Annotated in this window: 59 protein-coding genes (2 of these 59 cut by a window edge); 26 read left to right on the top strand and 33 right to left on the bottom strand. The window is 68.3% G+C overall.

The window, feature by feature from the left end; all coding sequences use genetic code 11:
• The 4 genes in view from WA670_RS36070 to WA670_RS36055 are tightly spaced (at most 1 nt apart) and all read right to left on the bottom strand, a layout consistent with a single transcriptional unit that may run on beyond the window.
• Positions 1 to 38 carry the 5' portion of a 5-oxoprolinase subunit B family protein gene (locus WA670_RS36070; RefSeq protein WP_238604116.1) on the bottom strand. The gene continues 568 nt to the left of window position 1, outside the view, so the window shows 38 of its 606 coding nt (coding positions 1-38); the start codon lies at positions 36 to 38; the stop codon falls past the left edge of the window.
• A complete protein-coding gene (locus WA670_RS36065) occupies positions 35 to 784 on the bottom strand; it encodes a LamB/YcsF family protein (protein ID WP_037811012.1) in 750 nt (249 codons plus the stop codon). Before WA670_RS36065 ends, WA670_RS36070 begins: the two co-directional genes overlap by 4 nt.
• Before the next feature lies 1 nt (position 785).
• Entirely contained in the window at positions 786 to 1,580 is a 795-nt protein-coding gene (locus tag WA670_RS36060; RefSeq protein ID WP_336160722.1) for a putative hydro-lyase, read from the bottom strand.
• Positions 1,577 to 2,836 carry an MFS transporter gene (locus WA670_RS36055; RefSeq protein ID WP_336160721.1) on the bottom strand — a complete coding sequence of 420 codons (1,260 nt, stop codon included), beginning with the start codon at positions 2,834 to 2,836 and terminating at the stop codon, positions 1,577 to 1,579. The genes WA670_RS36060 and WA670_RS36055 overlap by 4 nt, the downstream gene beginning before the upstream one ends.
• Positions 2,837 to 2,944: 108 nt before the next feature.
• Here WA670_RS36055 and WA670_RS36050 point away from each other — a divergent pair, with 108 nt between their 5' ends.
• A complete protein-coding gene (locus WA670_RS36050) occupies positions 2,945 to 3,661 on the top strand; it encodes a GntR family transcriptional regulator (RefSeq protein ID WP_199817519.1) in 717 nt (238 codons plus the stop codon).
• Positions 3,662 to 3,967: 306 nt separating this feature from the next.
• Here WA670_RS36050 and WA670_RS36045 read toward each other — a convergent pair whose 3' ends face one another.
• A complete protein-coding gene (locus WA670_RS36045; RefSeq protein ID WP_336160720.1) occupies positions 3,968 to 5,185 on the bottom strand; it encodes an RICIN domain-containing protein in 1,218 nt (405 codons plus the stop codon).
• 295 nt (positions 5,186 to 5,480) lie between these two features.
• Between WA670_RS36045 and WA670_RS36040 the strand changes: the two genes are divergently transcribed.
• Positions 5,481 to 6,209 (top strand): DUF2306 domain-containing protein, encoded by a 729-nt coding sequence (locus WA670_RS36040; protein ID WP_051728817.1) that lies wholly within the window; start codon positions 5,481 to 5,483, stop codon positions 6,207 to 6,209.
• 66 nt (positions 6,210 to 6,275) lie between these two features.
• Here WA670_RS36040 and WA670_RS36035 read toward each other — a convergent pair whose 3' ends face one another.
• Both WA670_RS36035 and WA670_RS36030 read right to left on the bottom strand, forming a co-directional pair.
• On the bottom strand, positions 6,276 to 7,421 hold the full coding sequence (locus WA670_RS36035) for an acyl-CoA dehydrogenase family protein (protein WP_336160718.1): 1,146 nt from the start codon (positions 7,419 to 7,421) through the stop codon (positions 6,276 to 6,278).
• A complete protein-coding gene (locus tag WA670_RS36030) occupies positions 7,418 to 9,769 on the bottom strand; it encodes a bifunctional salicylyl-CoA 5-hydroxylase/oxidoreductase (protein WP_336160716.1) in 2,352 nt (783 codons plus the stop codon). Before WA670_RS36030 ends, WA670_RS36035 begins: the two co-directional genes overlap by 4 nt.
• A gap of 66 nt (positions 9,770 to 9,835) precedes the next feature.
• On the opposite strand from WA670_RS36030, the gene WA670_RS36025 reads away from it, so the two are divergent.
• Entirely contained in the window at positions 9,836 to 10,228 is a 393-nt protein-coding gene (locus WA670_RS36025; RefSeq protein WP_037811023.1) for a RidA family protein, read from the top strand.
• Here WA670_RS36025 and WA670_RS36020 read toward each other — a convergent pair.
• Positions 10,218 to 11,066, bottom strand: a complete 849-nt coding sequence (locus WA670_RS36020) for a PaaX family transcriptional regulator (RefSeq protein ID WP_336160714.1) — start codon at positions 11,064 to 11,066, stop codon at positions 10,218 to 10,220. The genes WA670_RS36025 and WA670_RS36020 overlap by 11 nt on opposite strands.
• Positions 11,067 to 11,147: 81 nt before the next feature.
• On the opposite strand from WA670_RS36020, the gene WA670_RS36015 reads away from it, so the two are divergent.
• Positions 11,148 to 11,819 carry a GNAT family N-acetyltransferase gene (locus WA670_RS36015; protein WP_037811025.1) on the top strand — a complete coding sequence of 224 codons (672 nt, stop codon included), beginning with the start codon at positions 11,148 to 11,150 and terminating at the stop codon, positions 11,817 to 11,819.
• Here the strand turns inward: WA670_RS36015 and WA670_RS36010 are convergent.
• Positions 11,805 to 12,263, bottom strand: a complete 459-nt coding sequence (locus WA670_RS36010; RefSeq protein WP_336160711.1) for a MarR family winged helix-turn-helix transcriptional regulator — start codon at positions 12,261 to 12,263, stop codon at positions 11,805 to 11,807. The genes WA670_RS36015 and WA670_RS36010 overlap by 15 nt on opposite strands.
• A gap of 86 nt (positions 12,264 to 12,349) precedes the next feature.
• Between WA670_RS36010 and WA670_RS36005 the strand changes: the two genes are divergently transcribed.
• Positions 12,350 to 12,754 (top strand): nitroreductase family deazaflavin-dependent oxidoreductase, encoded by a 405-nt coding sequence (locus WA670_RS36005; protein ID WP_037811027.1) that lies wholly within the window; start codon positions 12,350 to 12,352, stop codon positions 12,752 to 12,754.
• Between the two features lies 1 nt (position 12,755).
• Here WA670_RS36005 and WA670_RS36000 read toward each other — a convergent pair whose 3' ends face one another.
• Positions 12,756 to 13,898: an FAD-binding oxidoreductase gene (locus tag WA670_RS36000; RefSeq protein ID WP_336160709.1), complete on the bottom strand. Its 1,143-nt coding sequence runs from the start codon at positions 13,896 to 13,898 to the stop codon at positions 12,756 to 12,758.
• Positions 13,899 to 13,968: 70 nt separating this feature from the next.
• Between WA670_RS36000 and WA670_RS35995 the strand changes: the two genes are divergently transcribed.
• The 5 genes from WA670_RS35995 to WA670_RS35980 all read left to right on the top strand — a co-directional run bounded on the left by WA670_RS35995 (position 13,969) and on the right by WA670_RS35980 (position 18,074).
• Positions 13,969 to 14,844: a LysR family transcriptional regulator gene (locus WA670_RS35995; RefSeq protein ID WP_336160707.1), complete on the top strand. Its 876-nt coding sequence runs from the start codon at positions 13,969 to 13,971 to the stop codon at positions 14,842 to 14,844.
• 203 nt (positions 14,845 to 15,047) lie between these two features.
• On the top strand, positions 15,048 to 15,125 hold the full coding sequence (locus WA670_RS45260) for a tryptorubin family RiPP precursor (protein ID WP_350539724.1): 78 nt from the start codon (positions 15,048 to 15,050) through the stop codon (positions 15,123 to 15,125).
• A 78-nt stretch (positions 15,126 to 15,203) separates the two neighbouring features.
• Positions 15,204 to 16,247, top strand: coding sequence for a cytochrome P450 (locus WA670_RS35990; protein ID WP_336160705.1), 1,044 nt, complete (start codon positions 15,204 to 15,206; stop codon positions 16,245 to 16,247).
• A gap of 42 nt (positions 16,248 to 16,289) precedes the next feature.
• The gene (locus WA670_RS35985) at positions 16,290 to 17,069 is read left to right on the top strand and encodes an oxygenase MpaB family protein (protein ID WP_336160703.1); all 780 of its coding nucleotides are present in this window, start codon (positions 16,290 to 16,292) and stop codon (positions 17,067 to 17,069) included.
• A 39-nt stretch (positions 17,070 to 17,108) separates the two neighbouring features.
• Positions 17,109 to 18,074 carry a DNA polymerase domain-containing protein gene (locus WA670_RS35980; protein ID WP_336160701.1) on the top strand — a complete coding sequence of 322 codons (966 nt, stop codon included), beginning with the start codon at positions 17,109 to 17,111 and terminating at the stop codon, positions 18,072 to 18,074.
• Here WA670_RS35980 and WA670_RS35975 read toward each other — a convergent pair.
• The 3 genes from WA670_RS35975 to WA670_RS35965 are packed head-to-tail and all read right to left on the bottom strand — an operon-like array spanning position 18,057 to position 20,175.
• The gene (locus WA670_RS35975) at positions 18,057 to 18,794 is read right to left on the bottom strand and encodes a class I SAM-dependent methyltransferase (RefSeq protein WP_336160699.1); all 738 of its coding nucleotides are present in this window, start codon (positions 18,792 to 18,794) and stop codon (positions 18,057 to 18,059) included. The two genes, WA670_RS35980 and WA670_RS35975, sit on opposite strands and share 18 nt — an antisense overlap.
• Positions 18,791 to 19,189, bottom strand: coding sequence for a 6-pyruvoyl trahydropterin synthase family protein (locus WA670_RS35970; protein WP_037811036.1), 399 nt, complete (start codon positions 19,187 to 19,189; stop codon positions 18,791 to 18,793). Before WA670_RS35970 ends, WA670_RS35975 begins: the two co-directional genes overlap by 4 nt.
• Positions 19,190 to 19,200: 11 nt before the next feature.
• Entirely contained in the window at positions 19,201 to 20,175 is a 975-nt protein-coding gene (locus WA670_RS35965; RefSeq protein WP_336160697.1) for a zinc-dependent alcohol dehydrogenase, read from the bottom strand.
• Positions 20,176 to 20,208: 33 nt separating this feature from the next.
• Here WA670_RS35965 and WA670_RS35960 point away from each other — a divergent pair, with 33 nt between their 5' ends.
• Positions 20,209 to 20,925: a CDP-alcohol phosphatidyltransferase family protein gene (locus WA670_RS35960; RefSeq protein ID WP_336160696.1), complete on the top strand. Its 717-nt coding sequence runs from the start codon at positions 20,209 to 20,211 to the stop codon at positions 20,923 to 20,925.
• Between the two features lie 437 nt (positions 20,926 to 21,362).
• Here WA670_RS35960 and WA670_RS35955 read toward each other — a convergent pair whose 3' ends face one another.
• The 12 genes from WA670_RS35955 to WA670_RS35900 all read right to left on the bottom strand — a co-directional run bounded on the left by WA670_RS35955 (position 21,363) and on the right by WA670_RS35900 (position 34,357).
• Positions 21,363 to 23,012, bottom strand: coding sequence for a serine/threonine-protein kinase (locus tag WA670_RS35955; protein WP_336160695.1), 1,650 nt, complete (start codon positions 23,010 to 23,012; stop codon positions 21,363 to 21,365).
• On the bottom strand, positions 23,009 to 23,716 hold the full coding sequence (locus WA670_RS35950; RefSeq protein ID WP_336160693.1) for a hypothetical protein: 708 nt from the start codon (positions 23,714 to 23,716) through the stop codon (positions 23,009 to 23,011). Before WA670_RS35950 ends, WA670_RS35955 begins: the two co-directional genes overlap by 4 nt.
• Complete coding sequence (locus WA670_RS35945) at positions 23,713 to 24,558, bottom strand: vWA domain-containing protein (RefSeq protein WP_336160692.1); 846 nt, start codon at positions 24,556 to 24,558, stop codon at positions 23,713 to 23,715. Before WA670_RS35945 ends, WA670_RS35950 begins: the two co-directional genes overlap by 4 nt.
• Before the next feature lie 16 nt (positions 24,559 to 24,574).
• A complete protein-coding gene (locus WA670_RS35940; protein WP_442893155.1) occupies positions 24,575 to 28,189 on the bottom strand; it encodes a caspase, EACC1-associated type in 3,615 nt (1,204 codons plus the stop codon).
• A complete protein-coding gene (locus tag WA670_RS35935; RefSeq protein WP_336160689.1) occupies positions 28,186 to 28,629 on the bottom strand; it encodes a hypothetical protein in 444 nt (147 codons plus the stop codon). Before WA670_RS35935 ends, WA670_RS35940 begins: the two co-directional genes overlap by 4 nt.
• Positions 28,630 to 28,715: 86 nt before the next feature.
• On the bottom strand, positions 28,716 to 29,111 hold the full coding sequence (locus tag WA670_RS35930) for a VOC family protein (RefSeq protein ID WP_037811038.1): 396 nt from the start codon (positions 29,109 to 29,111) through the stop codon (positions 28,716 to 28,718).
• A gap of 60 nt (positions 29,112 to 29,171) precedes the next feature.
• Complete coding sequence (locus WA670_RS35925; protein ID WP_336160688.1) at positions 29,172 to 29,900, bottom strand: SAM-dependent methyltransferase; 729 nt, start codon at positions 29,898 to 29,900, stop codon at positions 29,172 to 29,174.
• Between the two features lie 42 nt (positions 29,901 to 29,942).
• A complete protein-coding gene (locus WA670_RS35920) occupies positions 29,943 to 30,566 on the bottom strand; it encodes a TetR family transcriptional regulator (protein ID WP_037811040.1) in 624 nt (207 codons plus the stop codon).
• 1 nt (position 30,567) lies between these two features.
• Positions 30,568 to 31,770 carry an NAD(P)/FAD-dependent oxidoreductase gene (locus tag WA670_RS35915; RefSeq protein WP_336160687.1) on the bottom strand — a complete coding sequence of 401 codons (1,203 nt, stop codon included), beginning with the start codon at positions 31,768 to 31,770 and terminating at the stop codon, positions 30,568 to 30,570.
• Positions 31,767 to 31,958, bottom strand: coding sequence for a ferredoxin (locus WA670_RS35910; RefSeq protein WP_037811043.1), 192 nt, complete (start codon positions 31,956 to 31,958; stop codon positions 31,767 to 31,769). Before WA670_RS35910 ends, WA670_RS35915 begins: the two co-directional genes overlap by 4 nt.
• Positions 31,958 to 33,358, bottom strand: coding sequence for a fatty acid desaturase (locus tag WA670_RS35905; protein WP_336160686.1), 1,401 nt, complete (start codon positions 33,356 to 33,358; stop codon positions 31,958 to 31,960). Before WA670_RS35905 ends, WA670_RS35910 begins: the two co-directional genes overlap by 1 nt.
• A 123-nt stretch (positions 33,359 to 33,481) precedes the next feature.
• Entirely contained in the window at positions 33,482 to 34,357 is an 876-nt protein-coding gene (locus WA670_RS35900; RefSeq protein WP_134729337.1) for a LysR family transcriptional regulator, read from the bottom strand.
• 129 nt (positions 34,358 to 34,486) lie between these two features.
• Here WA670_RS35900 and WA670_RS35895 point away from each other — a divergent pair, with 129 nt between their 5' ends.
• The 6 genes from WA670_RS35895 to WA670_RS35870 are packed head-to-tail and all read left to right on the top strand — an operon-like array spanning position 34,487 to position 41,239.
• Positions 34,487 to 35,653, top strand: coding sequence for a CaiB/BaiF CoA transferase family protein (locus WA670_RS35895; protein ID WP_182889621.1), 1,167 nt, complete (start codon positions 34,487 to 34,489; stop codon positions 35,651 to 35,653).
• A gap of 3 nt (positions 35,654 to 35,656) precedes the next feature.
• Positions 35,657 to 36,829 carry an acyl-CoA dehydrogenase family protein gene (locus tag WA670_RS35890; RefSeq protein WP_037811046.1) on the top strand — a complete coding sequence of 391 codons (1,173 nt, stop codon included), beginning with the start codon at positions 35,657 to 35,659 and terminating at the stop codon, positions 36,827 to 36,829.
• A gap of 13 nt (positions 36,830 to 36,842) precedes the next feature.
• Positions 36,843 to 38,006 carry an acyl-CoA dehydrogenase family protein gene (locus tag WA670_RS35885; RefSeq protein ID WP_336160684.1) on the top strand — a complete coding sequence of 388 codons (1,164 nt, stop codon included), beginning with the start codon at positions 36,843 to 36,845 and terminating at the stop codon, positions 38,004 to 38,006.
• A gap of 14 nt (positions 38,007 to 38,020) precedes the next feature.
• Positions 38,021 to 38,878: a 3-hydroxyacyl-CoA dehydrogenase NAD-binding domain-containing protein gene (locus WA670_RS35880; RefSeq protein WP_238604133.1), complete on the top strand. Its 858-nt coding sequence runs from the start codon at positions 38,021 to 38,023 to the stop codon at positions 38,876 to 38,878.
• On the top strand, positions 38,875 to 40,356 hold the full coding sequence (locus WA670_RS35875; protein ID WP_238604134.1) for a CoA transferase: 1,482 nt from the start codon (positions 38,875 to 38,877) through the stop codon (positions 40,354 to 40,356). The genes WA670_RS35880 and WA670_RS35875 overlap by 4 nt, the downstream gene beginning before the upstream one ends.
• Position 40,357: 1 nt before the next feature.
• Positions 40,358 to 41,239, top strand: coding sequence for a hypothetical protein (locus WA670_RS35870; RefSeq protein ID WP_336160683.1), 882 nt, complete (start codon positions 40,358 to 40,360; stop codon positions 41,237 to 41,239).
• Here WA670_RS35870 and WA670_RS35865 read toward each other — a convergent pair.
• Positions 41,236 to 41,835, bottom strand: coding sequence for a TetR/AcrR family transcriptional regulator (locus WA670_RS35865; RefSeq protein WP_238604136.1), 600 nt, complete (start codon positions 41,833 to 41,835; stop codon positions 41,236 to 41,238). The genes WA670_RS35870 and WA670_RS35865 overlap by 4 nt on opposite strands.
• Before the next feature lie 124 nt (positions 41,836 to 41,959).
• Between WA670_RS35865 and WA670_RS35860 the strand changes: the two genes are divergently transcribed.
• Complete coding sequence (locus tag WA670_RS35860) at positions 41,960 to 42,952, top strand: fumarylacetoacetate hydrolase family protein (RefSeq protein WP_336160682.1); 993 nt, start codon at positions 41,960 to 41,962, stop codon at positions 42,950 to 42,952.
• A gap of 10 nt (positions 42,953 to 42,962) precedes the next feature.
• Positions 42,963 to 43,904: an MBL fold metallo-hydrolase gene (locus WA670_RS35855; protein ID WP_336160681.1), complete on the top strand. Its 942-nt coding sequence runs from the start codon at positions 42,963 to 42,965 to the stop codon at positions 43,902 to 43,904.
• A gap of 4 nt (positions 43,905 to 43,908) precedes the next feature.
• On the opposite strand, the gene WA670_RS35850 is transcribed toward WA670_RS35855, so the two are convergent.
• Both WA670_RS35850 and WA670_RS35845 read right to left on the bottom strand, forming a co-directional pair.
• Complete coding sequence (locus WA670_RS35850) at positions 43,909 to 44,292, bottom strand: hypothetical protein (RefSeq protein ID WP_336160749.1); 384 nt, start codon at positions 44,290 to 44,292, stop codon at positions 43,909 to 43,911.
• 93 nt (positions 44,293 to 44,385) lie between these two features.
• Complete coding sequence (locus WA670_RS35845) at positions 44,386 to 45,573, bottom strand: cytochrome P450 (RefSeq protein WP_336160679.1); 1,188 nt, start codon at positions 45,571 to 45,573, stop codon at positions 44,386 to 44,388.
• A gap of 206 nt (positions 45,574 to 45,779) precedes the next feature.
• Here WA670_RS35845 and WA670_RS35840 point away from each other — a divergent pair, with 206 nt between their 5' ends.
• Complete coding sequence (locus WA670_RS35840; RefSeq protein WP_238604140.1) at positions 45,780 to 46,130, top strand: antibiotic biosynthesis monooxygenase family protein; 351 nt, start codon at positions 45,780 to 45,782, stop codon at positions 46,128 to 46,130.
• On the opposite strand, the gene WA670_RS35835 is transcribed toward WA670_RS35840, so the two are convergent.
• Positions 46,127 to 46,726, bottom strand: a complete 600-nt coding sequence (locus tag WA670_RS35835; RefSeq protein ID WP_238604141.1) for a TetR/AcrR family transcriptional regulator — start codon at positions 46,724 to 46,726, stop codon at positions 46,127 to 46,129. The genes WA670_RS35840 and WA670_RS35835 overlap by 4 nt on opposite strands.
• A 98-nt stretch (positions 46,727 to 46,824) precedes the next feature.
• Between WA670_RS35835 and WA670_RS35830 the strand changes: the two genes are divergently transcribed.
• Both WA670_RS35830 and WA670_RS35825 read left to right on the top strand, forming a co-directional pair.
• The gene (locus tag WA670_RS35830) at positions 46,825 to 47,829 is read left to right on the top strand and encodes a hypothetical protein (protein WP_336160748.1); all 1,005 of its coding nucleotides are present in this window, start codon (positions 46,825 to 46,827) and stop codon (positions 47,827 to 47,829) included.
• 32 nt (positions 47,830 to 47,861) lie between these two features.
• Positions 47,862 to 49,175 (top strand): MFS transporter, encoded by a 1,314-nt coding sequence (locus tag WA670_RS35825; protein WP_037811062.1) that lies wholly within the window; start codon positions 47,862 to 47,864, stop codon positions 49,173 to 49,175.
• On the opposite strand, the gene WA670_RS35820 is transcribed toward WA670_RS35825, so the two are convergent.
• Positions 49,176 to 49,838 carry a TetR/AcrR family transcriptional regulator gene (locus tag WA670_RS35820; protein WP_336160677.1) on the bottom strand — a complete coding sequence of 221 codons (663 nt, stop codon included), beginning with the start codon at positions 49,836 to 49,838 and terminating at the stop codon, positions 49,176 to 49,178.
• A 55-nt stretch (positions 49,839 to 49,893) separates the two neighbouring features.
• The gene (locus WA670_RS35815; RefSeq protein WP_238604143.1) at positions 49,894 to 50,526 is read right to left on the bottom strand and encodes a TetR/AcrR family transcriptional regulator; all 633 of its coding nucleotides are present in this window, start codon (positions 50,524 to 50,526) and stop codon (positions 49,894 to 49,896) included.
• Between WA670_RS35815 and WA670_RS35810 the strand changes: the two genes are divergently transcribed.
• Positions 50,510 to 51,676: a methyltransferase gene (locus tag WA670_RS35810; protein WP_442893153.1), complete on the top strand. Its 1,167-nt coding sequence runs from the start codon at positions 50,510 to 50,512 to the stop codon at positions 51,674 to 51,676. The two genes, WA670_RS35815 and WA670_RS35810, sit on opposite strands and share 17 nt — an antisense overlap.
• Here WA670_RS35810 and WA670_RS35805 read toward each other — a convergent pair.
• The gene (locus WA670_RS35805) at positions 51,673 to 52,233 is read right to left on the bottom strand and encodes a TIGR03086 family metal-binding protein (RefSeq protein WP_336160674.1); all 561 of its coding nucleotides are present in this window, start codon (positions 52,231 to 52,233) and stop codon (positions 51,673 to 51,675) included. The genes WA670_RS35810 and WA670_RS35805 overlap by 4 nt on opposite strands.
• 66 nt (positions 52,234 to 52,299) lie before the next feature.
• Between WA670_RS35805 and WA670_RS35800 the strand changes: the two genes are divergently transcribed.
• Genes WA670_RS35800 through WA670_RS35790 form a run of 3 tightly spaced genes read left to right on the top strand, consistent with a single transcriptional unit; the run spans position 52,300 to position 54,887 of the window.
• Positions 52,300 to 53,268 (top strand): RNA polymerase subunit sigma-70, encoded by a 969-nt coding sequence (locus WA670_RS35800; protein WP_336160672.1) that lies wholly within the window; start codon positions 52,300 to 52,302, stop codon positions 53,266 to 53,268.
• Entirely contained in the window at positions 53,262 to 54,428 is a 1,167-nt protein-coding gene (locus tag WA670_RS35795) for an AAA family ATPase (protein ID WP_336160670.1), read from the top strand. The genes WA670_RS35800 and WA670_RS35795 overlap by 7 nt, the downstream gene beginning before the upstream one ends.
• A gap of 39 nt (positions 54,429 to 54,467) precedes the next feature.
• On the top strand, positions 54,468 to 54,887 hold the full coding sequence (locus WA670_RS35790) for a hypothetical protein (RefSeq protein WP_336160668.1): 420 nt from the start codon (positions 54,468 to 54,470) through the stop codon (positions 54,885 to 54,887).
• On the opposite strand, the gene ftsW is transcribed toward WA670_RS35790, so the two are convergent.
• Positions 54,884 to 54,939 carry the 3' portion of a putative lipid II flippase FtsW gene (ftsW, locus tag WA670_RS35785; protein WP_336160667.1) on the bottom strand. It continues 1,261 nt past the right edge of the window, so only the last 56 of its 1,317 coding nucleotides appear in the window; its start codon lies beyond the right edge, outside the window; the stop codon is at positions 54,884 to 54,886. The two genes, WA670_RS35790 and ftsW, sit on opposite strands and share 4 nt — an antisense overlap.

The raw sequence follows: 54,939 nt of genomic DNA, 5'->3' as shown, positions 1-54,939 counted from the left end.
AGCAACGCGGAACGGCCGTAGCGCAAAACAGTGCTCACACGAACGACCTCAGCACCACGCCGGATTCGGTGAGCAGCTCGCGAATCCGCCGGGCCAGCTCGACCGCGCCGGGCGTATCTCCGTGTACGCACAGGGAATCCGCCCGTAGCGTGAGCTTGCCGCCGTCAGCGTCGACCACCTCGCCGGTGGTCGCCATGGTGAGCGCACGCGCGGCGACTTCGTCGGCGTCGTGCAGTACCGCGCCCGGCAGCTTGCGCGACACCAGTCGTCCTTCAGGCGTGTACGCGCGGTCGGCGAACGCTTCTGCGTACGCAGGCACGCCCGCCGCTTGAGCCGCGCGCAGCATTTCGGAGTCCGGAGGACACAGCAGTGCCAGATCGGTGTGATAGCGCCGTACGCCTTCGACAAGCGCAGCCGCCTGCTCCGGATCGACAGCTGCGGTGTTGTACAGCGCGCCGTGCGCCTTCACGTAACGCACGCAGCTGTGCGCCGCGCGCGCGAAGGCGTCGAGAGCGCCGATTTGGTACAGAACTTCGTCCGCGAGGTCTTCCGGCGCGATGTCGAGCGCGCGACGGCCGAAGCCGGCCAGGTCGCGGTAGCCGACGTGCGCGCCGATGGTGACGCCGCGTTCGGCCGCGCGTTCGCACACGCGGCGCATCACGCGCGCCTCGCCCGCGTGGAAGCCGCACGCGATGTTCGCGCTGGTCACGATGTCGAGCATGGCTTCGTCGTCGCCCATGGTCCAGGCGCCGAAGCCTTCGCCGAGGTCGCTGTTGAGGTCCATGTCATCCCACCTGGTAATCGCGATCGGGTTGGTCGGTCAAGAACATGTACCCGGGGGCGTGCGTGACGGCGAACGGCGGCCGTGACGCCATCAGCGCCGCCTGCGGGGTGACGCCGCAGGCCCAGAACACCGGCACGTCCCCGGGCTCGGCGTCGACCGGATCGCCGAAATCCGGCCGGGCGAGGTCGGCGATGCCCAGGTCGGCCGGGTCGCCGACGTGCACCGGAGCGCCGTGCACCGCGGGCATCGCGGCGGTGATCCGCACCGCGTCCTCGACCAGGGTTTCCGGGATGTGCCGCATCGACACCACCATCGGGCCGCTCAATCGGCCAGCCGGTTCGCACTGCCGGTTCGTCACGTACATCGAGACGTTGCGGCCCTGCTCCACATGCCGCAGCGGAATGCCTGCGGCGCGCAGCAGCGTCTCGAAGCTGAAGCTGCAGCCGATGGAGAACGCGACCATGTCGCTGCGCCACACCCCGGTGGCGTCGGCGATTTCGCTGGTCAGCGCGCCGTTGTGCCAGACGCGATAGCGCGGCAGGTCGGTGCGCAGATCCGCGCCGGGAGCGAGCCGCGTGGTCGGGTCGCCCGGTTCGCTGACGTCGAGCACCGGGCACGGCCGCGGGTTGCGGGCGCAGAACTCGCGGACGTCGTCGGCCCAGTCCGCGGGGACGGCGATCAGGTTGGTCTGGGCGTAACCGTCGGCCCAGCCGGTGGTCGGGCGTTCGGTGCCAGCGCGGAAGAGCGCGCGGGCCTCGGCCGGAGTGAGCGTCGAAGGATCGTAGGAAGTCGTCATACCTCCACCAGTTCCTTGCCTCGCGTTTCCGGCAGCCCGAGCAGCGCTACCGCGGCAATTGCGTAGCCGACCGCGCCGAGCACGATCGCGCCGCCCGCACCCAAAAAGCCCACCACGGCGGGGAAAGCGGCGCCGACCGCGCGGCCGAAGTTGTAGGTGAAGCCCTGTCCGGTGGCGCGCAGGGCGGTCGGGTACAGCTCGGCGAGGTACGCGCCGAAGCCGCTGAAGATCGCCGAAGTCGAGAAGCCGAGCGGGAAACTGATCAGCAGCATCAGGCCGTTCGCGCCGTAGGGCAGCTGCACGAACAGCACAATCAGCAGCGCGGACACGACGGAGAACAGCAGGAACGTCTTCTTCCGGCCGAGCAGGTCGGTGAGGTAGCCGCCGCAGATGTAGCCGATGAACGCGCCGGGGATCAGCAGCGCGAAGTAGCCGCCGGTGTTCACCACGGACAGGCCGCGGCTGCTCTGCAGGTACTTCGGCATCCAGGTGAACAGTGTGTAGTAGCCGCCCTGGACGCCGGTCGCGAGGAGCGCGGCGAACACCGTGGTGCGCAAGAGATTCGGGCGGAAAATCCCGGCGAGCGAGCCCTTGACCTTCGCTGAGACCCGTCGCGCGGCTGCTTCGGGCGCGTCCTCGACACTGCGCCGGACCCACAGCACGAGCAGCGCTGGGATCACGCCGACCCAGAACAGCACGCGCCAGGCGATGTCCTGGTCGAGCACGCTGAACAGCACCGTGTAGACGATCACCAGCAGGCCCCAGCCGACCGCCCACGCGCTCTGCACGAACGCCACCGTGCGGCCGCGGTACTTGGCCGAGCAGTACTCGGCGACCAGCGCGGCGCCGACCGCCCATTCGCCGCCGAACCCGAGGCCCTGCAGACCGCGGAAGATCAGCAGCGTTTCGAAGTTCGGCGCGAAACCGCAGAGCACCGTGAAGATCGTGTACATCGCGATGGTGAGCTGCAGCGTGCGGACGCGGCCGATGCGGTCGGCGAGCACGCCGGCTCCGACGCCGCCGATCGCGGACACGACCAGCGTGACGGTGCTGAGTAGGCCCGCTTCTCCGGACGTGATGCCGAAGTAAGCGGTGATCGCGGCCAGGCCGAAGGGCAGGGTCTGGTAGTCGAACGAATCGAGGCCGTAGCCGCCGAACGCGCCGAGGAAGGCGCGGCGGCCCTTGTGGCCGAGCGAGCGATACCAGCCGAACGGGCGGGCCGCGTTCGCGGTGCCGTCGGCGACGTTGACGTTCATAGGGCACCTCACAGGGGGACGAACTCATGGTGGCACGAGTCACATGGCCACTACCGTACGGATCGTTCAACAATCCCACAAGTCCCTCATTTTATTGTTCATCGTCCGATGGCTACGCTGGGCGACGTGGTCACCGACGGAGAGCCGATGGGCCTGGAAGCGGATCGCGGGCTGCTCGGCCGGACGAGCACCGCGGAACGCGTCGCGGGCGTGCTGCGCACGCGCGTTTCCGAGGGGTACTTCCTGCCCGGAGTACGGCTTTCGGAGCAGGACATCGGCAGCGCGCTCGGGGTGTCCCGCAACACGCTCCGTGAGGCTTTCCGGTTGCTGACTCACGAACGGCTGCTGGTGCACGAGCTGAACCGCGGCGTGTTCGTGCGCGTGCCGAGCGTCGACGACGTGCGCGACATCTACCGCGTCCGCAAGATCATCGAGTGCGCGGCGGTCCGCGACGTGACCGAGAAGCCGGCGGCGTACGAGAAGATCGCCAGTACGGTCGCGGACGGCGATCGCGCGGCGAAGCAGGCGCAGTGGCAGGACCTGGGCACCGCGAACATCCGTTTCCACGCGGAACTGGCGGCGCTCACCGGCAGCGAGCGCATTGTCGAGCTGATGCAGGCGCTCGCCGCGGAGCTGCGGCTGGTGTTCCACGTGATGGCCGACCCGCGCCGCTTCCATGAGCGGTATCTGCCGCGGAACCACGAAATCCTGGACGTGCTCGTGACCGGCGACGGGATCCGTACGGCGGAGATGCTCGCGGTCTACCTCGACGACGCCGAGGCGCAGCTGGTCGAGGCCTACGCGGAGCTGGCCGAGACCCGCTGAGCGGTTCGGCCGAAACCGGCCGGTTTGCCCGGGAAGGCAGCGAGCATGGCCGTTCGGCCCCTCCTGTCATCCGGAGGCTCCACGGCGCACGCGGTCTGGCTACCTTCGGCAGTAGGCCGCGTGAGCGTGCCGCCCCGGGCGTCGGGACCCCCAGCCGACGCGCGGAAGGCGGCCGGTGGCCGGGCGGCAGATCTTGGTTCCCGCCCGGCCCGCGCGGTGTCCGCGGCGGGCCGTGGCCACCGGGGGGTGGTTACGGCCCGCCGCTCATTCTTCGCCGACGCTGTCCACAGCGTCCACAGTGGACGGCTACTGGTTCACCGACCATTTCTGGTTGACGTTCCCGGTGCACGTCCACAGCTGCAGTTTCGTCCCGTTGGCCGAACTGACCCCGGCGGCGTCGAGGCATTTGTTCGCGTGCGGGTTGACGATGTCGTGCGCGGCGGTCACGACCCACTGCTGTGCGTCGCTGCCGTTGCAGTCGTACATCTGGACCGGGGTGCCGTCGGCGGTGCCGGAGTACTTGACGTCCATGCACTTGCCGAGCGCGCGAATGGTCCCGTCGCTGCCGACAGTCCAGTCCTGCGCCGCGTTGCCGTTGCAGTCGGTGATCTGCAGCTGGGTGAAGTTCGCCGGATTGGCCCAGGGCACGTCGACGCATTTGCCGCCGATGCCGATGATCCGGCCGCTCGACCCGCCGGTGCTGCTCGTGGTCACGTGCACGTAGTCGACGACCAGCTGCTGCGGGAATTGCGTGCTCCCGTCCGGATCGCCGGGCCAGTCGCCGCCGACCGCGAGGTTCAGGATCAGGTAGAAGGGGTGGTCGAAGACCCAGCGGTTGCCGTTCAGATCGGCGGGGGTGCGGGTCTCGTAGGCGTTGCCGTCGACCGACCAGACGATCTTGTTCGGCGACCAGTCGACCGCGTAGGTGTGGAAAGCGTCGGCGAAGACCGGGCCGTTGTACGCCGCGCCGATGCCGCCGGCGCCGGAGTAGCCGGGGCCGTGGATGGTGCCGTGCACGGTGTTCGGTTCCTTGCCGATGTTCTCCATGATGTCGATTTCGCCGTCGTTAGGCCAGTTTCCGCCGCCGAGCATCCAGAACGCGGGCCACATGCCCTGGCCGCGCGGGATCTTCATCCGGGTTTCGACGTGCCCGTAGGCCTGGCTGAATTTCCCGGCGGTGTTGAGCCGGGCGGAGGTGTACTGGCAGGTGCCGTACCAGCAGGTGTGGCCGGAGTTCTCGCGTTTCGCGGTGATCACCAGGTGGCCCTGGCCGTCGAGCGCGCCGTTCGCGGCTCCCGCGGTGTACCACTGGCGTTCGTGGTTGTTGCCGTTGTTGTCGCCGGTTTCGTAGGTCCATTTCGACGCGTCGGCGGCGGCTCCGGCGGGCCCGTTGAAATCGTCGGTGAAACTTTCGGCGGCCGCCGCGGTGGGCGGGGCGAGGACGGCGGGCGCGGCTTGGAGGCCGAGCGCCAGCAGTGCGGCCGCGGCGAGGGCGGTGGGAAGACGTCTCAGGAAACTGGACATGCTTGGTCACCTCGGTTTCGGGGAGGAACCTAGAGCGAGGGAGTGCTTTGTTGTGGCGGGCAACAAAGTAGGAGAAGTATGCCTGGTCTGGACCTCTGCGGCAATGGGCCGGGAAGGGCTCCTCGCGGGAAGCAGAGTCAGGGAAGGAGTCCTTCACCGACGGCCCGCGGGGTCACCTGGCCGAGGGTAAGGCTGCCCCCACCGCCGTGACGCCAGTCGGCACCATGGTTCGCCGGAAGCCCCCGTCCTACGTTCGGAAGTGCCAGCCGAGACCGAACACGGGAGAGAGGCCGACATGACGGCGGGGACGGATCTTCGACCACCGCGGGTGCAGCCCGCTGCGGAGCGAACCACACGGGTCGAGCCGGGAAAGCACTGGTGGCGGCGGCCGTGGATCGCGCCGCTGGGACTGGTGGTGGTCGCGTTCCTGGCGTATGCGCTGCCGCCGTACCTGGCGTTCGACCCGGCGCTCTCGCGGGTGCCGTCGACCTTCCCCGCGCACTACCTGTTCCTGGTGGGGCACGTGGTGTTCGGGTCGATCGCGATGGTGACCGCGTTGCTGCAGGTCTGGCCGTGGATCCGGCGCAAGCACCCGGTGCTGCACCGCTATTCCGGCCGCGCGTACGTGTTCGCCGGGGTGCTGCCGTCCGGGCTGCTGGCGCTGACGATCGGCGCGGCGACCCCGTTCGGGCCGGTGACCCGGGCCAGCGACGTGCTGCTCGCGGTCTTGTGGCTCGGTACGACGTGGGCGGGCTACCGCGCCGCTCGCGAACGCCGGTTCGGCGATCACCGGCGCTGGATGGTCCGCAGTTTCGCGTTGACGATGTCGATCATTCTCAACCGGCTCATCGGCCCGATCGCGGCGATCTTCCTCGGACCGCAGCTCGCCACCACGTTCGGCGGGAGCGAGATCGCGCTGGGGCAGTCGATCGCGGCGCTCGGGGCGTGGGTGAGCTGGACCGTCGCGCTGATCGCGGCGCAGCTGTGGCTCGACCGGAAGCCGAAACGCCGCGCGAGTGTTTAGCCCTGGCTGAATAGTGTGGTGTCCGCGCCGCCTGCTGGTCAGAAAACCAGCAGGCGGCGCGACGGCTCATCCGCGCCGCTGCAACGACCGCGCGATGATCGTCCGCTGGATCTCGGACGCGCCTTCGTAAATGCGCGGCGCCCGGACCTCTCGGTAGAGATGCTCCAGCAAATGTCCCCGCCGCAGTGCTCGTGCGCCGTGCAATTGCACCGCTTGATCCACGACGTATTGCGCGGTCTCGGTCGCGAACAACTTCGCCATTGCCGCGCGACCGGCCAGGTTCTGCTCGCCCGCGTCGTAAGCGGCCGCCGCGGCGTACACCAGCAGACGGCCGGCTTCGGTCCGCGTCGCCATTTCGGCCAGCGTGTGCGCCACGGTCTGCTGCTTCACCAACGGGCCGCCGAATGCTTCGCGCGAAGCTGTGTATTCCACGGTCGCGTCGAGGGCGGCTTGTGCCATGCCGACCGCGAAAGCGCCGACGCTCGGACGGAACAAGTCCAACGTCCGCATGGCTACGGCGAAACCGCGGTTTTCCTCGCCGAGCAGTTCGTCGCGATTCACTCGGACACCGTCGAATACCACCGTGCCGATGGGGTGCGGGCTCACCAAATCCAGGTGCTCGCCGCTGAGTCCAGCGCGGTCGCCGGGGACGACGAAGGCGCTGACGCCGCGGGATCCGGTGTCGGGAGTGGTGCGGGCGAAGACTGTGTAGAAGTCGGCTTCCGGCGCGTTCGAGATCCACATTTTCGTGCCGGTGAGCCGCCAGCCGTCCCCGTCCGGTTCGGCGGCGAGCTGCAGTGCGGCGGCGTCGGATCCCGCGTCCGGTTCGGTCAGTGCGAACGCGGCGACGGCGTCACCGGCTGCGACGGCGGGGAGCCAGCGCTGGACCTGTTCGTCCAAACCGGACTGGAGTACCGGGTAGCTGCCCAAGCCCTGCAATGCCAAAGCGGTTTCGGCTTCGGTGCTTTGGGTGGCGAGGGCTTCGCGCAGCAGGCACAGATCGGTGGCGGCGGCTTGCCGGGTCGGCTGTCCGCTTTCGACTCCGGGGAACAGCCGGGCGAGCAAACCGTGCGAGCCCATCGCCTTGAGCAGCGGACGGTTTACCGCGCCTTCGGCACCGGCAGCGGCCAGTTCGACGAGCTGTTCGGCGGCGATTTTCCGGACGGAAGCGGCGTACGCGGTCTGTTCCGGAGTGAAAGCGAAAGCGTTCATCGGGCGTCCTCCGGTCGCCAGCGGGCATGGGCGGTCTGGTGGCCGCCGGTGCGGACCAGATCGAGGCGGGGTTCCGGACCGTCGGTGCGGCCGGTCTGCGGCGGGCGTTTGCCCGCTGCCCACTGTTTCGGCCACGCCACCGGATACTCCTGCGCGGCGGCCGCGTGCAGGGTCCATTGTGGATTGAACAGGTGGGTGCGGCCGAGTGCACACAGGTCAGCTCGACCCGCCAGGATGAGCGAGTTCACGTCATCGTAAGAGGAAATCGCGCCCACGGCGATTACTGCAGTGCCATAGCGGCGGCCGACTTCGTTGCGGATTCGGTCGGCGTACGGCGTTTGGTAGCTCCGGCCGAACTTCGGCTTTTCCTCGCTGACCACCTGGCCGGTCGACACGTCGATGGCGGCCGCGCCATGCTCGGCAAAAGCTTGCGCGATGGCCACGGCTTCGTCGGCGTCGTTGCCGCCCTCGAACCAGTCGGTGGCGGAGATCCGGACGGTCAGCGGACGATCAGCCGGCCACACGGCGCGGACCGCGTCGAAGACTTCCAGCGGGAAGCGCAGCCGGTTTTCCGCGGAGCCGCCGTAGGAATCGGTGCGCTGGTTGGTGAGCGGGGACAGGAAGGACGACAGCAGATAGCCGTGCGCGCAATGCAGTTCCAGCAGATCGAACCCAGCGCGTGCGGCGGCTTCCGCGGCCGACACGAACTGGTCCTTGATCTCGCCCAGTTCGGCGACGGACAGCTCGCGCGGCGTCTGGTTGTTCGGCGAGTACGGCAGCGCGGACGGCGCGCAGACTTCCCAGTTGCCCTCCGGCAGCGGGTCGTCGATGCCTTCCCACATCAGTTTCGTGGAGCCCTTGCGGCCGGAATGCCCCAGCTGCAACCCGATCTTCGCCGGGGTTTCGCGGTGCACGAACTCGACGATCCGCTTCCACGCGGCTTCCTGCTCGGAGTTGTACAACCCGGGGCAACCCGGCGTGATCCGGCCTTCGGCGGACACGCAGATCATCTCGGTCATGACCATCCCGGCCCCGCCGAGTGCCTTGCTTCCCAGGTGCACCAAGTGGAATTCGCCGGGCACGCCGTTGACCGCGGAGTACATGTCCATCGGCGACACGACGATCCGGTTCGGCAATTCCAGCGAGCCGATCCGCACCGGCTGGAACATCGGCGGCGCGACGGAGGTGCCGAGCGAATCGGCGAACCACTTATCCAGCGAGGCCGCGAATTCCTTGTCCCGCAGCTTCAGGTTGTCGTAAGTGACGCGGCGGCTGCGGGTAAGCAGGTTGAACGCGAACTGCTCCGGTTCCTGATGCGTGTACTGCGCCAGATTCTCGAACCACTCCAGGCTCGCCTGCGCCGCACGCTGCGTGGAAGCGACAACCGGACGGCGCTCTTCTTCATACGCGGCAAGGGCTTCCGGAACACTCGGCTGTTCGTGCAGGCACGCAGCGAGCGCGAGCGCGTCCTCCATCGCGAGCTTCGTGCCCGATCCGATGGAGAAATGCGCGGTGTGCGCCGCGTCGCCGAGCAGCACGACATTGTCGTGGACCCAGCTATCACAGCGAACCGTACCGAAGGTGGCCCACTTGGAGTTGTTGGCCAGCAACTGATGTCCGTCGAAAATGTCGCCGCACAGTTCGCGGATCAGCTCGATCGACTTCTCGTCGCTTTCGCCCGGATCGAGTCCGGTGGCGGCGATCGGCCCGAATGCCCGCTGCCACACGTCCTCGTGCATCTCCAGGATGAACGTGCTGCCGTCGCGGCCGTACGGATAGCCGTGGACCTGCATGATGCCGTGCGGGGTTTCGAGCACGTAGAACTTGAACGCGTCGAACACGAGGTCGGTGCCGAGCCAGATGTAGCGGCACTGCCGGGTCTCGACGCTCGGCCGGAACGAATCGGCGAACGCCGTGCGCACCGCGGAGTTGACGCCGTCCGCCGCGACCACGAGATCCGACGAAGCGGCCAGTTCGGCGGGATCCGGCGCGACAGTGCGGAATCGGACATCGATGCCCATTTCACGACACCGCTGCTGCAGGATCGAGAGCAGCCGTTTGCGGCTCATCGCGGCGAACCCGTGCCCGCCCGAGGTCGACACGGTGTCGCGGTAGTGCACGTCGATGTCGTCCCAGCGCGCGAACTCCCGGCTCATCGCCTCGTGCACGGCCGGGTCGGCGTGCTCGATGCCGCCGAGCGTCTCGTCGGAGAAGACGACGCCGAAGCCGAACGTGTCCTCGGGCGCGTTGCGCTCCCAGACCGTGATCTCGTGGTCCGGGCCGAGTTGTTTCGCGAGCACGGCGAAGTAGAGGCCCGCTGGCCCGCCGCCGACTACTGAAATCCGCACGCAAGCCAGGGTATGTCGTCTGAAGTACGGTCGTCAAGAAGACGATAGATGGGTTACGCTCCCGGCATGGAGCGGATCAATCCCCCCGAACTGGGCAAGCCGTCGGGGTTCTCACACGCGGTGGCGGCGCAGGGCAGGCTCGTGTTCCTCGCCGGGCAGACCGCGCTGGACGCGGACAACCGGATCGTCGGCGACGGCGTCGTGGAGCAGTTCGAGCGCGCGCTCGGCAATCTGCTCACCGCGTTGCGCGCGGCCGGCGGAGAGCCCGCGGACCTGTGCAGCCTGACCGTCTACATCGTCGACATGGACGATTACAAGGCGCACGCGCGCGAGATCGGCCGCGTGTGGAAGCGGCTGGTGGGCGCGGATTACCCGGCGATGGCTGGCATCGGCGTGAACCGGCTGTGGGACGTCGAGGCGCTGGTGGAAGTGCAGGGCTACGCGGTGGTCAACCGCTGAGCACCTGCCGCAGGTGCGTGCGCGCGGCTTCCTCGAGGCGGTCGTGCAGCGTGAAGAACACCTCGGCGGCGCGGATGCCGGACCAGCCCTCTGGCAGCAATTCGGCGGGCAGGCACGGGTCGAGATACGGCATCCGCCGCCAGCCGGTGAGCACGCGCAGGTAGTCGGCGAACGCTTCGTCGCCGGGCGTCGTGCGGCGGCGCTGCCACCGGCGCAGCACCGGTTCGTGCTCTTCGAGGAACGCCGTGTACAGCTCGTCCAGCTGATCCAGGTCCCACCACTCGCGCACCTTCTCGCGCGGATCGCCGAAGGCGAGGTGCTCGGCGCGGAACACGTCGGCGTACTCGGCGAGCCCAAGTCGCTCCAGCGTGCCGACAGTGACCTCGTACAGGTGCGCCGGCGCGATCCAGACGCCCGAGGACGCGGTGCCGAAGCCGAGCCGCGACAACTGCGTCCGCAGCACGTGCCGCTTGTGCCGTTCGGCTTCCGGCACCGAAAACACCGCGAGCAGCCAGCCGTCGGCAAGCTTCGCGCGGTCCCGGCGGAAGATCCGCTCGTCGCCTTCGCGCAGCAAATCCAGTGCGGTACCGGACAATTCGTACCCGGCGGCTCCGTCGCGGCGCACCGCTTCGAGCACCCCGCGCCGTTTGAGCCGGGAAATCGACGACCGCACGGCGGGCTCGTCGACCCCGACCGCGGCGAGCAGATCGATCAGCGAGGCGACCGAAAGCCATTCGCCGCCCGCCTGGTGATGCACGCCGTAGACCGACACGATGAGGTGCCGGGGCTGGGCCGCGCGCCCGCCGTCGGCATCGGCTGCTTCCGGTACGGCCGTCACCCGCTCACCATACCGTGCCGCCCGTCGCGAATCCGACTACAGACGGGCGGGCAACCGGCGCGGGGTAGCATTTCCGGCGCGATGGCGTTTGTGAGCAATGCACCTTTGGTGAGCCGGCTGACCCGCCGCGGACGGCTGATGGCGAAGCGCACCTGCGACCGCCGTGGACACGCCTTCGCGCTCGGCCGGTTCCTTTTCCGCACCCCGACCGCGTGGGAGTACGCGGCGGCGGTCGCGGGCGGCAGCGATCCGGCGGCGCAACGCTGGCTCGGCTGGCTGGCCGAGTCCGTGGTCGCCGAACCGATGCGCGGCGAGGCGCTGCGCGTCGTCCCCGGCACCGGGCCGGACTGGACCACGCCGGACCCGCATTCGGTGGACGTCGTCGCGATCGATCTCGTGGCGGGCCGCTGCGCCGGTCTCGTGAGCGTGCACGCGGGCGAGGACGGCGGCCCGGAAACCGGCGGCTATCTCGCGCCGGAGTACCGCGGACAAGGCTTCGGCCGCGATCTGTTCGCCGCGGGTCTGGTGCTGGCGCACGAGCATCTCGGGCTTTCGCGGGTGCGCGCGGGCGCGGAGGTCGGCAACGTCGCGAGCGGCCGTTCGCTGGAAGGGGCCGGACTGCGCCGGGTCCCGGGGCCGCCGCAGTACACGCTGCCGGACGGACGGGCCTGCGAAGCCTGGTGGTACCAGCACGACGCGGCCTGGCCGCGGAAATGCGCGGGACCGCAGGCGCAGTGGCTAGTCGCCTCCTGAGCCGTACTCCTCGTACGCCCGCAACGTGCTGATCACCAGCGCCCGTTCTCCCGGGCTCAACGGCGACAACGCCGCCTCCCACGCCTTCGCTCCGCGCGCCAGCCACGCGTCGACGGCGGGCCGCTTGTCCGAGTGGATGCTCACGATGGTGCGCCGCCGGTCTTCCGGGTCCTCTGCGCGCTCCAGCACGCCTTGCCGGGACAGGTCGCCGATCATCAGACTCGCTGTGGTGGGCGCGATTTCGAGCCGGGCGGCGAGTTCGTTGACCGTCATCGGGCCGTCGAACAACAGATAGGCCAGGAGGGACAGATGCCGCGGCGCGAGCGCGACGTCGTCGAGTTCCGGCGGCGGCGGCGTCCGCTTCGCGCGCCCGACGAGACGGGGCATGAGAAGCAGCAGTTCGCGGACCCCGTCCTCGACGGTCGGGCCGGATTCGGTGGCCATGCGGCGACAGTACCTGCGCGTGTGTTGACAGCCCGATTCGCGCGATCCTAGGTTTGTTGTTACATCATCAATCAGGGAGTTTTCCGATGTCGGACTGGAACCAGCAGATCATCGACGAGTTCCGCGCCAACGCGGGCAAGGTCGGCGGCATGTTCGAGGGCAAGAACATGGTGCTGATCACGCACACCGGCGCGAAGAGCGGCAAGCAGCGGGTCAGCCCGCTGGTGTACACCACCGACGGCGACCGGATCGTGATCGTCGCGTCCAAGGGCGGCGCGGACACCAACCCGGACTGGTACCACAACCTCGTCGCGAACCCGGCCGTCACGGTCGAGATCGGCACCGACAAGTTCCCGGCGAAGGCGAAGCTCGTCACCGACCGCGCCGAGCGCGACCGGCTCTACGCCAAGATGGTCGAGCACGCGGAGGGCTTCGCGGAGTACGAGAAGAAGACCGAGCGCCTGATCCCGGTCTTCGTTCTCGAGCGCTGACTCAGCCCAGCGGCTGTCCGTAGACGAAGCTCCGCAACCGTCCAGTCGACATCGGGTCCAGCGGAGCGAACAGCTTGGCGTGTGCGGCCTGCACGGTCGCCGCGTCCGGCTCGACCATCGACAGCGCGCGCACGGTGTAGCGCGAATCGGCGGTGAAATCCGGCGCGGACGAGTGCTGGTACGCGCCGCCGAGCAGGTCGATGATCAGCACGGTCGGAACCGGGGCGTCCGGGCCGGCGTGGTCGAGCACAGTGCTCAGCACGTCGTCCCGGAGCTCCGGCAGCACGCGGTTGTCGCCGAGGTACGAGTGCGGGTTCGGCGGCTCCGCGGCGATCTTGCCGGAGTCGGTGAACGGCATCGTGGTCAGCGTTTCCTGGAGCGGGCCGAGTGCGCGCAGGGGAGCTACGAGCTGGTCTCCGTCGGTGCCGCGGCAGGCCACGCGGATGTGTGCGATGTGCTTGCCCCGCAACGGTTCCGGCACCATCGGCAGATCCGGGTAGGGCACCATCGCGACCGAGGTGCCGACGGTGTCCGGCAGGTCGCGGGTCCAGTCGCGCCAGGTGCGCAGGACGTCCGGGATCTTGGCGGTGTCGAAGTACAGTCCGCCGCCGTACAGCGTGGTCACCGGCACGAGTTCGAACTCCAGCGCGGTCACGATCCCGGCGTCGAGCGGGCCGGTCGTGCGCGTGCCGTCGGGACGGACGATCTCGGCGGAGCGGACGCGGTCGGACGCCAGGCCGAAGTGCCGGCCGAGGAGGCCGAAACCGCCGCCGAGGGTGTAGCCGACCACGCCGACGCCCGGCGACGAACCGCTCAGCGGCGCGAGCCCGTGTTCCGCGGCCGCGGTGATGACGCTGCCCCAGGTGGTTCCGGCTTCGACGCGTGCCACGGCGCGGTCCGGGTCGATGGTCACGCCGGTCATCCGGCGCGTCGAGATCAGCACGCCTTCGGCCGGTGCCCGCAGCCCGTGGCCGGTCGCCTGCACGGAAACCGGCAGGTCGCGCTCGGCCGCGAGCCGGACCGCCGCGGCGACGTCGTCGGCGCTGGTAGCGGCGACGACCAGGTGCGGAGTAGAGGTGATGCCGGTCTGGAACCCGGCGATCTCTTCGCGGTAGCCAGGCTGGTCTGCGGTGAACGTCTGCATGCCTTCAGCGTGCTGGCTGTTCGACGATAAGTCCAAGAGATACTAGTTCCAGCAGCTAGAATTGCTGCTTATGGAACTGCACCAGCTGGAGTACTTCGTCGCGGTCGCCGAAGAAGCCAACTTCACGCGCGCGGCGGCCCGGATGCACGTCGCGCAGCCCGGGGTCAGCGCGCAGATCCGGCGGCTGGAACGCGAGCTGGGGCAGCCGTTGTTCGACCGGTCCGGGCGCACGGTACGGCTTACCGGCGTCGGCGAAGCCGCGTTGCCGCACGCCCGGGCGGCGCTCGCCGCGGTCGCGGCGGTGCGCGAGACGGTCGCCGAGCACGAGGGGTTGGTGCGCGGCCAGGTCGCGATGGGGATGGTGACCTCCGCCGGACCCGTGGCCCTGCCGGAGTTCCTGGCCGGGTTCGCGGAACGCTACCCGGGAGTGGAAATCACGCTCAGCGAAGCGAATTCCGACCTGATGGTCGACGCGCTGCGGGAAGGACGGCTGGACGTCGCGGTGATCGGCCTGGCCGACGGGGTGCCCGCTGGGTTGACCACTCAGATCGTGCTCGACGAGGAGCTGGTCGCGGTCACTGCGCTGCGTGACGAGTTCGCTGACCGCGCCTCGCTCACCTTGGCGGAGTTGGCCGAACGGTCGCTGATCTGCCTGCCGAAGGGCACCGGCATGCGCGGTGTGCTGGATCGCGGGTTCGCCGCGGCCGGGCTGCGTTCGCGGGTGACGATCGAGGCCAGCGACCCGAACGTGCTGGCCAAGCTCGCGATGCGCGGCCTTGGCGTGGCGCTGGTCCCGGAATCGCTGGCTCGCTACTACGCCGAGGAGCTGCACGTCCTGCGGTTGCGGCCGGAGTTGCGCGGGCAGCTGGCGCTGGCTTGGCGGTCCGACGGGCCGGTGGGGCCCGCGGCGCGGGTGCTCATCGAGTTCGCCCGGTCAGTGCTTTAGCGAGCGGCGAAGGATACCGACGCCGCCTCGGATTCGCCAATGAATTCGGGCCGGAATTCCCGAACCGACGACCGGGAACTCCCGAACTCATCCAGGCTAGTGGGCCGTTCAGGTTATCTTGCCGCGTATTCCCGGAAATTCGTCGTACTGTCGGCAGCGGCCGCGAGTGCGGTCGAAGTTTCGGAGAAGACGGAGGAATTTCCGTGAAGCTTGTTCGTCTCGTGCGCAAGGCCCTTCCGAGCAAGAGCCTGAAGTCTTACGCCTGGTACGGCTGGATCTGACGGTCCCATTAAACGGTACCGGCCGGTTCCGGAATTTCCCGGAACCGGCCCGTGCCGCCGCTCACGAGGAGTTGCGCGGTGACCATTCCCGCTGAACGGAACAAAGTGCGCCAGGTGGTATTCGCGCCGCGCATTCAAGAACTGTTCGACCGTTATCGGGGGAAATCCTTCTTTCGGCTGGAATCGGACACCGTCGGCGTTGCCGGGCCCGAGCTGATGGACGCTTTGCTGCGCAGCCGGCCGGCGAACGCCGAGGAACGGCCGACGTTCAAACCGGTGCGCGGCCGGGTCGTCACTAGGCCGGAATCGTCGGCGCTGATGCGCGCGGTCGGCGCGGACGTGCGCGCCGCGCTCAAGAAGCCGCTCGGCGAGGCTGATCTCTCCGGGACGTGGCCCGCCGTGCCGCACAACTACCTGCGGGACCTGGTGTTCGGCCGCGAACAGTGGCGGTTCCGGGTCCTCGTCGACCGGCGGCTGGAGCTGACGCCGAAGATCACCTGGGCGGCGGTCGCCGCCGGAGCCGCGCTCTGGGGCCGGCCCGCGCCCGAGGTCGCGCTGTCCACTTTGGCGCGGATGGTGCTGGAAGCGGACACCTACGACCAGCGGCGCTTCGCGATGTACCTCTACCGGCGCGTGGCCGGGCCGGTCTGCTTCACCGTCGCCGCGCTGGTCACGAACGCTTTGTGGCTCAGTTCGCCGCTGGACGACGACGTGCCCACCGAGTACGTGCTCAACGAGGCACTGCGCCTGCTGCCGCCGTCGTGGAACATCCTGCGCGTGCGTTCGCCGGAGTTCGCCGAGGTGGACGCGCGGATCGGCCCGGACGACGACGTCCTGCTGCTGCCGCTGCTCAGCCACCGCGACCCCGAACTGTGGGACGCGCCGGACGAGTTCCGGCCGGGCCGCTGGGCCTCGCTCGACCCGGACACCCACCCCGGTTACCTCCCGTTCGGGCACAGCAACGAACGCTGCTGGGGTCGGCACATGGTGCTGCCGCTGGCGGAACGCGTCCTCGACCTGGTCCGGCGCGACGGCTTGGTCGTTGATCCGGCGCAGACGCAGGGCCGGGTGCACCTCGACGGGCTGCTGGAGGTTTCGGACGTGCGGGTCGTGCGAGCCTGAGGGCTCTTGACAACGTGTCAACGGAGGCGTTCCCCTGGACGGATGCTCCAGGACGGCGTGCTCGGGGTCAGCCTGCTCGCGGGCGGCGCGAACGTGATCATGCAGCTGGGCCGGCCCGAGGTCGGGTACGGCGTGATGGAAAGCCGCGTCGACTCGGGGAATCTGTTCAAGCATCCGCTGAAGCGCACGCGCACGACCGTCACCTACCTCGCGGTCGCCGTGCTGGGCACGGACGCGGACCGCGCGGCGTACCGGCGAGCGGTGAATTCGGTGCACGCGCAGGTGGTCTCGACCGAGGCGAGTCCGGTGCGGTACCGGGCTTTCGACCGGGAGCTGCAGCTTTGGGTCGCCGCCTGCCTGGCCCACGGCGTCGAGGACGTGCACCGCGTGTTTCTCGGCCGGCCCGCGCCGGAATCGTGGTACGCCGAGGCCGCGGTGCTGGGCACGACGCTGCAGGTGCGCCCGGAAGACTGGCCGGAGGACTTCGCCGCGTACTGGGCGGACGGACTGGCTCAAGTGGACATCGACGACCGGCTCCGCGAGTACCTCACCGCCATCGCGAATCTGGAATTCCTGCCGCGGCCGTTCTCGTTCCTCTTCGGACGGTTCCACCGCTTCGTCACGACCGGTTTCCTGCCGGAGGTGTTCCGCGAGCAGATGCGGCTGCCGTGGTCGGCCGCGGACCAGCGCCGGTTCGATCGGCTGATGCGCGCGATCGGCCGAATGGTGGAACCTCTTCCGGTGCGGGTGCGGCGTTTCCCCTACGACGCGTGCCTCGCGGACTTCCGGCGGCGGTTGCGCAAGGGGAAACCGCTCGTCTAAGCGGTTGACCGGAATGCTGCGGTCGGCAAGGGTTGGCGGATGGCCAAAGCGGATGAGGTGCGCGAAGGGGTTTCCCTGACCAACCTCGACCAGGAGCTGTTCGCCGACGCCGGGGCGACGAAGCGCGACCTCGTCGACTACTTCGACGCCGTCTCGGACCGGTTGCTGCCGGTGCTGCGCGACCGTCCGCTGTCGGTGATGCGCGTGCTGCGCGGGCAGGACGCGTTCATGCAGAAGAACCTGCCGAAGTACACGCCGGAGTGGGTGCCGCGGGCGAAGCTGTGGGCGGAGAGTTCACAACGGACAGTCACCTACGGCCTGTGCAACGACCGCCGGACGCTGCTGTGGTTCGGCAATCAGCGCGCGGTCGAACTGCATCCCGCGCTGACCCGGGTGGAGCCGGTCGGCCAGACTGACCTGATCATGGACCTGGACCCGCCGGAGGGCGCTGACTTCGGCGTCGCGGTGGCGGCGGCGCGGCTGGTGCGGCAGGCCTTGGCCGACGCCGGGCTCGCCGGTGCGTTGAAGACCAGCGGTTCCAAGGGTGTGCACGTGTTCGTGCCGCTGGTTCCCGGTCTGTCCTTTGAGGACGTCGCGGCGGCGACCCGGGCGGTCGGCGCGCGGGCGGAACGGATCGATCCGCAGCTGGCGACCACGGCGTTCATCCGGGAAGACCGGCACGGCAAGGTGTTTCTCGATTCGACCCGGGCGGGCGGGGCGACCGTGGCGGCGGTTTACAGCCCGCGGATCCGGCCGGGCACGCCGGTGTCGTTCCCGGTTCGCTGGGCGGACGCGGACGACGTCACACCGGCGGATTTCACGGTGAAGACCGCGGTGGGGCTGCTCGGCAGTGCCGACCCGTGGGCGGAGGAATTGCCGGAACCGCAGGAACTTCCGGCGGATCTCGTGGCCGAGGGGCACACGATCCCGGTCGCCCGGGTCGCGGCGATGCACGAGGGCAAACGCCGCGCCCGGGCGCGGCGGGAATCAGGGGAGAGCCAGTAAATCCTGGTGGTGCACGGTAACCTCGGTGATCTGCCGATCCTCGGGTACCGTCAGGTCAGGTTGCTCTTCCCGGGCCGCGGCAACGAATCCGCGGTACCAGGTGTCGATGAGTTCGCGGTGTTCCGGGCCGAGCTGCCACGGTGACGGTCTGGTGTGGACGGTCCAACCGTGCCGCTGGAACTCCGCTGCGGTGAAGGCGGCGGCTTCTGGGCCTAGCTTGCCGCCTCGGCGTTGGTGGTCGTTGAAGGCGGCGTTGAGTGCTTCGTCTGCCGCGTCCGCTGGCGTGAGGTGAGCCGATCCGGTCACGGACAACGTGAACAGCGCCGGGCTCTGCGCGTCCACACAGGACTTCACCAATCGCTGGATTTCTTCCTGGGTAAGGAGATCCAGCAGAGCGGAAGCCGTTGCCAAAGAAGTGCCGGTCAGGTTCAGCCGAGTCACGTCGGCCTGTTCGGTCTCGACGCTGATCCCCGGTGGAAGACTGCGTGCGGCGATCTCGAGCAGCCGCGGGTCCTGGTCGTGCAGAATCCACCGCTGCGGTTTCGGGAGGCGACCGGACAGCCAGCGTCCCATCGCCCCGGTGCCGCACCCGAGATCCCGGATGACTGCCGGGCTGGCCGGGAGCAAGGCGACCAGATCGGCCGCCCGCGCCGCCGTGTCGGCCGGTTCTCTGAGCCGCAGCCATTCCGGCGCGTAACCGGAAGAGTCCACTGTGGTCACAAGGAACGCTCGTATCCGGCCGAAGCGGCGTGGGATTCGTGCAGGGTCACCGAAATCTGGGCCAGCCCGCGCGCGTTCTCGCCGAGTTCCCCGGCGTGGATCCGGTCCGCGAGCCGGTCGGCGATCACCTTGGCGAGGTATTCCGTCGACGTGTTGATCCCGGCGAAATCGGGTTCGTCGTCCAGGTTCCGGTAGTTCAGGTCCGCGAGCACCGCGCCGAGCTGCTGGGTGGCGAGCCCGATGTCGACGACGATGTTGTCCGAGTCCAATTCGGACCGCCGGAACGTCGCGTCGACCACGAACGTCGCGCCGTGCAAGCGCTGCGCCGGGCCGAAAACCTCGCCGCGGAAACTGTGGGCGACCATGATGTGATCGCGCACGGTGACACTGAACAACGCGTTCTCCTTTACGGGTAGGTGATTCGGTGAGCCAGTCCGTGCAGAGTTCCGTCCGCTAGCCGTGCCGCGACATCCGGCAGCTCGGCGAAAGTGGATTCGCTGGTGATCAGCGCGTCGAACGCGGGGTCCGCGAGCAGCCGCAACGCCAGCGCCATCCGGTCGCCGTAATCGCGCCGCGCCGCGCGAGCCGGCGAAACGGTGCCGACCTGACTGCCGCGCACGGTGAGCCGTCGTGAATGGAAGTTCTCGCCGAGCGGTATCGACACCTGACGGTCGCCGTACCAGCTCAGCTCGACCACCGTGCCCTCACGGCCCAGTAGCTCCAGCGAACGCGCGAGCCCGGCGTCGGTCGCGCTGGCGTGCACGACGAGGTCGAGGTCGCCGCTCGCGGTTTCCGGGGTGGCGTACCGGATGCCGAACGCGTCCGCGACCTCGGCGCGGTCCGGGTCGGGGTCGACGAGCTGGACGTCCACGCCGGGAAACCGGGACAACAGCCGAGCGACGCTGCACCCGACCATCCCCGCGCCGACCACCGCGATCCGGTCGCCGACCAGCGGGGCCGCGTCCCAGAGCGCGTTCACCGCGGTCTCGACGGTGCCGGCGAGCACCGCCCGCGCCGCCGGGACGTCGTCCGGCACCACCGTGACCGCCGACGCGGGCACGACGTACTCGGTCTGATGTGGATAGAGGCAGAACACCGTGCGCCCGGTCAGCTCCGGCGGTCCGGAAAGGACCTCGCCGACGTTCAGGTAGCCGTACTTGACCGGCCACGGAAAGTCGCCCTCCTGATACGGCGCGCGCATGATGTCGTGCTGGCTCTCGGGCACGCCGCCGCGCTGCACCAGACTTTCCGTGCCCCGGCTCAACGCCGAAAATCGCGTTCGGACCAGCACTTCGTCGGCTTGTGGAGCAGCCACCTCGGCCGATCGGAGCTCCCCGCCCTCGGCCGAAGTGAACCAGAAGGCCTGCGCCGCCCGTGTCAAGGTTGTCCTCCGTTGCTGCCGGATCGAGGAGAAATGGCTGTCTCCACCTGTACACGAACCCCGGCCGAGCTGGGTTCAACCGTCGTCCAGCAGGCCCCCGCGCTGCTGGCGCAACTCGCGCTGCTGACCCTGCTGACGGTGACAACCGGCCTCGGCCCGGCCGGCTGGGCAGTCGGCGTGGCCTACCTCCTGGGTTTGTTAGTGCTGCTCACGCAGGGCGCCTGGCGAATCAGGGTGTACCGGCTGGGCCCCGCCGACCAGGTGACCCTCGCCCGAGCGGCCCTCATCGGCACCGTGACCGCTTTGGTCGCCGACCGCCTGGGCGGGCATCCGCAGCTGACCTTGATCGTCCCCATCGCCGCGGTAGCCCTGGCCCTGGACGCACTCGACGGCTACGTCGCCCGCCGCACCGGAACCGTCTCCGCGCTCGGCGCCCGCTTCGACATGGAAGCGGACGCCTTCCTGATCCTGGTGCTGAGCGTCCTAGCCGCCACCACGGTCGGCCCATGGGTACTGGCAATCGGCCTGATGCGCTACGCATTCGTCGCCGCGGCTCGGCTGTGGCCGTGGCTCCGTGCCCCACTGCGCCCCAGCCGAGCCCGGAAGGCAGTCGCGGCTCTGCAAGGAATCGCCCTGACGGCCGTGGTGGCGGGGTTCGCGCCGGTGGTCCTGGCGGGAATTGCGGTGGCGACCTTGAGCTGGTCGTTCGGGCGCGACGTGTGGTGGCTGTACCGGAACCGCGCCGCCTAGAGAATTCCGCTGCGACGATTCTTCTTCAGCCAGGGTTTCGGCGCCGGGAAACCGTCGTGGCGCTTGATCCGCAGTACGGCAAAAAAAGGGCCAGCCGCTTGCCCTCGCAGCACCGCCCGAGCGGGACTACTGCAGGTAAACGGCTGGCCCACGGGATGAGGTATCGGCCCCCCTCAGGCTGATTGCCAACCTCCCAATGCCCACCATAGCGGGGTCCGAATAGCCCCGCTTAACCCGTCCGTGGGTCACCGGTCCGTATTTCTCTTCGCGGTATCTGTCACTGGGTCAATAGCGTTGGGAATTGCGCTCGAGCTGCGGATCTGTGATGGTTAGCAATCGCAAAAAGAAACCGTACGCGTATCTTGTTGGCTCAGGGCGTCGACTGGAGTGCGGGTGCCGCCGGGATGCTGCGCCAACCGAGTGGGGCCGTGCGGGACTCAGCGTCCTTCGAACCATCGGCGGAGGCGGGTCCCCCAGGAAGGGCGGGCGGGGGCACCCGGCGGTATCCAGGGGTTGGCTGGAGGCGGGATCGGCGGACGGACCGGCGCGGGCGGCGGTACCCATGGGTTGGCCTGTGGCCTTGAGGCGGGCGGCGGGTATCTAGGCGGCGGCGCCGAAGGCGGCGGCGACGCCGTTGCGGAGGATCTCGGGCCTGCAGCCGGTCGAGCGGGAGCCGGCTTGGCCTGTCGGACAGCGGGCGAATCGGAGTACAGCTCTTTCAAACCCGCCTGGATGTCGATCGGCGGGAACGCTCGCACCCGTTTGGGCGGCGGTGTCGAGGGGGCAGGCGGGTTTTCGCCTCGGCTGCTGGCTCGGAGCGCGATCAGTTCCTCGCCGGAGACCGTCCGCACTGCGGAGCCGCGCACGATCTCGATCTCCGGCGTAAGGTGCCAGCGGCTCTGGTAGGTCGCCAACAAGCCGGTGACCGAAATCCAGCTGCCGTCTAGTCCCCCGAGATTCGAACCGAAGCGTTCTTCGAGAGTGCTTCGAGCTTCGTCGTAGGCGATGAACACGAAGGCGCCTTTTCTGAAGTCGCCGGTGTTCAGGTGGGTGATGTGGCCGCGCGGCAGGTCGGTCTGCTTGATCGATTTGATTTGGCCGAAGACGGTGACCTTGTCGCCGATGTGCTGGAAGAGCTTCTTCCGGTCGTGCGCCTCGATGCAGACGAGTTCGTCCGGGGCGGCCTGGGACGCCCGGCCGTGGTCCTCGGTCGCCTGGCCGCCGGACAAGGCGAGGGTGATCTCGGGCAGCGGGGCCAGGCAGGCCCGCCGGAGCCGGGCAGCTGCGTCGGCGACCGGCCGCATCGCGGACAGCGCGGAGAACAGATTTGACGTGTCAGGTTCGGCGAAGTCGCGCGAGGTGAAGAGAAGGTGGTCGTCGGTGTGGAACCGGCTCCACAACGACGGGGCGTGGGCAAGTGCTTCGAGGGACAGTTCGATGGTCGCAGCGGCGAACTTGTCCAGATCGGCGTTGTAACTGTTTTGCCGGGACGGGTGCTGGTAGTTCCGATGGCCCCGCTCGGACGCGCCATATCGGCGGAGTTCCGGAAGATACATCCCGTCGTAGTCGATCAGTCGGATCGCGTTGTCGTCGTCGATCAGGATGTTGCCGTGCTGGAAGTCGCCGTGCGCGGCACCGGCCGCGCGCAGCTGTGTCGCAGCCTTGGCCACTTCACGGCCCACTGCGGTCAACGCGTCAGGCTCTCGCAGGTGGTCTTCCACCCAATGGTCGAGCTGATAGCCGTCTGCCCACGGCATCTTGACAATGGGATAGCGGGCACCGTTCACCTCGATGCCATGGGGCAAGTAGTCGACCGGGATCAGGAAGGACAGTTCTGGGTGAAGGCTCACGAACCGGGAAATCTGGTGGTAGCGCTCCTCGAGATGGTTTCCCTGCTTGTGAAAACACCGTACGGCCACCTTCTGGCCGTCTACAGTGAACAGGTAGGTCAGTGCGAACCCGCCGGACGCGACGACTGGCGTCATCAGCGGTGTCCGTTCCAGCTCACCACGCGAAAGCACTGGGTCGGTGAACGACTTCTTGAGCTGGACGGCCTTTTGATAGGCTTCCATGTCCGGCAGCGTCATGGGCGTACCACGCAAATCGTCGTGTCGTCGTTGTCGAGGCCATCTGCGCGGAACTCAGCTACCAGGTCCGCGAAGGAGTCAGGACTGGCGAGCAACTGTTCCAGCCATCGCGCCGCTTCGGGGCGCTCCAGTAAGTACTTGGCGAGCGCATCGCTGGCCAGCACGAAAAGATCTCCGGGGAGCCAGGAACCGTGTTGCCTGTGGACCGTGTCGAGGTCGTGCCCGGCTGGCGGATGGGTGCGCAGTACGTCCGGGAAGTTCGTGAACTGGGCGGGATCGTCCAACGGGAAGACCAGTATGATCGCTTCGTCGCGCAGCTGAAACAGGCAGCAGTCGCCCACTGCTTCGCCGTCGAACGCGGAACCGTTCAGGGCGAGCCCGGCGAAGGTCGCGGCACTGCCGTGGGACAGTTTCTGCCTGGCGAACCAAGGCAAGTCTGCGCTGAAGACTTCCTGATGCCATCGCTTGCCGAGCTCGTCGAGCACGGCGACCCGAGTCAGATCAAGCTCATCATTCACATAGGACTGCGCGAGCAGGCGGCTCCAGACCTCCGGACGAGCAGCGTCCGACGCCCCGTCGACAACCGCGAAACGCCGTGTCGTCAGGTTCGTCGCCGCGAAATCTTCATTCTCCGTATCGTCCTTGCCCTGTTTGGCTACCGACGCCGTGACGACGCACAGGCCGGTTCCTCGATCGGTGGTCACTGGCCATCAGTGATCTCGGGGAATCCGCCCGGGGTTATCCCGCGGGTGCCGATGTCGAGGAACTGCACCACCGTCGACGGGTCGGCGTTGTACAGGAAACCACGAGCACCGGGGACCAGGTCGTAGCCGAAGCTGGACGCGGCCTCGGCCATCGGTGTGGGAAGTTCGCTGGACATTTCGAACAGGAGACGGGCCTCCTTGTCCGGCAAAGACGCCGCGGTACCGGGGAAATTGATGCGTCCTTCGCCGGTCCGCGACAGGTGGACGTTGAGCAGAAGCGCGGGGCCGTCGTTCGTGCCAAGCGCCTGGATGCGCTGTGCCGCGGGAAGCGGGTCGCCGTCGGTGGCCATGCCGTCAGTCAGGTTGATGACAATGGGCGGGAAGCTGTCGGGATGGTCGGCGCACCAGGCCGAGACAGCTTTCTCCGCGGCAGCCAACGCTCCGGTCATCGCGGTCCGCCCGCCGTGCACTGTGTCGACCCATACCGGCTGGACGACGAACTCGTCCGGCTGGGCGGGGTCGGGCACGATCTTCTCGACTCGACGCGGCTTGTCCGCTAGGGCGCTTACCGGTCGCAGCGGTTCGTCCACTGTGCTGTTCTCGAACAGCGAGGACACGATATCGGAGTAGCCGAGCGCGCCGACCTGGAAGTAGTCCACGACGCGGCGGCCGCCCTTCGTGCACAGCACGACTGAGGTGGCGAGCACGTTGTTGACCGCGGTGGCGAGTGCGGCAGCCTTCGACATGGTGGCTTGCGACCACGGTTCCGACATCGAATACGACTGGTCGATGAGCAGCATGAGGCAAGCAGGCTGGGCGCGGTTGACTTCGGCGGTGTACATCAGGATCTCCTAGCGGTCAGGCGTTGTCGAACAGGCGCCACGCCGGTACCCGGGTCGTGGTGCTGGAAGAGGTGTTGAGCAGGCGGGTGCGAAGCAGTTGCACTCGCAGGTGCTGGTGCCGAGGACGCTCATCGACCGGCCCTCGGTCGAGAAGGAAGGTGTGCTCTCCGGAGACCGCGTCGGCCAGGTAGCCGTTGCGGTAGGCCAGGAGTTCGACCTGGCCTTGGCAGCGGTGCCGGAGCCATGCATACAAAGCGGACAGAAGAGAATCCGCGTTCGCGCGGTGCTCCGTACTGCCACTGCGCTCGGCGGCCCGCACCAGCGCTGCGCCGATGTTGTCGTCTTCAGACCACACGCTGCGGTCGCCCACCACGATCAGCCGGCTGCGGGCGCGTGTCACCGCCACGTTCCACAGCGTGTCCTGTTGTTGCAGCCATCTTTTCGACTGCGCGGGAAAGTCTCGGCTGACGACCGGGGACAGCACGATCACGTCCCGTTCCCCGCCCTGGAAAGTGTGCACGGTGCCTGTGACGACTCTCGGATCGTGAGCCAAACGCCTTCCGAGAACGCCGGCCTGGCCCTTGTACGGCGTGATGACACCGATCGTCGCCGATTCGGGCAGCTCTGCCAGCAGGCGTTCGACGACCTCGGCGACACGGCGCGCCTCGACGTCGTTCTGCCAGGAAGTCGTTGTGCTTCGGGTCGCTGCTCCGGCGACGTCGATCCAACTGATCGGTGCCCCCGGCAGCTGCGTGCGTCGAGCCTCGTCGGTCAGGACGGTGAGCTGGCTCCGGTAGAAGCGCCGGTTCGCAAGGTCCGCGATCTCCGGATGGCAGCGGTAGTGCTCGTCAAGCAGAAGCGGAGCTCGGACGAGCCGTTCGACCGCGTGGAAAGCCGAATGCCGCCGGTAGGAAAGCTGGCGGGAATCCAGCCAGACAGGCGATACCCGGTGCGCCTTGACGAGTTCGGCTTCGGCCTGCTCGGACAACTTGATCACAGGGCCGAGCTGCTGCACGTCTCCGATCACCAGCGCCCGCGCGCCGCGGTAGAGCAACGGGATCAGGTGCGGGACGGAACACTGGCTTGCTTCGTCCACGATCACCAGGTCGAACGAGGCCGCATCGGCCGGAAGCCGACGGGCGCTCAACGCGGTGAGTGCCCAGCCCTTGACGTGCTCCCGGCACCGGCGCATCGCCGCCCAGCCTCCGGTCGACGACGCTCGGAGCAGCGTTTCGATCTCGGCTTTGCCGGTGTGTGCCGAGGTTCGCACGACCGTCTCCAGCGCCGCGCGGGAAGCGGCGAGGACCTGGTTCTCTGCCTGCGCGAGGTTGGCGGCGAGCTGGTCGTCGGACGGAGTCGGCCGGGCGCGTTCCTGCTGCCACTGCAACTCCGCCCACGCCCAGGTCGCAAGGCGCTGGCAAACCTCGGCCGTTGTTTCGCCGTGCCACCCGACCGAAGCGCAGAACTTCGCGCGCCGGCGTGCACCGAAGAACTTCGCGTTGGCTGCTCGGCTTGCACGGCGGTGCAGCGCGGCGAGGTCGGTGGCGGAGAAAGCCGTCGCGAGGGCAGCCGTGGTGCTGGAGAGCTGCTCGGCGAGTGCCTTGCGGTGCTGTCCCAACGCCAGCAGGCGTGCTTCTTGCTCCGCAGTTGCGGCCAAGGCACGGACTGCTTCGGTGTGGGCGGTGAACACCCGGTCTAGCTCTGCAACCGCAGTCGCTGAGTGCTGCCTCGGCGGCGGCATGGCGAGATAGTCGGTCAGTGTGCGCTTTTCCCGCTCTTTCATCTGCTGGTTCCCCGTACGGACCACCGCACCGGGGACGAGCTTTTCGCACCTCTCCCACACCTCGTCGACTGCACGGTTGTTGGTGGAGGCGACCAGCACTGACTGGCCGTTGACCAGCGCGGTGGCGACAGCGTTGGCCACGAGCTGGCTTTTCCCGGTGCCTGGCGGGCCGGTGGCGACAGTGAGCTGCTGGGTCATCGCCGATTCGAGCACCGCGCGCTGGCCGTCGTTGCATTGCTCGAGATAGACCGGCCGCCACGGCCGGACGGCCGCGTTGCCGGGAAGGCCGAACAATGGTGCCAGCGCAGTCTTGCGGATTTCCCCCTCGTGGTCGGCGATGTAGTCGAGGTCTTTGATCAAGCCATTGCTCGCCGAACCGCCTGCCTGGTGCGTGAACAGCACCGCCGCGTTCCGCGCTCCGGAGGTCGGGGTGTCGGTCTCGATCTCGGGGTCCAGCGAGTTCGGGCGCAGCGGCTGAACCGTGGCCAGTCCGAAGTCCTCGCGCAGGAAGTGTTGGACTTCTCGCAACAGATGCGAGTGCATCCCGCTTTGCCAGGTCGACTGGTAAGTGCTGAGCAGTGCCGCGGCCTCGTCGTTGTCCAGCAAGGCGTTCACAAGGCCGTCGTGCGGAACGACCTCGCCAACCGGCCGGAGCCGTCGTCCGCCCGCGCTGTCCACGACTTCTACCTGGGTCAGGAAGAGCGGGGCAAACTGCGGACGACCGCGACCCTGGTGCAGGACCACGGCCGGATAGCCGTACCAGAGCTCGGTGTGTTCGTCGGCCGAATCGACCAGCTGTGCGGTTTCGGCGGGCATCGGCACAGCGCCGTCGGAGTCCAGGTCGCGGACCAGCAGCCTTTCCGCGCCTTGGAAACAGGCGTACTGGCGCTGCGCATGCGCGTCCAACAGTCGCTTTGGCTCGGCGTCGTCCTTCCGGACACAGGCCTGGTAGTAGCGCAAGAGCGCGGCTGGCGTTGGTGCGCCGAATGCGCTGGCGGCAGTGCCTTTGCCCGAGGGCTGCCCTGCTGTGGGCTGCACAGCTGATTGCGCGACCGGGCGGATCGCCTGACCGGCCCGGCAGCGGGCCAGGTGGATCCGCCCGTTGACCCGGTCCGCGGAGAACACCGGTACCTGCCGCTCGGCCTGCTGCGGTGGCTGTACCGCGCGAACCTGGTCGTTCACGTAATGGAACAACTCGTTGGCGGACACGATCCCGTCGCCGTCGATGTCCGCCTTGCCGGTCCGCAGTGCGGTTACGAGTTCCGCGGTGAACAACGAAAGCGTCGGCCCGGACCTCGGCCGGTAGTCGACCCAGGACAATTCGCTGGGACCGCTCGAGGCCATCACGTACACACCGCGCGGCTGCGGGAAGCCGTTGCGGTGCGCGCTGCCTTTGGCGAGGCGCGTGGTCATGCCCAGGCTGAAGCCACCGCTGTAGCAGCAGTCGAAAATGGCGACCTTCTGTGCGGCATAGCTGTTTTCCAGGTGTTCGTTGACAAACGACGCGCCGACCGCGGTCTGCTCGCAGGACGCCTTCCTGCTGTCGGCCGCAATGAAATGGAATTCCGACGTGCTGCCGGAAAGTCGATGGCCGTGCCCGCTGATGTAGAGCAGCCCGAGATCGTCGACCTCCAGGTCACCGAGGAACGCGGCTATGCGATCCCGCATCGTGGCGGCGTCCGGATCGAGAACTGCCTGCACCTCGGCGAATTGGCCGATTGCCGGGTCTTCCAGAACTTTTCGCAGCTCTGCCACATCGGAGTGCGTGCAGGGCAAAGCAGAGAATCCGGCGGTGTCCCGGTAGCCGGCCGTTCCGATCAGCAGCGCGCGTTTGCGGCCGCCGCTCACTGGTGCCGTTTGTCGATGATCCGGGCGAGCATGCGCTCCTGTGCTTCGTCCGTCCCGGACGGCATCTCCAGTTCGACATCAGCGATCTTCAGCCGCACCGTGGCGCGCTTGGTCTTCGACCACTCCTTGATCAGCGTGACGAGCGCGGTGCCGAGCGGAGCCGAGGTGGCAGCCAGGAAGACCCACAGGTCGGCACTGCCGACGCTGCTTCCTTTTGCTCCGTCCGGGCCCGGCCCGGACTGCGGAATCCGTACTTCTGCGCCACCGTTTTTCTCGATTTCAGCACGCAGTGCGCGCGCCAGTCGTTCTTCCCGAATGATGTCGCCGCCAGCCTGCACGCGCAGTTCAAGCATGGGTGCTGAGTTTTCCACCGGCCCCCCTCGGGCTGATTTTCCACCTTTCGTGGTCACCATAGCGGCGGCGGGACTCTCCCGCGTCACCCACCTGAGGATTATGGCTCGCCTTTGCGTCCGGAGTCCGGCTGACGGAAATGTACGGGAGCGCTGATGGAATATTCCAAAAATACTCAGCCCTTGGCGCTCAACTGCCAGGACACGCCCCACCGGTCGTTCACCCAGGCGAACGGGCCGAAGCCGTAATCGTCCAGCGGCATCAGGGTTCCGCCGCCCTCGCCGAGTGCCTCGTAGATCCGCTTCAGTTCGTCGGTCGAGTCCACGGTGACGAACAGCGACGTGGACGGCGTGAAGTCGAAGGCGTGCTGGACGAAGCTGTCGCTGCACCGCACCCGCTGTCCGGCGACGGTGAACTCGGCCATCACGATCGTTCCCTCCGGACCGGGTCCGTCGGCGCCGTAGCGCTCCTCGGACAGCACGGAGTCGCCCGGGAAGAGCGAGGTGTAGAAGGCCATCGCCTCGGCGGCGTCGCGCTTCTGGAACATCAGGAACGGGACGAGGTCGGTCATCGGACTGCCCTTTCTCGGGGTGGGGGTCAGGTCCGAACGTCGCATTGACAAGAAGTTTTGTCAAGCGCGCGCCACCACGCAGGCGAAGCCGAACGAGGCGCGGTAGTCGCGGAGCCACTCGTCGCGGTGCGTGGTCGCGGCGGTGAGGGCTTCGGCTTGGTCCGGGTCTTCCGGGTGGTCCAGGGCCCATTCGGTGAGGCTGCCGGTCCACGACCACTCGTACGCGTCCAGTTCGGCGCGGGTGCTCGTGTGGCCGTGGGTCGGCGTCCAGCCGGCGGAAATCACCTGGTCGAGGAGTTCCGGCAGGTCTGGCAGGTCGCCGAAGATCTCGAGCGCGGCGGGGGTCGGCTCGGTCTCCCAGTAGGCGTCGCCGATCAGGGCGCGGCCGCCGGGGCGGACGTGGGTGCGCAGGGCGGCGAGGGTGGCTGGCAAACCGCCGAAGGCGTGGGTGGAGCCGATGCACAGGACGGTGTCGAACTCTGGCGCGGCGGGGAATTCGGTGGCGGATTGCTGGTGGAGGGTCAGACGGTCGGCGACGCCTCGGTCGGTCGCGGCGGTGCGGGCGCGGGAGAGGGCGAATTCCGACGTGTCGACGCCTACGGCGCGGAGTTTCGGGTACGCGGCGAGAGCGCGGATGAGCCATTCGGCACCGCCGCAGCCCAGGTCCAGGATGACCGCGTCTTCGTGCGGGATGCTGCGCTCGAGCAGGCGCTGGACCTCGTCGTCGCTGATCGGGGACGCGATGGGGTGCCGGGTGTGGGCGAGTGCGGAAAGTCGTTCACGGTTCACGCGCGCCACGCTGGCACGCACGGCCCGAACCGCGCATCTGGTTTACGAGCGGGTGCGCATCGATGCCGACGGGGCGGTGCCGAGCACGCGAGCGGCGACCCAGGCCAGGCCGTCGGCGGTTTCGGCGGGGGTGCCCGACGGCTGCATGACGTGGCTGAGCACGGTGCGCACGACGAGGTCCATGACCACGGTGAGCTGCCCGTCGTCGAGCGGCGGCGCGTAGCCGCGGACCCGGCCGCGCAGAACGGCCTTCGCTTCGGTGAGCAGGGTGCCGGCGCGGGTGGTCAGCAGGGGCAGGAACTCGTTGTCCGTGCCGTGCGTCGCGGAGGCGATGGCGCGCAGCAGGATGTTGTCGTCGGCCAGTTCGAGCACCGCGCGGACGGCGTCGTAGATCGCCTCGACCAGGTCGTCCGGATGCCGGTCGAACGCGGTGCTCACGACGGCGAGGAACCGGCGCAGCTCGTGCGAGATCATCGCCTCGGCGAGCGCGGTTTTCGAGCCGATCTCGTTGTAGACGGTCTGCCTGCTCACCCCGACCAGATCGGCCAGCCGCGCCATGGTGACCGCTGACCAGCCGGATTTCGCGGTGAGCTCGATGGCGGCGGTGATGATGGGCTGCCGGTACTGGCCGCCCGCGGGCACCGGAAGCACGCTCATGGCGGTCATTCTAGGCGGCCGTTTCGAGAGCGAAGGCCACTGCCTCAGACCATGGCGCTCGCGCGGCGATCCGCTTGCGGTACTTCATGATGTCGCGCGGCCGGTCGACGGTGAACGCGCCGACGAGCCGGTCGCCGCGCCGGTACAGCGCGGTGAAGCCGTGCTCGGCCGGGACCGCGACGACGACCTCGTCCGCACGCGGCGTCCCGACGAACTGGATGCGGTGCGAGTACCAATCGGACCAGAAATACGGCACGGCGCTGAACACCCGCGCGCTCGCGGGGTCCAGCGCGTGCCGAGCCGCGGCCGCACCCTGCTCGGCCGCGTTCGTCCAGTGTTCCAGCCGCATCAGTTCGCCGTCGAACAACGCGTTCGCCACGTGCGCGACGTCTCCGGCCGCGTAAACGCCGTGTGCGGCGGCGAGGGTGCCGTCGCAGATGACGCCGCCGTCGCGTTCGTGCAGCAGGAGTCCGCTGTCGCGCAGCCAGCCGGTGGCCGGGGCCGCGCCGATTCCAGCCACGACGAGGTCGGCTGGGAGGATTTCGCCGGTGGACAGCTGGACGCCGGTCACCGCGCCGTCTTGCGCCGTGAAACCGGTGACCCTGGTGCCCAGCCGGAGATCGGTTCCTGCCGCGCGATGCAGATCCGCGCAGACCTCGCCGACCTCGGGGCCGATCGCGCGCACCAAAGGCGTTTCCAGCGTTTCCACAATAGACACTGGCAGACCGCGTTTGCGGGCGGCTGAAGCGACTTCCGAGCCGATGAAACCGGCTCCGATCACGACTGTCCTAGCGCCACTGTCCAATGCGGATCGGATGGCGATCGCGTCGTCCGCGGTGCGCAGTGAGTGAATGCCGGAGATCTCCTCGGTGCCGGGAAGGATCCGGGCGGCGGCTCCGGTGGCGATGACGGCCGCGTCGTAGCGGACGGTCGTGTCGCCGGTGCGGATCTCCCTGGCGATCGGGTCGAGCCCGGTCGCGGGAGTGCCCAGCCGGAGTTCGACGCCGAGTTCGCGCAGGTCGTCCGCGCTGAGAAACGGTTCCACCGCAACCGGTCCGTCCGCCGCGAGGAAGGATTTCGACAGCGGCGGCCGGTCGTACGGCAGGTGGTCCTCCGCGCCGATCAGCACGATCCGGCCGTCGTATCCCGTCCGCCGCGCGGATTCGACCGCGCGCAGTCCCGCCAGCGACGCGCCCACCACGGCGAGTGTCATGACACCAGCTTCAGCGCGAGCACCGGGCAGGCGTCGACCGCCGCGGCGAGATCGGTCCGGTGTTCCTCGCCGGGGTTCTCGTCGAGCACGACGACCGTGCCCTCGTCACCCACCTCGAAGAAGTCCGGGGCCATCGCTTCGCACATGCCCAGTCCGTCGCACTTGTTCAAATCCGCTTCGATCCGCATCACACACTCATCCTTCCGGGAGCAACGAAGTCGACCTTTTCCCTTACCCCGCAGTCGGGGCAGCACCAACTGTCCGGAATGGACGACCACGGCGTACCGACCGGGAACCCTTCTCGCGGGTCGCCACGCTGCTCGTCGTAGACGTATCCGCAACCGGGGCACATTCCGCCTTCGCTCGCGTCACCGCGCACGTCGTCCGGCACGACCACCGGATCAACAGCGGAAGTTCCGTACCGGGCAAGGGTTTTCTCCCGCTTCGACGGCTGGATGTTCGCCCGGCTGATGTCGCCGTCGAAGTGGTTGAGCACCCGCTGGTCCATCACGCGCCGCCACAGCGGCGGGAAGAGCGCGAGCACGATCATCCCGGCGTACCCGGTCGGCAGCACCGGGGACTCGGCGAAGTCGCGCAGGGTCTGGTAGCGGCGCGTCGGGTTGGCGTGGTGATCGCTGTGCCGCTGCAGGTGGTACAGCAGGACGTTCGTCGCGATGTTGTTGGAATTCCAGCTGTGGCTGGGATCCACGCGCTCATAGCGACGGCGCTCCGGCGGCCCGACCTTCTGCCGCAGCATGCCGTAGTGCTCCATGTAGTTCACGACTTCCAGCAGCGAGAACCCGATCACCGCCTGGATCACCAGGTACGGCAGGATCCCGACGCCGAGCCACGCCACCATCGCCACCCACAGCACCGCGGACATCAGCCACGCGTTGAGCACGTCGTTGCCGATCCGGAACGGATGCTTGTCGCGGCGGGCGTAGCGCTTGCGCTCCAGTCCCCACGCGGATTTCAGCGAGCCGAACACGGTACGCGGCCAGAACCGGTAGAAGCTTTCGCCGACGCGGCTCGACGCCGGGTCCTCCGGAGTCGCGACGCGCACGTGATGGCCGCGGTTGTGCTCGATGTAGAAGTGCCCGTAAAAGCTTTGCGCCAGCGCGATCTTCGACAGCCAGCGCTCGTGGCTTTCCTTCTTGTGGCCCAGTTCGTGCGCGGTGTTGATGCCGATCCCGCCGATGCAGCCGATCGAGATCGCCAGCCCGATCTTGTCCGCGACGGACAGATCGCCGCGCGCGATGAGCCAGAACGCGAAGACGAACCCGACGTACTGGATCGGCAGGAACAGGTAGGTGATCCACCGGTAGTAGCGGTCCTGTTCGAGCCGCTCGATGACGTCGTCCGGCGGGTTGCTCCGGTCGAGGCCGGCGACCAGGTCGATCGCGGGCACGATCGCCAGGATCACGATCGGCCCGATCCAGAACCAGACGCCCCAGCCGGTCGCGGCGTGCAGGCCGATCGCGAGGAACGCGAGCGACGGCACGACCAGCCCGATCAGCCACAGGTACCGCTTCTTGTCGGTCCATCCTTCGGTCGACCCCAGCGGCACCGTGCCGGTCATCTCGCTCATCGCGCCCTCCTCCGTTGGCTGGCTTTACATGACGGTAAGACATGTACACCGCGATTGACAAGAGGAGTTGAAATGTAAAGCCGCCACGGCCGGGTGAACTCGCAGGTCGGGCATCGGCCGAGGTCAGTCGGGTACGCGGGCGTGCCGCAGCACCTCGACCACCGGGTCCAGCCGGGTGTCGGCGGTGCGCCGGATCAGGAACGTGGTGAGGGTGGCGACCAGATCGTCGATCGGCAGGACCGCGCATTCGTTCGGGTCCAGCGCCAGCGCGGTCGCGGATTCGACCGGGGCGAGGGTGAAGCTCTTGGTGCTGCGCAGGAAGATCAACAGCCCGCTGACGTCGGAGAACTGTGCCTCAGGATCGACCAGCACGCCCTTGGCGGCGAGCTGCTCGGCGCGCCGGGAGCCGAGGTCCCAGTGCCGCGGCCCCTGCAGATACTGGAATCCGCGCAGGTCGGCGAGGGTGAGCGAGGTCCGGCCGGGGAATCGCGAAGCGTCCACCACCGCGCCCAGCGGTTCGCGGTAAAGGACGATGGTGGACAGGCGGTCGTCCGAAGTGCCGAGATGCGACACGGCGAGGTCGAGCGAGTTGCTGAGCAGCGCCGATTCCATCCCGAGCGACGGCATCTGCCGCAGGGTGAACCGGTAGGAGCCGTCCAGTGCGCGGATCGATTCGCTGAGCTGGCGGCGGTGCGCGGGATTGAGCACGTCGGGGATGGCGAGCCGGACGTCGGCGCGCTGGTCGCGGGTGCGCATGCGGACCGGAATGGCGTCGAAGCCCGAAACGACCGATTCGGCGAGCGGCAGCAGCGCCTCGCCCGCCTCGGACAGCCGGGTGTGGTGGGTGGAGCGGTCGAACAGCGGTTCTCCCAGCTCGCGTTCGAGGTCGCGAATCCGCTGGCTGAGCGGCGGAACGGACATGTTCAGCGCCCGCGCCGCACGGGTGAAGTTCAGCTCGCGCGCGACCGCGAGGAAGTACCGCAGGTGGTGAATCTCCACGCTGAGCAGCGTACCCACGGTGTTATCACGGTGGTCATACCGATCTGATGCACTCGGTCATTCCCTTCTGGTGAGCAAGCGCTTAGCGTCAGTGGTGAAGCAAAGATCGTCAACGGGAGGACCGCGAAGATGGATGCCACCGGACCGCTTTCCGGGGTGAAGGTGCTCGACCTGTCGTCCGCGGTGATGGGCCCGTACGCCACGCAGATCCTCGGCGACTTCGGCGCCGACGTGATCCGGGTCGAACCGCTGCGCGACGTCGCCCGGCACTCGCCGGCCAACACCGGCCGCACACCCGGGATGGCCCCGCTGTACATGCAGGTCAACCAGAACAAGCGCAGTATCGAACTCGACCTCAAGGACCCGGCCGGCCGCGAAGACCTCTTCGCCCTGCTCGCCGACGCCGACGTCCTCGTCACCAACATGCGCGCCGCCGCGCTCGACCGGCTCGGCCTCGGTTACGAGCAGCTGCGCGAACGCTTCCCCCGCCTGGTCTACGCCCACGCGCAGGGCTTCGCGCCCGGCTCGTCGCGCGCGAACCGGCCCGCCTACGACGAGGTCATCCAGGCCACGTCCGGCCTGGTCAGCCTCCAGGACCGGGCAGGCGGCACGCTGCAGTTCGTCCCGACCTTCATCGCCGACAAGACCGCCGCGCTGTACCTGCTCAACGGCGTGCTCGCCGCGCTCTTCGACCAGCAGCGCACCGGCAAGGGCCAGCAGGTCGAACTCGCGATGGCCGACGCGATGATCGCGGTCAACCTCGTCGAGCACCTGGCGGGCGACGTCTTCGTCCCGGCCGCCGGCGACGTCGGCAACCCGCTTTCGCTCAGCGACACGCACGCGGCCATGCGCACGGCCGACGGCGGCGCGATCGCCGCGGTGCCCTACACCAACGACGCCGTGCGGACGCTGCTGATCGGCGCCGGCCTCGAGGACGCCGCGGCCGATCCGGCCTGGGACTCCCCGGTGATCGACCGGGAGATTTTCACCGCGGGGGTGGAGAAGGTGCTGGCCAACTCCGCCAGCCGCACCACCGCGGAGTGGGAGGAGTACCTGACCGCCCACGACGTTCCGTACGCGGTCGTCGTCGACATCGCCGACCTGCCGACCGACCCGTACGTTCAGGAAGTCGGGCTGATCACCGAGCGGGAACACCCGACCGAGGGCACTATCCGCGTCGTGGAGAGCCCGCTGCATTTCTCGCGGACCCCGGCCGGGTTCCGCAGGCACGCCGAACGCGCTGGCGCGAGCACCGCCGAAGTCGTCGGAGCCGTACGCACCACTGAAGGGGTTTGATCGATGGATCTCGAACTGTCTCAAGAGGACCTCGCGTTCCGAGACGAATTGCGGGAGGTGTTCCTCGGCGCGATTCCGGAGGAAGTCCGCAAGCGCAGCGCACTCGGCCTGATCACGCGTGACGACATCGTCACGAGCCAGCGGATCCTGAACGAGCACGGTCTGGCGGTGCCGCACTGGCCGGTCGAGTGGGGCGGTCGCGATTGGACTCCGACCCAGTCCCACATCTACGCCTCCGAACTGCAGCGCAACGCGGTGCCGCAGCCGCTCGCCTTCAACGCGAGCATGGTCGGCCCGATCATCGCCGAGTTCGGCAGCGAGGAGCAGAAGCAGAAGTTCCTTCCCGCCACCGCGAATCTCGACATCTGGTGGTCGCAGGGCTTCTCTGAGCCGGAGGCCGGTTCCGACCTCGCCGGGCTGCGCACCACCGCGAAGCGCGACGGCGACCACTACGTCCTCAATGGACAGAAGACCTGGACCACGCTCGGCCAGTACGGCGACTGGATGTTCGTGCTCGCGCGGACCAACCCGGACGCGCCGCGCAAGCAGCAGGGGCTGTCCTTCCTGCTGCTCGACCTGAACACGCCGGGCATCGAACGCCGTCCGATCAAGCTGGTCGACGGTTCCGCCGAAGTCAACGAGTTCTTCTTCGACAACGTGGTGATCCCGGCGGAGAACCTCGTCGGCGAGGAGAACAAGGGCTGGACGTACGCGAAGTTCCTGCTCGGCAACGAGCGCAACGGCATCGCCCAGGTCGGCACCGGTCAGCGGATCTTCGCCGACCTCGCCGCCGCGGCCGCGGATCTGCCCACTGAGGACGGTCCGCTCGCGCAGGACGCCGAGTTCCGCGCTGCGATGCACACCGCGAAGACCACGCTGCTCGCGCTGGAGGCGACCCAGATGCGGGTCACCGCCGCTTCCGAAAACGGACAGCCGAGCCCGGTGTCGTCGCTGCTCAAGATGGAGGGCACGCAGGCCCTGCAGGCCCTGACGAAGCTGCGCATGCGCGCGGCCGGTTCCGACGGCATGCTGCTGGACACCGAATCGCCGGTGCGCGCCGACGAGGCCGCGGTCGTGGCCGCGGCGCAGTACCTGAACCAGCGGAAGCTGTCGATTTTCGGCGGCTCCAACGAAATCCAGCGCGGCGTCATCGCGAAGACGATCCTCGGTCTGTAAGGGACGGCGACTCATGAACCTCGAATTCAACGAAGACCAGAAGCTGCTGTTCGAGACCGTCGACACGGCAGTCGGCCGCGGTTACCCGGCAGGCGGCCGCGCGGCCGCGACGAGCAGCGAACTCGGCTGGAACGACCAGGTCTGGAGCACCCTCGGCGAGCTGGGTCTCGCCGGTCTCCCGATCTCCGCGGACCACGACGGCGCGGGCGCGGGCCCGGTCGAGGTCTACGCGACGCTGGAAGCGATGGGCAAGCACGCGGCGGCCGAACCGCTGCTCGACGGTGTGTTCCTGCCGTCGTGGATCATCGCCGAGCTGGGCACCGACGACCAGGTCAAGGAGCTGCTTCCGCTGCTCGCCAGCGGTGGCACCACGATCGCGGTCGCGCACGCCGAGCCGGGACGTCCGTGGGGTGTCGCGCCGTCGGTGTCGGCGGCCGGTTCCGTGCTGACCGGCGTGAAGTCGCCGGTGCGCAACGCCGACCAGGCCGACAAGTTCCTGGTCACCGCGGTCGACGAGAACGGCCGCACCGGGGTGTACCTGGTCGAGGCGACTGCCGAAGGCATCACTCGCGTCGACGGCCGGGCCGCGGACTGGGGACACACGTCGCAGGTCGAATTCGCTGGTACGCCGGCGGTTCTGCTCGGCACCTCGGACTCCGACACGCCGGCCGGGTTGCGTCGCGCGTTCTCGCGGGCGCGGGTCGCGGTGACCGGCGAGGCGATCGGTCTGATGGAGACCGGGCTCGCGATGACCGTCGAATACCTCAAGACCCGCAAGCAGTTCGGTGTTCCGCTGGCGGCGTTCCAGGCGCTCGTGCACCGTGCGGCTGACCTGTACGCGAAGGTCGAGCTGGCTCGTTCGCTGGCGCTGTGGGCCACCGCGACGGTCGAGGCGTACGACAACGGCGCGTCCACAGTGGACCTCGACGCCACGGCCGACGACGCGTTCGTGTTCGTGTGCGACGCGGCGACCGCGACCGCCGAGGAGATCGTCCAGCTGCACGGCGGCATCGGAATGACTTACGAATCAGAGGTCGCGCACCACGCGGCGCGCCTCATCGCCATCACGGAGAGTTACGGCGGAGTGAGCGCGGCCCGTCGCCGCGCGCTAGCGTCGGACGCGTTGCTGACGCCGCCGAGCGCGCTGCTCAACAACGCGGACGCGGTCACCGCCTGAGAAAGGAGCGCGCCATGCCGGTCGTCGCGATCGTCGGCGCTGGGGTCATCGGAGTGTCGTGGGCTCGGCTGTTCGCCGAGGCGGGCTGGACGGTGCGGGTCACCGATCCACGCCCGGACCTGCGGGAAATCGTCTCTCGCGACCTCGCCGGGCTGCCCGCCACGGCAGTCGCGGACCTCGCGGAAGCCGCTGCCGGAGCCGACTTCGTCCAGGAGTCGGGCCCGGAGCGGATCGAGCTGAAGCGGGAAATGTTCGCGACGCTCGCCGCCGCCACGCGCGACGACGTAGTACTGGCGTCCTCCTCGTCGTCGCTGTTGCCCTCGGTGATCGCCGAGGGCAACGCGGCGGCCTCGCGGATCGTCATCGGGCATCCGTTCAACCCGCCCGAACTGATGCCGCTGGTCGAGGTGGTGCCCGGGGTTTCGACCGCTGAGGAGACCGTGGCGAAGGCCGTCGAGGTCTACCGGGGGCTGGGCAAGAAGCCGATCACGCTGAAGAAGGAAGTGCCCGGCTTCGTCGGGAACCGGCTGCAGAAGGTCTTCAACGACCAGGCGATGTACCTGGTGCAGCAGGGCGTGATCTCTGCGGCGGACCTGGACGAGCTGGTCAAGGCGTCGCTCGGGCCGCGCTGGGCGACCATCGGGCCGTTCGAAAGCATGCACCTCGGCGGCGGTCCGGACGGGATCCGGCACCTGGTGAGTCACGTCGGCTCGCAGATGAAGTTCGAGATCGGCCGTCCGGACCGGGAACACCTCGACGCGGTGATCGACGAGGTCGAGCAGACCTACGGGACCGCGGACACTTACGCCGAGCGGGTCGAAGCGCGCGACAGCCGTACTCGCGCGGTGGTGGACGCGCTGGAGAAGGCATGAGCCTCACCGAGCAACTCGAGGCCGCGCTCGCCAAACCGGCCACCACCGACGAATACGATCTGCACCAGCCGCTCGCCGATCTCCTCGGCTCGGTCGGCCTGCAGGAATCCGACGCAGGCGGCCGGATCGAGTTCACCGGAGCCGACCCGGTACTGCCGGGCGCGCTGCGGCTGGCCGGGGCGACGTCGATCGCGCTGGCGGCGAAATCCGTTGCGGTGGCGAAGATCTGGCAGCTGCGCGGCGGACGCGGGCAGGACATTTCGATGGACCTGCGGACCGCGCCGCACCGGCTGTGCCCGTTCTACGACAAGAAATGGGAATTGCTCGACGGTTACCCGCAGGGCGACCCGGCGCGCGTCGATCCCGCCTTTGGCACCGATCGGTTTTACTCCACCGCGGACGGCCGCTGGGTGCACCCGATCAGCCCGTATCCCAAGCTGCGCAACGACGCTGCCGCGCTGCTGGGCGTTCCCGAGCGGGATGCCGTGGTGCAGCAAGCGATCGCGCAGTGGAATTCGTTCGAGCTGGAAGACGCCGCCGAAGCCGCGGGCGTCATCATGCCGGTGGTGCGCACGACCGAAGAACTGATGGCGACCGAGCAATACCAGTCGGTGTTGTCGACGATGCCGCCCGTGATTGTCGAGCGAATTGGCGACAGTGCTCCGGAGCCGTTGCACCCCAACCCTTCCACGCCGCTCGAAGGAATCCGTGCTCTCGGTCGAGCGCACATCATCGCGGGCGCTGGCTGTGGCCGGGCGCTGGCGTTGCACGGCGCGGACGTGCTGAACGTCTGGGATCCAGGCGAGTACGAACTGCCGGTGCTGTACGCGACGTCCAATGTGGGCGTGCGCTCTACCCGGCTCGACTTCCGTCGCCCCGCCGACCAGGAGCGGATGCACTGGCTGCTCACCGGTGCCGACATCTTCTACGCCAATCGCCGCCCTGGATACCTAGCGCGGCACGGTCTCGACGCGGAAACCGCCGCTGAGATTCGGCCCGGAATTATCCACGCCGAAGTGACGCTCAACGGCGGCACCGGCCCGTGGTCCGGCCGAGTCGGCTTCGATCAGACGGCTGGCTGCCTGTCCGGCGTCATGCTGCTGGAAGGTAAAGGTGGGGTTCCGTCACTGCCCGCGGTGCCGGTGGTGAACGACTACATCACCTCCTGGTTCCTGCAACTGGGAATACTGCGCGCACTCATGCTCCGCGCCGAATGGGGCGGTTCCTACCGAGTGCAGGTTTCGCTCACGCGCGTCGCCTTGTGGTTGCTGAGCCTGGGAATCTTCGACAAGGGCTACGCCGCGGAGGTCGCCGGTGTCGCGCCCGGGCACGAATACTTCGACCCCGAGACGTTCACCGCGGACACCCCGCTGGGCCGCTACCGCGGCGTCACCGAACAGATCCGGATGTCCGAGACTCCGGGCTATTACACGAATTCGCTGATCCCCATGGGGTCGCACCGTCCAGAGTGGAGGTGACATGTTCAGCGAGCTAGTGGTGCTGGGCATTCGCACCGGGACGATTTACCGCGTCGGACTCCCCGACGGGCAGGTTACCCCGCTGTACAAAGACGCTGGCGTCTCGCCGGATGGCGTTGTCATCGCCGATGGCACTGTTTACTGGACCACCATGGGCATGCCTTCGCGCGACCCGTCGGTACCGGGCGAAGCGGGTCTCGACTACTCCGCGCGAAACGGCGGCCTGCACGCAGTTTTCTTCGACGGCACCGGTGCCCGCGACGTCGTCCCGAATGGAACCCTGACGACCGGGAAACAGTTGGCGTACAACGGTTCCCTGTATTGGGGCGACCGGGAAGGCTACCGGATCACCCGGGTGCGTCCAGACGGCACGGGCCTCACGGACCTGATCGTGAACGAGCCGGACGACAGCGGCATGCAGGAATGCGTCGGCGTAACTGTGGACGCCACGCATCTCTACTGGACGCAGAAGGGTCCGGCGAAGGGCGGCGTCGGCCGGATTTTCCGTGCTGGACTGGAGATCCCTGCGGGCGAGACCGCGCGCGAGCGGTCCGATGTGGAGACCCTGTGGGATCACCTGCCGGAACCGATCGACCTGGAAATCCATGGCGGGTACCTGTATTGGACCGACCGCGGTGCGGCCCCGAAAGGCAACACGCTGAACCGCGCGCCGATTCCCGGCCCGGGGGAGAAGGGCGCGGAGCCGGAGATCCTGGCGGGCGGCTTCACCGAGGCGATCGGCCTGGCGGTGGACGACGAGGTCGCTTACGTCTCCGATCTCGGCGGGCGGATCACCGAGGTGCCGTTGAACGGCGGCGAATCGCGGGTAGTGGTGGACATGGGCGAGCTGCTGTCCGGGATCGCCGGGGTCGTGCGCAGCTAGCTCACCGCGATCCCGCGCAGGAGCATCTCCACCAGGTTCAGCAAATGCTCCTGCAGATCGAACGGCGCGGCCTCGCTCTCGATCCATGAGCTGAGCGTCCCGAAATACCCGGTGGCGAGCAGCAAACCCGCCTGCGCCGGATCGACGTCCGCGCGAATCTCCCCGGTCTCCTGCGCCCGCGCGACGAACGCGGCGAACTCACGCGCCAGTTCCGGATTGCCGAACACGTTGGTGGAGTGGATCGCCGCGCCCATGCAGGCGACGGTTTCCGCGCGGGAGTCGAGGCTGTTGCGCGCCAGTTCGATCAGGTACCGGCTGAGCACCTCGCGCAGCGGCCGGTCCTCGAGGTTCTCGGCGCGCACCGCGGTCATCGCGCGTTCGCGGCGGCGCAGGCTCCACTCGTCGAGGAACGCCGTCTTGCGCTGGAAGTGGTTGAACACGGTGGCGCGCGCGGTGTCGGCGCGTTCGGCGATGTCCTCCATCGTGGTGTTCTCGTAGCCGCGTTCCACGAACAGCTCCACGGCCGCCTGGAACAGCCGGTCCCGGCGTTCGTGCCGCTGCCTGGTCCGCCGGTCGGTCGTCGCCTCTGCCGTCATGCCTCGCAGTCAACCATCATTTCTTCGCGGCGCCTGCTGAACGGCGCTCTTGACGCTGCCTCCGCCGCGGCCTAGCTTGATTGGACGCAAGTCTAAAATTGAACTCCAGTTCAAGGAGGCGGCGGTGCGTCTGGTCACCTATGAATCCGCGGGCACGGCCCGGCTCGGGGTGCTGCACGGCGACACTGTGGTGGATCCGGCGCGGGTCTTGCGAGCGTCGCGAGCAGGGGAAACCGAAGTCCCGACGGAGATGGTCGCCTTCTTCGAGGGCGGGGCCGAGGCGCGGGCTAGGGCGGAGCAGGCGCTTCAGCTGGCGGACGCCGCGGCCGAAAAGGGCGACGTCCTGGTCGACGAAGGCCGTCCGGCAGTGCTTCCGCAAGCAGACGTTCGCCTGCTCGCGCCGGTGCCGAGGCCGCGCCGGATTCGCGACTATCTGACCTACACGCAGCACGCCAAGGGCTCTGGACTCGCCGTTCCGCCAGCCTTCGCCGCGATGCCGATCTGCTACCAGTGCAACGTCGAGACGGTGATCGGGCCGGACGAACCGTTGCTGTGGCCGTCCTACACCGCACAGCTCGACTTCGAGCTTGAACTGGGCTTCTTCACGTCCGGCGGCGGCAAGAACCTCACGCCAGCCGAGGCCGCCGGGCGCATCGCCGGAGTCACGATCTTCAACGACGTCAGTGCCCGCGACATCCAGATGTTCGAGATGAGCATGACCATCGGTCCGTCCAAAGGAAAACACTTCTGCACCGCGATGGGTCCGTGCGTGCTGACCATGGACGAGGTCGACGAATGGGCAGTGCAGATGACGGCCACAGTGAACGGTGAAGTCTGGGCGTCAGGGTCCACAAAGGACAGGCAGTTCTCGTTCGCGGAGGTGCTCGCGTGGGCATCGCTGGACGAAGACGTTTATCCAGGCGAATTCTTCGGGCTCGGCACCGTCGGCGGCGGGTGCGGACTGGAGCTGGACCGCTGGATCCAGCCGGGCGACGTGGTAGAACTCGCCGCGGCCGGCGTCGGGGTGCTGCGAAACCCGGTGGGGCAACGGCAGACCGCGCCGGACGGTGCGGGATTGGCTTCGTATCAAGGCGCACCTGAAGTGCACGTCCACTAGGAGGCAGGCAATGCGCAAGGACATTCCCTACACCAAAGGACATCACCGGCTCACCGAACACTGCTCGGCCTGGCTGGTCCCGGACGGCACCTGGGGCTGGAGCAATGCCGGGCTGATCGCCGGGAAAGAAGAATCCCTCCTCGTCGACACGCTCTTCGACGTGCCGATGACCCGGGAAATGCTCGACGGGCTTCAAGACGCCACAGTAGACAGTCCAATCAATACAGTCGTGAACACGCACGCGAACGGAGACCACTGGTTCGGCAACGAGCTGGTCGCCGACGCGTCCATCATCGCGTCCGAAGCCACCGCGGAGGAGATGCGCACCAACGGCCCCGATCTCATGCGTGGCCTGGTGAATCAGGAAGGCCCGCTGGGTCGCTTCGCCCAGCACATCCTCCACCCGTTCGACTTCGACTCCATCACCGCGACCCCGGCGACCCGGACGTTCGCCGGGCAGTTGAAGCTCGACATCGGTGGCGTCACCGCGGAAATCCGCTGTCTCGGACCGGCGCACACCGAGGGCGACAGCGTCGTGCTGGTCCCCGACGAGGGCGTGCTGTACGCGGGTGACCTGTTGTTCATCGGCGGCACCCCGATCACCTGGGCGGGACCGGTGACGAACTGGATCGCCGCCTGCGACGCGATGCTCGCGATGGACGCCGAGTTCGTCGTCCCCGGCCACGGACCGGTCACCGACGCCGACGGCATCCGTTCGGTCCGCGACTACCTGGAGTGGGTGCGGGCCGAGGCGGCCGACCGCCACCGCCGGGGGATGACGGCGGAGGAGGCGATGCGGGACATCTCGCTCGGCCGGTTCGCCGACCTCGACGAACACGGCCGCCTCGCGCAGAACGTGCTCGCGGTGTACTACGAACTCGACCCGGAGATGGAACGCGTGGACACCCGCGAGGTGTTCCGCCGCATCGCGGAACTGGAAGGGTTCGCGTGAGCCGTTAGCCCGCCACAGTCAGGATCCCGAGCGCCAGCAGCACGAGCACCTTCACGGTTTCCGTGGCGAGGTAAACGAAATGCGCCCGGGAGCGCGGCAGCTCCACGCCTTCCGGAGCGGCGAGGACGCGGTCCGTCCGCCGGTTCAACGCCGGACGGACCGCCCCCAGCTGCCCGATCAGCACCACGACCGCCACCGCCGCCAGCACCGTCACCGCGGTGCCCGGCTGCCCCACCGCGACCGTGACCACGATCCCCGCCGCGAGCAGCATCTCGGCGATGTTCAAGGCCCGGAACACGATCCGGCCGATGCCGAGGCCGATCGGGATGGTGACCCCCGGCGCGCGGAACTTCAGCGGGGCTTCCAGGAACGAGATGGCGAGCACCATCCCGAACCAGACGAACGTGAAGGCGCCAATCAGAGCAATCGCGTGCACAGCGCGGAAAACCTCGATTCCGGTGTTCGATCCGCCGCCGCCAGGCTACTCCCGCCGCCAGGTCACCGGCAGCCGCACCGGACCGTAGATCGACGCGTCGTGCGGCAGGTCCACCTCGGCGAACGGCACCGCGAGCCGCAGGTCCGGGAACCGCGCGAACAGCCGGAACAACGCGATCCGCATCTCCACCCGCGCCAGTTGCTGCCCGAGGCATTGGTGCACGCCGTGGCCGAAGCCGAGCTGCCCGGCCGCCTTGCGCGTGACGTCGAGGCGGTCCGGGTCCGGGAACTTCTCCGGATCCCGGTTGGCGACCGGAAGCGACATGACGACCGGATCGCCCGCCTTGATCCGCACGCCGCCGAGTTCGACGTCCTCGAGCGCGGTGCGGATCGGGCCGATGTGGATCACGCTGAGGTAGCGCATCAGTTCCTCGACCGTGCCCGCGGTGAGCTCCGGGTCGGCCTTGAACTTCGCCAGCTGCTCCGGGTTTTCCAGCAGCGCCAGCGTGCCGAGCGCGATCATGTTGCGGGTCGTCTCGAATCCGGCGACCAGCAGCATCATGCCGATGTTGGCGAGTTCCTCGTCGGTCAGCTCGTCGCCGCGGACGAGGTCGGACAGCAGGTCGTCGCCCGGGTTCGCCCGCTTCTCCTTGATCTGCCCGGCGATGAACGCGACGACGCCCTGTGTCGCGTCGATCCGCTCGGCGACCGGGATGTCCTTGGAGAACATGGTCCTGGCGTAGCCGTCGAACTCGGCGCGGCGTTCGTAGGGCGCACCGAGCAGTTCGCAGATCACCAGCGACGGCACCGGCCGCGCAAACGCTTCCACCAGGTCGACCGGACCGTCCGCGGCGGCCATCGCGTCGAGGTGGGCGTCGACGATCTCACTGACCCGTGCCTCCAGGCTTCGCATCCGGTGCACAGTGAACGCCCCGGTCAGCAGCTTGCGGTAACGGTGGTGGTCCGGGTCGTCCATCCCGGTGAACACCCCTGGATCGGCCGGCTTCGGCGGCGGCAGCGGGCCGAGGTCGAACGGAACCTTCGCGAGTTCGGCGCGCGCGGACATCCGCTTGTCCGCGAGGACTGCCCGCACCTCCTGGTATCCCGTGACGAGCCAGCCCTGGGAGCCGTCGGGATACGTCATCGGCTCGACCGGAGCCTGCGTGCGCTGGGCCGGCACCGGATCGAACGGACACGCGCCCCTTTCGAGCGGGAGTCCTGCCTGACGGGTCATCGTCGCTCCTTCCCCTCTGAATAGTTCAGAAGGTACACAGCTTTCACAAAGTTGTGAAGTGAATGTCGGAGCTGAACGACGAGCGGGCGGAGAATCACCGGCTCGGCCTAGAGCTAGCGCTGCTAGACAACCGAGCGACAGCAGTGCTAGCGTCGAACCAGTAGCTAGCGATGCTAGATTCAGTCGACAGCAAGGGAAGTTCCGAAATGGCCCAGTTGCAGAGCCTCGACCCGCACACGCCGATGTTCGCTCAGTTCAAGGAGAAAACCGGGCAGATCGTCCTCGCCAACACCTTCGTCGTCCCGAGGGGGCGGACCGACGCGTTCCTGGCTCTCTTCCGGAAGCAGGCCGAGTTTATGAAGGCTCAGCCTGGATTCGTCTCACTGCGCATGCACCAGGGAACGGCGGGCAGCCAGCTGCTGCTGAACGTCGCGGTCTGGGAGTCGACCGAGGCGCTCGCCGCGGCTTTGAGCAATCCGGAGTTCCAGCGCGTGGCGGCGGAGTTCCCCGACGACGTCGTGTCCTACCCGCACATCTTCGAGGAGATCGCGGCCTAGTCCGCTTCCGCCGCGTCGAGCGCCGGAACGAGTGGTTCCAGCGTTCGCCGCAACAGATCCGGCAGTGAACCGGACACCACAACCAGTCCGTTGCCCGCCGGTTGCGTCCACTGCTCCAGTGCGACCCGGACCGCCGCGGCGATCGACGCGGCCAGCACGCGCGCGGTTTGCGGATTGCCGACCCGGGCCGCGATCACCTCCTGCAGCGGGGCCGCGAGGGTGGCCGGAGCGTCGAGAAAAGCCGTGCGCAGCCCGGGATTCGTGGTGATCAGCAGGAGGGCGTCGCGGCTCTGTTCGCCGGGATCGGTGTACTGCTCCGCGATCGCGTCGAGGATCGCCTCGGCCAGCCGGGTATCCGGCGAGCGCTCGGCGACAGCGGCGGCGATCCGGTTCTCGCGGTCCGCGGTGACCGCCGCGACGATCGCTTCCTCGCGGCTGGAGAAGTAGTTGTTGTAAGTCCGCGGGGACACTCCGGCCGCTTCGGCGATGTCGTCGACGCGCACGTTCGCCGGCCCGTGCTCGATCGCCAGCCGCAGGGCCGCTTCACGCAAGGCGACGCGAGTGGCCTGCTTCTTCCGTTCGCGCAATCCGGTCACCCGGCCAGTCTCGCAGGGTTCCTGCGCCTACGCAAACTTGCGTGTACGCAAGTTTCGTGCGTAAGGTGGGCGGCGTCCCCGAGCGAGAGGAAACCGCCATGCGCGGCAAGGGAATGACGTACGACACCGGATTCGTCCGCAATGGACGGTCGTCGCGGGAGAGCTTCGAACCGGAGGTGGTGAAGCGCGAACTGGCGATCATCCGCGACGACCTGCACTGCACCGCGGTGCACGTCGTGGGCGGCGATCCGGATCGGCTGGAGCAGGCCTCGCGGTGGGCGGCCGAACTGGGGCTGGAGGTCTGGTTCTCGCCGTATCCGCTGGAGCAGACCCAGGACGAGATGCTCGCCCTCTTCGCCGACTGCGCCACCCGCGCGGAACGGCTGCGCGCCACCGGGGCGAACGTCGTGTTCGTGACCGGCGTCGAGTTGAGCGTGATGAACGAAGGCTTCCTGCCCGGCAAGGACACCGCCGAACGAGTCGGCCTGCTGCTCGCCGAACCCGAGGGCCGCGCCGAGCGGCTGGCCGAGGTGGGCAAGCGGCTCGACCCGTTCCTCGACGCCGCGGTCAAGATCGTGCGGGAACGGTTCCACGGCCCGGTCACCTACGCGTGCATCCAGTTCGAGCAGGTGGACTGGAGCCGGTTCGACTTCGTCACGGTGGAGCTCATCCGCTCCGCCGAGGTCGCCGACCTCTTCCAGACTGGCGTGCGAACCCTGGTGGCGCAAGGGAAACCGGTCGCGATCACCGGTTTCGGCACGGCGACCTGGCGCGGGTCCGGCGACGTCGCGCCGCGGAGCATGGAGATCGTCGAGTACGACAGGGAGACCGGCGACCCGCTCCGCATCGACGGCGAGTACGAGCGGGACGAGGCCGGACAGGCCGCGTATCTGCGTGAGCTGCTGGAAATCTTCGACGCGGAGGGAGTGGACAGCGCGTTCGTGTTCCTTTTCGCGCTCTACAACTACCCGGACGATCTTGACCTGGCCAGCTTCGGACTGGTGAAAGTCCTGGAAGGACGGTCGGGCACGGCGTACCCGGGGCTGAACTGGGAACCGAAGGAGGCGTTCGCCGCGGTCGCCGAGCATTACGCGAAACCTTGACTCAGCGGGGTCCGGGCGGGTGAGATCCGGACATGCCGACGAAGACGAGCGCGCTGGGCAACCGGGTCATGGCCAAGGCGGCGGTGCGGATCATGCCGCTGCTGATGCTGCTGTACTTCGTCAATTACCTGGACCGGGTCAACATCGGGTTCGCCGGTCCGAACGGGATGAACAAAGAACTCGGCCTCACCGCGACCGCGTTCGGGCTCGCGTCCGGGATCTTCTTCATCGGCTACCTGATCCTCGAGGTGCCGAGCAATCTCGCGCTGCACCGGTTCGGCGCGCGCCGCTGGATCGCGCGGATCATGATCACCTGGGGCGCGGTGGCCGTCGCGATGGCGTTCGTGCCGAACACGACGACGCTGGTGGTGCTGCGGTTCGTGCTCGGCGTCGCCGAGGCGGGGTTCTTCCCCGGCATCATTTTGTATCTGACGTACTGGTTCCCGGCGGCGCAGCGGGCGAAGGCGGTCGCGCTGTTCATGTGCGCGGTGCCGGTGTCGAGCGCGATCGGCTCGACCGTTTCGAGTCTGCTGATCAGCGGCGGGCACGGCGTGTTCGGCCTGTCCGGCTGGCGGTTCATGTTCCTCGTGGAAGGCGTTCCGGCGATCCTGCTGGCGGTCGTCACGTGGTTCTGCCTGAGCGACCGGCCGGAATCCGCGAAGTGGCTGACCGCCGAGGAACGCGACTGGCTCACCAGCGAACTCGACGCCGAACGCCGCGCCACCGAAGCCGAACACCACTGGCCGCTGCGGAAAGCGCTCACGCACCCGCGGATCCTCGGGCTGGCGTTCGTGTACTTCGCGGTGGTCTACGGCCTGTACGCGCTGGGCTTCTTCCTGCCGACGATCATCGCCGGGTTCGGCGAGGAGTTCGGCACCAAACTCACCGTGCTGCAAGCGGGTCTGGTGAACGCGATCCCGTACGTCGCGGGTGCGCTGGTGATGGTCCCGTGGGCGCGCCACGGCGACCGGACCGGGGAACGGACGTGGCACGTCGCGCTGCCGATGCTCGTCGGCGGCGCGGCGATCCCGGTCGCGCTGTACCTCGGAAACCCTTACGCCACCATGACCGCGGTGACCATCTGCGCGATGGGCGTGTGTGCGGCGCTGCCGACGTTCTGGGCGCTGCCCTCGAACTTCCTGTCCGGCGCGGCGGCCGCCGGCGGGATCGCGTTGATCAACGCGCTGGGCAACCTGAGCGGGTTCGTCGCGCCGTACCTGACGGGCTGGCTGCGCGACCTGACCGGTACGCAGCGGACCGGATTGTGGGTGGTCGGCGCGTGCATGGTCGCCGGAGCGGTGCTGGCAGTGGCGTTGGGGGCGAAGCCGCGCGCGTCTCGCCGGTGATCAGCAGGCGCGGCGGACCCGGTCCGTCAGCACCTGTACTTCGGTCTCGAACAACGCGTCGGCGTCGAGGCCCATCGCGGTGAAACCGCCGCCGATTTCGAGGCTGACAAAGCCATGCAGCCGCGACCACAACGCGACCGCCAGCTGGTGGTTCTCGGTGTTCGCGCGCCGGGCGTCGAGGACTTCCTCGTTGTCGTAGGGCTTTCCCGCGGTGTCGGGGTCGTGCAACACCCCCAGCACCACGCCCATCAGCGCGCGGGCCGCGTCGGCGAGCGGCTTGGCGTGCGCGTCGTAGCCGGGGAACGGCGCCTTGAACAGCAATTCGTATCGGTGCGGCTCTTCCCTCGCCCAACTCCGGTAGGCGGCGGCCAGCTGTCGGATCCGCGCTTCCGTGTCGGGTGCGCCGGCGCCGAGCGCTCGCGCCATGGCGTCGCGGAGGTCGTGGTACGCGTCGATGACCAGGACGTTCAGCAGTTCGTCGCGGCTGGAGAAGTAGCGGTACAACGCCGGCCCGGAGACGCCGAGCTGCTTCGCGATGGCGTTGATGGAGATCGCCTGCGCACCCCCGGCCGCGAGCTGGTCGAGCGCGGCGGATTTGACCTCCTCGCGCACCTGCTCGCGGAACCGTTCGCGCATCGGTTTGCGGGTGCCTGCTGCGGGCATCCCCACCTCCTTGACGACGCCCGACGGTAACACGGCCGATCGTTCGGAAGACCTTCTAACTGTTCGTCCGGTCCTCGAAGGCTCGCTCGACGTCGTCGCGCTCGACAGCGGGACCAGGCACTTCGATCGGTCCCCCGGCCGCGAGGCCGTTGAGGAAATGCGCGATCTGCCGCCTCGCCAGGTGGGTCCAGTCGAGGACGGACGCCTTCGGCTGCGTGAGCAGGGTGCTGAACGCGAGGAGATCGGTGGCGTTGACCGGACCGCGGATGCTGCCGTCCTCGCGGCCGGTCGCGAGGAAGAACTCGAGCCGCCCGTAGATCGACTTCCGGGCCGCGACCGCTTCCGGGGTGACGAGCGGGGGCGCGCCGTGCAGTGGAAGGACGAGCTGGTCGGCGATGTCGACGGTGCCTTCGAGATAGCGGCGGACCTGGTCGAGGCCGGTGCTGGTGTCGTCGATCTGGTCGAGCAGGCTGTTGAGCAGGCCGTACGCACGGTGCTCCAGGGCTTGGAGCAACGCGTCGCGGTCGGCGTAGCTGCGATAGAGCGTGCCGATCCCGAGACCGGCCTCGGCGGCGATGGCGGCCAGCGGGACATGCCGTCCTTCGCGAAGCATCGCTGAGGCAGCCGCGGAGAGCAGCCGTTCACGGTTGGCCGCCGCGTCCTTGCGGACCTTGCGCGGGCGGGACATCGGTTCTCCTTACCCCGATCTCGGGCGACTGGCGCGAGCCCGTACGTTCGCGAGCAATTCCGCTACTGTGTCCACCCGGCCAGCGTATACGCGCGGACCTCGAGGCGAGCTTGTCAACCGTGGCCCGGAAAGCCGGTTGACCACGCTGGCAAAGTGGAGTCACGTGAGTGATGACGCGACCCACCTTCTTCGTGCCGCCAGCCTGGCGACCCCCATGGCATTGCGAGTCGCAGTGACGCTCGGCTTGCCCGACCGGCTGCGCGCCCCTGGCAAGGTCGACGACGTCGCCGCAGAACTGGATCTCTCGCCGATCGCGCTCGACGTCCTGCTCGGCCACCTGGTCACGCTCGGCGTGGTCGAACGCACCGACGAGGGCTACCTGACCACCGCATACGGCGCGAATCTCTGCCAGGACAAGGAAAACGGCATAGCCAACCTGCTGCACCTGGACCGCGCCGCCGGTCGCGCCGAACTCGCATTCGTCGAACTGGCACACAGCATCCGGACCGGCGAGGCGGCTTACTCCCGGCGTTACGGCAAGGATTTCTGGGCTGATCTCGCGGAACAGCCGCACCTGCGGAAGTCTTTCGACCAGCAGATGATCAACCGGTTCCGTACCGAGATCCCGCAAGTGGTCGACGGAATCGACTGGGTTTCTTTCACTACGGTAGTCGACGTCGGCGGCGGCCGAGGAGATTTGCTCGCCGCGATCCTCGAAGCCAATCCAAAACTGCGCGCCCACCTGGTCGACCTCGAACCGACCGCGAGCGAGGCCCGTGCCGCCTTCGCCGCCCGCGGCCTCGCCGACCGGGTCGAGGTGCGCGGCGGGAGCTTCTTCGATCCGCTCCCGGCGGGCGCGGATGCCTATGTCCTGGTGGACATCCTGCACAACTGGGACGACGAAAACGCCCGCCGCATCCTGGAGCGGTGCGCCGAAGCGGCAGGCCGGTCCGGTCGGATTCTCGCCATCGAAGCGGTCAGCGGAATTCACGCGCGCACCGAAATGGACTTGGTCATGCTGGTCCATTTCGGCGGCCGTGAACGACGGGTGGAAGAATTCCGTGCCCTCGCCAATTCCGCAGGTTTGGTCCTTGAATCGGCGGCCCCGTTGACCGATCAACGAGGCCTCCTGGAATTTCGCGTCGGCTAACTCGGCGACCGTCCGAGCAATGCGACCAGCCGATCCAACGGCGGCGCGTCCTCGGCGACCGGCACTGGCGGCGCGAAGGGGCTCCGTTCCGGCGGCAGGTCAGCGAGTTTCGCCGCGCTGAACGCGATTTCCCGCTCCACCAAGGCGTCCTCGAACTTCGCCTCCTGCCCGGTGGCGCGAGCGAGGTCCCATCCGTGGACGAGTTCCTCGACGATCCGCAGATGCACCGCGACGATCCCCGGAACTGTCCCGGCCGGGACCTCGACCATCTGCTCCAGCGCCCCCGGCTGCTGGAACGCCGCGAGCAGACCAGCAACCGCGTCCCGATAGGACGCTACGGGGTCGTCGCCGAGCGCGTCCGAGCTGCGAGGGTCCAACGACGCGCCCTTCGCACCGCTCAGGGCGGCGGTGAACAGCCGGTGCCCGAGGACCAGATGGTTCACCAGTTCGCGGACCGTCCACTCCGGGCACGGCGTCGGCGCGTCCCAGCGAGACACGCCGGCGACCAGCGCGCCGGTGGAATCGAGGACCGCGGACAGATCGTCGACAGGATTCATCGTTTCGCCTTTCTCAGGGGTCACCAGTACAGACACCGCCCGCCCCGGAAACGGAACGATGGCAGGATGCGAAAGGTGGGCCAGGACATCCTCGATCGCGCACGCGCGGGAGACGCGCGCGCCTTCCGCGAGCTGGTCGAGCCCTATCGGCACGAGTTGCAAGTGCACTGTTACCGCATCCTCGGCTCCCTCACCGACGCCGAAGACCTCCTGCAAGAGACCCTCCTCGCCGCCTGGCGCGGGCTGGACGGCTACGCCGGCCGCGCCTCGGTGCGCTCCTGGCTGTACCGGATCGCCACCAACCGCTGCCTCAACGCCCTCCGCGACGCCGGCCGTCGTGTCCCGGCCGAACCGTCGCCGCCGTTCACTCCGACTGAGCCCAGCCGCCGTACCGAGGTGACCTGGCTGCAGCCCGCGCCCGACGACCCCGCCGCGCAGTACAGCGCCAAGGAAACGTTCGAGCTGGCGTTCGTCGCGGCCCTGCAGAAACTTCCGCCGCGCAAGGCCGCCGTCCTCCTGCTCCGCGATGTGCTCGACTATTCGACCGCCGAGGTCGCGGACATGCTGGAGACTAGCTCCACCGCGGTCAAAGGCGCTCTGCAACGCGCGCGAGCCCAGCTGCGGCAGACCGTCGAACCAGCCCCGCCAGCACCGCGGGAACGGGAGATCGCGCAACGGTTCGCGGACGCGTTCAGCGAGGGAGACGTTGACGGCGTAGTCGCCCTCCTGACCGACGACGGCTGGCTCGCCATGCCGCCCGCGCCGCACGAATACGTCGGCCGCGAAGCCGTCGCCGCGTTCCTCGCGATGTTCGGGCAGTGGCGTGGCACCCGGCGGTTCCGTCTGCTCCCGACGCGCGCCAACACCCACCCAGCCTTCGCCTGCTACCTCACGGAACCCGACGGAACAGTCGGGCATCCCGCCGGAATCCTCGTTCTTGCCCTGTGGGGCGACCGAATCCGCACCGTCACCTGGTTCCTCGAACCTGAGCTGTTCCCACGCTTCAGCCTGCCCGCGGAGGTGAAGGTGTGTTGACCACCCTGGCGATCCAGAATTACCGCTCGCTGCGAGACCTGGTGCTGCCGTTGTCGCAGCTGACCGTGATCGTCGGCGCGAACGGCACCGGCAAGTCCAGCCTGTACCGCGCGCTGCGGCTGCTGGCCGACGCGGGGCGCAACGGCGCGGTCGCCGCTCTCGCCGGAGAAGGCGGTCTGCCGTCGACGCTGTGGGCCGGTCCGGAGAAGATCGGCCGAGCCGTCCGCGAGGGCCGGTCACCGGTGCAGCCCTTGCAGCGCACCACCGCGGTCGGTTTGCGGCTCGGCTTCTCGGGCGACGAATTCGGCTACGCCCTCGACTTCGGCCTGCCCGTGCCCAGTCGCGAACGCCGTCCAACGGCCTTCAACCTGGACCCGGAATACAAACGCGAATGCGTCTGGCACGGCCCGGTACTGCGCCCGTCCGCGCTGCTGGCCGACCGTTCCGGCACCCGGGTCCGCATCCGCGACGAGTCCGGCTCGTGGGTCGAAGGCGGCCACTCGATCGCCCTCACCGACAGCATGCTGAGCGAATTCGCCGACCCGCGCCGGTGTCCGGAACTCCTGATCGTCCGCGACCGAGTCCGCGCGTGGCGGTTCTACGACCACTTCCGCACCGACGCCGACGCCCCGGGAAGGCAAAGCCGCATCGGCACCCGCACCTGGGCGTTGGACCACGACGGCGGCGACCTGGCCGCGGCCCTGCGCACCATCCAGGAATCCACCGACGCCGACGCACTGACCACCGCGATCGACGACGCCTTCCCCGGCTCGTCCGTCGAAGTGGCCACCGCCGACGGCCGCTTCGACCTCCGCTTCCACCAGCACGGCCTGCTGCGCCCGCTCAGCGCCGCCGAACTCTCCGACGGCACCCTGCGCTACCTGCTGTGGGCCGCGGCGCTGCTCAGCCCGCGCCCGCCGGAGCTGCTCGTCCTGAACGAACCGGAAACCAGCCTGCACCCGGACCTGCTGCCGGCGTTGGCCGCGTTGATCACCGCGGCGGCGAAGAAGACGCAGCTGCTGGTGGTGTCGCACTCCCAGCTGCTGGTCCGGTTTCTCGAGGACGCCTCGGTACTGGAACTGGAGAAGGACTTCGGCGCGACGGTGGTCGCCGGACAGGGACGGCTGGACCAACCGGCTTGGCATTGGCCGAAACGGTAAAGCCTGGCAGGATTGCCGGTATGCCGATCAGAAAGGGCCATGCCGAGTAGGCGCCCGTCGCAGCTCCGGGTCCGCGAGTCGCCCTACCCTCAGCCTGGTCCGCCGTACGCGCAGGTTCCGTGCGTTTCCTCTTCGACGCTTCGGGCAATCGCGCACTACGAACGAACGCACCTTTACCCCGGCGGGATCGCCGAGGCACTCGCCGTGTGGACGCGGCTCGTCCATGCCTCGTACCGGGAGCTGGACCGGCACCCGCCGGAAGACCACGTTCCGTACTACGGCGAGTACGGTCCGGCGACTGATCCAGTGTCCGCGCGGGCCCGGTTAGGCCAGGCGTTGCATCGATTGCCGCGCAACGCTTCCCGCGAGCTGCGTGCGCGGGTCCGGCCGTTGGACGAGAGATACCTGTCCCGCTCGATCCCCGCACCGGAGGTCCAGGACCTCCGGGCGCTGCCCTAACGTTTCGCCCGCTGCCCGTCCGTCAGCTCCGGCGGCCTCCGCCGTTGGGGCG

Source organism: Amycolatopsis sp. VC5-11, assembly GCF_037034185.1.
Classification (GTDB): domain Bacteria; phylum Actinomycetota; class Actinomycetes; order Mycobacteriales; family Pseudonocardiaceae; genus Amycolatopsis; species Amycolatopsis nivea.
Note: the sequence above shows the minus strand (reverse complement) of the source record. Positions and strands in the feature narration are given on the sequence as shown.

Coding starts and splice junctions, on each gene's coding strand:
- WA670_RS35850 (WP_336160749.1), bottom strand. CDS start 44,292: ATGGTGCTCGCCATCTCGTTCCTGGAAGCCCCGCTGAAGTTCCGCGCG.
- WA670_RS35840 (WP_238604140.1), top strand. CDS start 45,780: ATGGCCCAGTTGCAGAGCCTCGACCCGCACACGCCGATGTTCGCTCAG.
- WA670_RS36015 (WP_037811025.1), top strand. CDS start 11,148: ATGGCGTTTGTGAGCAATGCACCTTTGGTGAGCCGGCTGACCCGCCGC.
- WA670_RS35830 (WP_336160748.1), top strand. CDS start 46,825: ATGCGCGGCAAGGGAATGACGTACGACACCGGATTCGTCCGCAATGGA.
- WA670_RS35910 (WP_037811043.1), bottom strand. CDS start 31,958: ATGCGGATCGAAGCGGATTTGAACAAGTGCGACGGACTGGGCATGTGC.
- WA670_RS35995 (WP_336160707.1), top strand. CDS start 13,969: ATGGAACTGCACCAGCTGGAGTACTTCGTCGCGGTCGCCGAAGAAGCC.
- WA670_RS35980 (WP_336160701.1), top strand. CDS start 17,109: ATGGCCAAAGCGGATGAGGTGCGCGAAGGGGTTTCCCTGACCAACCTC.
- WA670_RS35805 (WP_336160674.1), bottom strand. CDS start 52,233: ATGAATCCTGTCGACGATCTGTCCGCGGTCCTCGATTCCACCGGCGCG.
- WA670_RS35875 (WP_238604134.1), top strand. CDS start 38,875: ATGAGCCTCACCGAGCAACTCGAGGCCGCGCTCGCCAAACCGGCCACC.
- WA670_RS35845 (WP_336160679.1), bottom strand. CDS start 45,573: ATGACCCGTCAGGCAGGACTCCCGCTCGAAAGGGGCGCGTGTCCGTTC.
- WA670_RS35870 (WP_336160683.1), top strand. CDS start 40,358: ATGTTCAGCGAGCTAGTGGTGCTGGGCATTCGCACCGGGACGATTTAC.
- WA670_RS35880 (WP_238604133.1), top strand. CDS start 38,021: ATGCCGGTCGTCGCGATCGTCGGCGCTGGGGTCATCGGAGTGTCGTGG.
- WA670_RS36065 (WP_037811012.1), bottom strand. CDS start 784: ATGGACCTCAACAGCGACCTCGGCGAAGGCTTCGGCGCCTGGACCATG.
- WA670_RS36050 (WP_199817519.1), top strand. CDS start 2,945: ATGGCTACGCTGGGCGACGTGGTCACCGACGGAGAGCCGATGGGCCTG.
- WA670_RS35790 (WP_336160668.1), top strand. CDS start 54,468: ATGCCGAGTAGGCGCCCGTCGCAGCTCCGGGTCCGCGAGTCGCCCTAC.
- WA670_RS36060 (WP_336160722.1), bottom strand. CDS start 1,580: ATGACGACTTCCTACGATCCTTCGACGCTCACTCCGGCCGAGGCCCGC.
- WA670_RS35815 (WP_238604143.1), bottom strand. CDS start 50,526: ATGTCCCGCCCGCGCAAGGTCCGCAAGGACGCGGCGGCCAACCGTGAA.
- WA670_RS35820 (WP_336160677.1), bottom strand. CDS start 49,838: ATGCCCGCAGCAGGCACCCGCAAACCGATGCGCGAACGGTTCCGCGAG.
- WA670_RS35930 (WP_037811038.1), bottom strand. CDS start 29,111: ATGACCGACCTCGTCCCGTTCCTGATGTTCCAGAAGCGCGACGCCGCC.
- WA670_RS36010 (WP_336160711.1), bottom strand. CDS start 12,263: ATGGCCACCGAATCCGGCCCGACCGTCGAGGACGGGGTCCGCGAACTG.
- WA670_RS35905 (WP_336160686.1), bottom strand. CDS start 33,358: ATGAGCGAGATGACCGGCACGGTGCCGCTGGGGTCGACCGAAGGATGG.
- WA670_RS35920 (WP_037811040.1), bottom strand. CDS start 30,566: ATGACCGCCATGAGCGTGCTTCCGGTGCCCGCGGGCGGCCAGTACCGG.
- WA670_RS35800 (WP_336160672.1), top strand. CDS start 52,300: ATGCGAAAGGTGGGCCAGGACATCCTCGATCGCGCACGCGCGGGAGAC.
- WA670_RS35855 (WP_336160681.1), top strand. CDS start 42,963: ATGCGCAAGGACATTCCCTACACCAAAGGACATCACCGGCTCACCGAA.
- WA670_RS35895 (WP_182889621.1), top strand. CDS start 34,487: ATGGATGCCACCGGACCGCTTTCCGGGGTGAAGGTGCTCGACCTGTCG.
- WA670_RS35915 (WP_336160687.1), bottom strand. CDS start 31,770: ATGACACTCGCCGTGGTGGGCGCGTCGCTGGCGGGACTGCGCGCGGTC.
- WA670_RS35825 (WP_037811062.1), top strand. CDS start 47,862: ATGCCGACGAAGACGAGCGCGCTGGGCAACCGGGTCATGGCCAAGGCG.
- WA670_RS35890 (WP_037811046.1), top strand. CDS start 35,657: ATGGATCTCGAACTGTCTCAAGAGGACCTCGCGTTCCGAGACGAATTG.
- WA670_RS36025 (WP_037811023.1), top strand. CDS start 9,836: ATGGAGCGGATCAATCCCCCCGAACTGGGCAAGCCGTCGGGGTTCTCA.
- WA670_RS35960 (WP_336160696.1), top strand. CDS start 20,209: ATGGCTGTCTCCACCTGTACACGAACCCCGGCCGAGCTGGGTTCAACC.
- WA670_RS36040 (WP_051728817.1), top strand. CDS start 5,481: ATGACGGCGGGGACGGATCTTCGACCACCGCGGGTGCAGCCCGCTGCG.
- WA670_RS35865 (WP_238604136.1), bottom strand. CDS start 41,835: ATGACGGCAGAGGCGACGACCGACCGGCGGACCAGGCAGCGGCACGAA.
- WA670_RS35955 (WP_336160695.1), bottom strand. CDS start 23,012: ATGACGCTGCCGGACATGGAAGCCTATCAAAAGGCCGTCCAGCTCAAG.
- WA670_RS35945 (WP_336160692.1), bottom strand. CDS start 24,558: ATGTACACCGCCGAAGTCAACCGCGCCCAGCCTGCTTGCCTCATGCTG.
- WA670_RS36000 (WP_336160709.1), bottom strand. CDS start 13,898: ATGCAGACGTTCACCGCAGACCAGCCTGGCTACCGCGAAGAGATCGCC.
- WA670_RS36005 (WP_037811027.1), top strand. CDS start 12,350: ATGTCGGACTGGAACCAGCAGATCATCGACGAGTTCCGCGCCAACGCG.
- WA670_RS35985 (WP_336160703.1), top strand. CDS start 16,290: ATGCTCCAGGACGGCGTGCTCGGGGTCAGCCTGCTCGCGGGCGGCGCG.
- WA670_RS35885 (WP_336160684.1), top strand. CDS start 36,843: ATGAACCTCGAATTCAACGAAGACCAGAAGCTGCTGTTCGAGACCGTC.
- WA670_RS36035 (WP_336160718.1), bottom strand. CDS start 7,421: ATGAACGCTTTCGCTTTCACTCCGGAACAGACCGCGTACGCCGCTTCC.
- WA670_RS36055 (WP_336160721.1), bottom strand. CDS start 2,836: ATGAACGTCAACGTCGCCGACGGCACCGCGAACGCGGCCCGCCCGTTC.
- WA670_RS36045 (WP_336160720.1), bottom strand. CDS start 5,185: ATGTCCAGTTTCCTGAGACGTCTTCCCACCGCCCTCGCCGCGGCCGCA.